At 72.2% G+C, this 57,671-nt stretch carries 44 protein-coding genes, 1 tRNA gene and 7 pseudogenes (1 of these 52 running past the window's edge); 31 read left to right on the top strand and 21 right to left on the bottom strand.

What is annotated here, in order from left to right; genetic code table 11:
• The first annotated feature begins 282 nt into the window (after window positions 1–282).
• From ppk2 to AB0G74_RS07220, 15 genes and pseudogenes are all read left to right on the top strand, one after another.
• A pseudogene (gene ppk2, locus AB0G74_RS07150) lies at window positions 283–1,311 on the top strand (polyphosphate kinase 2).
• A 53-nt stretch (window positions 1,312–1,364) separates the two neighbouring features.
• The gene (locus AB0G74_RS07155; RefSeq protein ID WP_361141581.1) at window positions 1,365–2,105 is read left to right on the top strand and encodes a restriction endonuclease; all 741 of its coding nucleotides are present in this window, start codon (window positions 1,365–1,367) and stop codon (window positions 2,103–2,105) included.
• A 189-nt stretch (window positions 2,106–2,294) separates the two neighbouring features.
• Window positions 2,295–3,154, top strand: a pseudogene (locus AB0G74_RS07160) (STAS domain-containing protein).
• Window positions 3,151–3,480 (top strand): annotated as a pseudogene (locus AB0G74_RS07165) (STAS domain-containing protein); the annotation flags it as partial. The pseudogenes AB0G74_RS07160 and AB0G74_RS07165, both read left to right, overlap by 4 nt.
• Before the next feature lie 45 nt (window positions 3,481–3,525).
• A complete protein-coding gene (locus AB0G74_RS07170; RefSeq protein WP_361141790.1) occupies window positions 3,526–3,948 on the top strand; it encodes an ATP-binding protein in 423 nt (140 codons plus the stop codon).
• Window positions 3,945–5,003 carry an ATP-binding SpoIIE family protein phosphatase gene (locus tag AB0G74_RS07175; RefSeq protein WP_361141584.1) on the top strand — a complete coding sequence of 353 codons (1,059 nt, stop codon included), beginning with the start codon at window positions 3,945–3,947 and terminating at the stop codon, window positions 5,001–5,003. The genes AB0G74_RS07170 and AB0G74_RS07175 overlap by 4 nt, the downstream gene beginning before the upstream one ends.
• Window positions 5,000–6,802, top strand: coding sequence for a hybrid sensor histidine kinase/response regulator (locus tag AB0G74_RS07180; protein ID WP_361141586.1), 1,803 nt, complete (start codon window positions 5,000–5,002; stop codon window positions 6,800–6,802). The genes AB0G74_RS07175 and AB0G74_RS07180 overlap by 4 nt, the downstream gene beginning before the upstream one ends.
• A 22-nt stretch (window positions 6,803–6,824) precedes the next feature.
• Window positions 6,825–8,444, top strand: coding sequence for a fused response regulator/phosphatase (locus AB0G74_RS07185; RefSeq protein ID WP_361141588.1), 1,620 nt, complete (start codon window positions 6,825–6,827; stop codon window positions 8,442–8,444).
• Window positions 8,445–8,703: 259 nt separating this feature from the next.
• Complete coding sequence (locus AB0G74_RS07190) at window positions 8,704–11,238, top strand: ATP-dependent Clp protease ATP-binding subunit (RefSeq protein ID WP_361141590.1); 2,535 nt, start codon at window positions 8,704–8,706, stop codon at window positions 11,236–11,238.
• A 250-nt stretch (window positions 11,239–11,488) separates the two neighbouring features.
• Entirely contained in the window at window positions 11,489–12,130 is a 642-nt protein-coding gene (locus AB0G74_RS07195; RefSeq protein WP_361141592.1) for a LysE family translocator, read from the top strand.
• A 108-nt stretch (window positions 12,131–12,238) separates the two neighbouring features.
• Window positions 12,239–13,579 (top strand): epoxide hydrolase, encoded by a 1,341-nt coding sequence (locus AB0G74_RS07200; protein ID WP_361141594.1) that lies wholly within the window; start codon window positions 12,239–12,241, stop codon window positions 13,577–13,579.
• A 101-nt stretch (window positions 13,580–13,680) separates the two neighbouring features.
• Entirely contained in the window at window positions 13,681–14,292 is a 612-nt protein-coding gene (locus tag AB0G74_RS07205) for a YdeI/OmpD-associated family protein (protein ID WP_361141596.1), read from the top strand.
• 263 nt (window positions 14,293–14,555) lie between these two features.
• On the top strand, window positions 14,556–15,317 hold the full coding sequence (locus tag AB0G74_RS07210) for a (Fe-S)-binding protein (protein ID WP_361141598.1): 762 nt from the start codon (window positions 14,556–14,558) through the stop codon (window positions 15,315–15,317).
• 20 nt (window positions 15,318–15,337) lie between these two features.
• Window positions 15,338–16,756: pseudogene (locus AB0G74_RS07215) on the top strand (lactate utilization protein B); the annotation flags it as partial.
• Window positions 16,757–17,011: 255 nt separating this feature from the next.
• Window positions 17,012–17,512 (top strand): annotated as a pseudogene (locus tag AB0G74_RS07220) (LUD domain-containing protein); the annotation flags it as partial.
• Here AB0G74_RS07220 and AB0G74_RS07225 read toward each other — a convergent pair.
• Window positions 17,498–17,977, bottom strand: coding sequence for a DUF309 domain-containing protein (locus AB0G74_RS07225; RefSeq protein ID WP_361141600.1), 480 nt, complete (start codon window positions 17,975–17,977; stop codon window positions 17,498–17,500). The pseudogene AB0G74_RS07220 and the gene AB0G74_RS07225 overlap by 15 nt on opposite strands.
• A gap of 115 nt (window positions 17,978–18,092) precedes the next feature.
• Between AB0G74_RS07225 and AB0G74_RS07230 the strand changes: the two genes are divergently transcribed.
• From AB0G74_RS07230 to AB0G74_RS07240, 3 genes are all read left to right on the top strand, one after another.
• Window positions 18,093–18,169, top strand: a tRNA-Pro gene (locus AB0G74_RS07230).
• Between the two features lie 417 nt (window positions 18,170–18,586).
• On the top strand, window positions 18,587–19,357 hold the full coding sequence (locus AB0G74_RS07235) for an alpha/beta hydrolase (protein WP_361141602.1): 771 nt from the start codon (window positions 18,587–18,589) through the stop codon (window positions 19,355–19,357).
• A 537-nt stretch (window positions 19,358–19,894) separates the two neighbouring features.
• On the top strand, window positions 19,895–20,731 hold the full coding sequence (locus AB0G74_RS07240) for an aminoglycoside phosphotransferase (RefSeq protein WP_361141792.1): 837 nt from the start codon (window positions 19,895–19,897) through the stop codon (window positions 20,729–20,731).
• 38 nt (window positions 20,732–20,769) lie between these two features.
• On the opposite strand, the gene AB0G74_RS07245 is transcribed toward AB0G74_RS07240, so the two are convergent.
• The gene (locus AB0G74_RS07245) at window positions 20,770–23,016 is read right to left on the bottom strand and encodes an NACHT domain-containing protein (protein ID WP_361141604.1); all 2,247 of its coding nucleotides are present in this window, start codon (window positions 23,014–23,016) and stop codon (window positions 20,770–20,772) included.
• A gap of 158 nt (window positions 23,017–23,174) precedes the next feature.
• Window positions 23,175–23,510 carry a hypothetical protein gene (locus AB0G74_RS07250; protein ID WP_361141606.1) on the bottom strand — a complete coding sequence of 112 codons (336 nt, stop codon included), beginning with the start codon at window positions 23,508–23,510 and terminating at the stop codon, window positions 23,175–23,177.
• A 1,557-nt stretch (window positions 23,511–25,067) separates the two neighbouring features.
• Between AB0G74_RS07250 and AB0G74_RS07255 the strand changes: the two genes are divergently transcribed.
• Window positions 25,068–25,661 carry a carboxymuconolactone decarboxylase family protein gene (locus AB0G74_RS07255; RefSeq protein ID WP_361141608.1) on the top strand — a complete coding sequence of 198 codons (594 nt, stop codon included), beginning with the start codon at window positions 25,068–25,070 and terminating at the stop codon, window positions 25,659–25,661.
• Between the two features lie 374 nt (window positions 25,662–26,035).
• Here the strand turns inward: AB0G74_RS07255 and AB0G74_RS07260 are convergent, their stop codons facing one another.
• Window positions 26,036–26,761 (bottom strand): nucleotidyltransferase domain-containing protein, encoded by a 726-nt coding sequence (locus AB0G74_RS07260; RefSeq protein WP_361141610.1) that lies wholly within the window; start codon window positions 26,759–26,761, stop codon window positions 26,036–26,038.
• Between the two features lie 174 nt (window positions 26,762–26,935).
• Here AB0G74_RS07260 and AB0G74_RS07265 point away from each other — a divergent pair, with 174 nt between their 5' ends.
• Window positions 26,936–27,592, top strand: a complete 657-nt coding sequence (locus tag AB0G74_RS07265) for a GNAT family N-acetyltransferase (protein WP_361141611.1) — start codon at window positions 26,936–26,938, stop codon at window positions 27,590–27,592.
• Between the two features lie 233 nt (window positions 27,593–27,825).
• Window positions 27,826–28,416: a dihydrofolate reductase family protein gene (locus AB0G74_RS07270; RefSeq protein ID WP_361141794.1), complete on the top strand. Its 591-nt coding sequence runs from the start codon at window positions 27,826–27,828 to the stop codon at window positions 28,414–28,416.
• 9 nt (window positions 28,417–28,425) lie between these two features.
• On the opposite strand, the pseudogene AB0G74_RS07275 reads toward AB0G74_RS07270, so the two are convergent.
• Both AB0G74_RS07275 and AB0G74_RS07280 read right to left on the bottom strand, forming a co-directional pair.
• Window positions 28,426–28,773: pseudogene (locus tag AB0G74_RS07275) on the bottom strand (transposase); the annotation flags it as partial.
• A gap of 17 nt (window positions 28,774–28,790) precedes the next feature.
• A pseudogene (locus AB0G74_RS07280) lies at window positions 28,791–28,916 on the bottom strand (transposase); the annotation flags it as partial.
• Between the two features lie 81 nt (window positions 28,917–28,997).
• Here AB0G74_RS07280 and AB0G74_RS07285 point away from each other — a divergent pair.
• Both AB0G74_RS07285 and AB0G74_RS07290 read left to right on the top strand, forming a co-directional pair.
• Window positions 28,998–29,129, top strand: a complete 132-nt coding sequence (locus AB0G74_RS07285; RefSeq protein WP_361141613.1) for a hypothetical protein — start codon at window positions 28,998–29,000, stop codon at window positions 29,127–29,129.
• Between the two features lie 217 nt (window positions 29,130–29,346).
• Window positions 29,347–31,350, top strand: coding sequence for a S9 family peptidase (locus AB0G74_RS07290; RefSeq protein ID WP_361141615.1), 2,004 nt, complete (start codon window positions 29,347–29,349; stop codon window positions 31,348–31,350).
• 79 nt (window positions 31,351–31,429) lie between these two features.
• Here the strand turns inward: AB0G74_RS07290 and AB0G74_RS07295 are convergent, their stop codons facing one another.
• Complete coding sequence (locus tag AB0G74_RS07295; protein ID WP_361141617.1) at window positions 31,430–32,338, bottom strand: LysR substrate-binding domain-containing protein; 909 nt, start codon at window positions 32,336–32,338, stop codon at window positions 31,430–31,432.
• An 85-nt stretch (window positions 32,339–32,423) separates the two neighbouring features.
• Between AB0G74_RS07295 and AB0G74_RS07300 the strand changes: the two genes are divergently transcribed.
• The gene (locus tag AB0G74_RS07300) at window positions 32,424–32,897 is read left to right on the top strand and encodes an ester cyclase (protein WP_361141619.1); all 474 of its coding nucleotides are present in this window, start codon (window positions 32,424–32,426) and stop codon (window positions 32,895–32,897) included.
• 227 nt (window positions 32,898–33,124) lie between these two features.
• Here the strand turns inward: AB0G74_RS07300 and AB0G74_RS07305 are convergent, their stop codons facing one another.
• Entirely contained in the window at window positions 33,125–34,471 is a 1,347-nt protein-coding gene (locus AB0G74_RS07305; protein ID WP_361141796.1) for an FAD-dependent monooxygenase, read from the bottom strand.
• 235 nt (window positions 34,472–34,706) lie between these two features.
• On the opposite strand from AB0G74_RS07305, the gene AB0G74_RS07310 reads away from it, so the two are divergent.
• The 3 genes from AB0G74_RS07310 (at window position 34,707) to AB0G74_RS07320 (ending at window position 38,200) form a co-directional block, all read left to right on the top strand.
• Window positions 34,707–35,801 (top strand): hypothetical protein, encoded by a 1,095-nt coding sequence (locus tag AB0G74_RS07310; RefSeq protein ID WP_361141621.1) that lies wholly within the window; start codon window positions 34,707–34,709, stop codon window positions 35,799–35,801.
• A gap of 168 nt (window positions 35,802–35,969) precedes the next feature.
• Window positions 35,970–36,758 (top strand): SAM-dependent methyltransferase, encoded by a 789-nt coding sequence (locus AB0G74_RS07315; RefSeq protein WP_361141623.1) that lies wholly within the window; start codon window positions 35,970–35,972, stop codon window positions 36,756–36,758.
• Window positions 36,759–36,838: 80 nt separating this feature from the next.
• Window positions 36,839–38,200, top strand: a complete 1,362-nt coding sequence (locus AB0G74_RS07320; protein WP_361141625.1) for a hypothetical protein — start codon at window positions 36,839–36,841, stop codon at window positions 38,198–38,200.
• 225 nt (window positions 38,201–38,425) lie between these two features.
• On the opposite strand, the gene AB0G74_RS07325 is transcribed toward AB0G74_RS07320, so the two are convergent.
• Both AB0G74_RS07325 and AB0G74_RS07330 read right to left on the bottom strand, forming a co-directional pair.
• A complete protein-coding gene (locus AB0G74_RS07325) occupies window positions 38,426–38,800 on the bottom strand; it encodes a VOC family protein (RefSeq protein ID WP_361141627.1) in 375 nt (124 codons plus the stop codon).
• 104 nt (window positions 38,801–38,904) lie between these two features.
• Window positions 38,905–40,500: an MFS transporter gene (locus tag AB0G74_RS07330; protein WP_361141629.1), complete on the bottom strand. Its 1,596-nt coding sequence runs from the start codon at window positions 40,498–40,500 to the stop codon at window positions 38,905–38,907.
• A 249-nt stretch (window positions 40,501–40,749) separates the two neighbouring features.
• Between AB0G74_RS07330 and AB0G74_RS07335 the strand changes: the two genes are divergently transcribed.
• Window positions 40,750–44,031 (top strand): BTAD domain-containing putative transcriptional regulator, encoded by a 3,282-nt coding sequence (locus AB0G74_RS07335; protein ID WP_361141631.1) that lies wholly within the window; start codon window positions 40,750–40,752, stop codon window positions 44,029–44,031.
• 156 nt (window positions 44,032–44,187) lie between these two features.
• Here the strand turns inward: AB0G74_RS07335 and AB0G74_RS07340 are convergent, their stop codons facing one another.
• Window positions 44,188–44,613: a Rid family hydrolase gene (locus tag AB0G74_RS07340; protein ID WP_361141633.1), complete on the bottom strand. Its 426-nt coding sequence runs from the start codon at window positions 44,611–44,613 to the stop codon at window positions 44,188–44,190.
• 128 nt (window positions 44,614–44,741) lie between these two features.
• On the opposite strand from AB0G74_RS07340, the gene AB0G74_RS07345 reads away from it, so the two are divergent.
• A complete protein-coding gene (locus tag AB0G74_RS07345; RefSeq protein ID WP_361141635.1) occupies window positions 44,742–45,248 on the top strand; it encodes a MarR family transcriptional regulator in 507 nt (168 codons plus the stop codon).
• A 220-nt stretch (window positions 45,249–45,468) separates the two neighbouring features.
• On the opposite strand, the gene AB0G74_RS07350 is transcribed toward AB0G74_RS07345, so the two are convergent.
• The 5 genes from AB0G74_RS07350 to AB0G74_RS07370 form a co-directional block, all read right to left on the bottom strand.
• Window positions 45,469–46,332: an AfsR/SARP family transcriptional regulator gene (locus AB0G74_RS07350; protein WP_361141637.1), complete on the bottom strand. Its 864-nt coding sequence runs from the start codon at window positions 46,330–46,332 to the stop codon at window positions 45,469–45,471.
• Between the two features lie 191 nt (window positions 46,333–46,523).
• Complete coding sequence (locus AB0G74_RS07355) at window positions 46,524–47,816, bottom strand: MFS transporter (protein ID WP_361141639.1); 1,293 nt, start codon at window positions 47,814–47,816, stop codon at window positions 46,524–46,526.
• Between the two features lie 210 nt (window positions 47,817–48,026).
• Window positions 48,027–49,127, bottom strand: a complete 1,101-nt coding sequence (locus AB0G74_RS07360; RefSeq protein ID WP_361141641.1) for a SagB/ThcOx family dehydrogenase — start codon at window positions 49,125–49,127, stop codon at window positions 48,027–48,029.
• Window positions 49,128–49,679: 552 nt separating this feature from the next.
• Window positions 49,680–50,483 (bottom strand): nuclease-related domain-containing protein, encoded by an 804-nt coding sequence (locus tag AB0G74_RS07365; RefSeq protein WP_361141642.1) that lies wholly within the window; start codon window positions 50,481–50,483, stop codon window positions 49,680–49,682.
• Window positions 50,484–50,883: 400 nt separating this feature from the next.
• Complete coding sequence (locus AB0G74_RS07370) at window positions 50,884–51,465, bottom strand: snapalysin family zinc-dependent metalloprotease (protein ID WP_361141644.1); 582 nt, start codon at window positions 51,463–51,465, stop codon at window positions 50,884–50,886.
• Between the two features lie 466 nt (window positions 51,466–51,931).
• On the opposite strand from AB0G74_RS07370, the gene AB0G74_RS07375 reads away from it, so the two are divergent.
• Window positions 51,932–52,519: a TetR/AcrR family transcriptional regulator gene (locus AB0G74_RS07375; protein ID WP_361141646.1), complete on the top strand. Its 588-nt coding sequence runs from the start codon at window positions 51,932–51,934 to the stop codon at window positions 52,517–52,519.
• Window positions 52,520–52,588: 69 nt separating this feature from the next.
• Here AB0G74_RS07375 and AB0G74_RS07380 read toward each other — a convergent pair whose 3' ends face one another.
• Together AB0G74_RS07380 and AB0G74_RS07385 are read right to left on the bottom strand one after the other, a co-directional pair.
• Window positions 52,589–53,617: an ABC transporter permease subunit gene (locus tag AB0G74_RS07380; RefSeq protein WP_361141648.1), complete on the bottom strand. Its 1,029-nt coding sequence runs from the start codon at window positions 53,615–53,617 to the stop codon at window positions 52,589–52,591.
• Window positions 53,614–54,585 (bottom strand): ABC transporter ATP-binding protein, encoded by a 972-nt coding sequence (locus AB0G74_RS07385; RefSeq protein WP_361141650.1) that lies wholly within the window; start codon window positions 54,583–54,585, stop codon window positions 53,614–53,616. Before AB0G74_RS07385 ends, AB0G74_RS07380 begins: the two co-directional genes overlap by 4 nt.
• Window positions 54,586–54,733: 148 nt before the next feature.
• Between AB0G74_RS07385 and AB0G74_RS07390 the strand changes: the two genes are divergently transcribed.
• The gene (locus tag AB0G74_RS07390; RefSeq protein WP_361141652.1) at window positions 54,734–55,204 is read left to right on the top strand and encodes a DIP1984 family protein; all 471 of its coding nucleotides are present in this window, start codon (window positions 54,734–54,736) and stop codon (window positions 55,202–55,204) included.
• Between the two features lie 295 nt (window positions 55,205–55,499).
• On the opposite strand, the gene AB0G74_RS07395 is transcribed toward AB0G74_RS07390, so the two are convergent.
• The 3 genes in view from AB0G74_RS07395 to AB0G74_RS07405 are tightly spaced (at most 1 nt apart) and all read right to left on the bottom strand, a layout consistent with a single transcriptional unit that may run on beyond the window.
• Window positions 55,500–56,162 carry a response regulator transcription factor gene (locus AB0G74_RS07395; RefSeq protein ID WP_361141653.1) on the bottom strand — a complete coding sequence of 221 codons (663 nt, stop codon included), beginning with the start codon at window positions 56,160–56,162 and terminating at the stop codon, window positions 55,500–55,502.
• Complete coding sequence (locus AB0G74_RS07400; protein ID WP_361141655.1) at window positions 56,159–57,376, bottom strand: sensor histidine kinase; 1,218 nt, start codon at window positions 57,374–57,376, stop codon at window positions 56,159–56,161. Before AB0G74_RS07400 ends, AB0G74_RS07395 begins: the two co-directional genes overlap by 4 nt.
• Before the next feature lies 1 nt (window position 57,377).
• Window positions 57,378–57,671, bottom strand: the 3' end of a protein-coding gene (locus AB0G74_RS07405; protein WP_361141657.1) for a metal transporter. 363 nt of this gene lie beyond the right edge of the window; 294 of the gene's 657 nt are visible here — the last part of the coding sequence; its start codon lies off the right edge, out of view — the gene reads right to left on this strand; the stop codon is at window positions 57,378–57,380.

Consider the following 57,671-nt stretch of genomic DNA (forward strand, 5'->3'; position numbering starts at 1 on the left):
CAACCCCCCCGCCCGTCCGATCTCGTCCCTGACCAACCCGGCGCGGGCCGCCTCCCCGACCAGACGGCGGGCGTCCCCGGGGTGCTCCCACCCGGGCACGGCCCCGTTCACGTACGCGTACGACCCCTCGGGCCGGACACCCCCGGCAGGACACGAACACCGTGGTCAGGCTTCTGATCGGTGGGCCGGAAGGCAGCCGGACCGAGCCGGTGTGATGTCCCGCGGGGCGGGGTAGCGGCCGCTCAGTGCGCAGCGATACCGACCGGCCCCGAGGAGTTCCGGATGACCGATGAGAGAGCCGCCCGGCCGCAGCCGTCCGCGCCTTCACGCGACGAGACCGCCCCGGACGGGGAAGAGGGCCTGTTGCACGGCCTCAGGGTGGACGAGGCCCGGCCGGAATAGCCGATTCTCCTGGACGGGAACGGCAAGGCCGTCGCCACCTGGCGGGAGAACTATCCGTACGACCGCAAACTCGCGCGGCGGGTCTACGAACAGCGGAAGCGGCTGCTGCAGATCGAGCTGCTGAAGCTGCAGAAGTGGGCGAAGGACGGCGGGCAGCGGATCGTCGTTCTCTGCGAGGGCCGCGACGCGGCGGGCAAGGGCGGCACCATCCAGCGGTTCACCGAACGGCTCAACCCGCGCGGAGCCCGGGTGGTGGCGCTGGACAAGCCGACCGAACGCGAAACGGGACAGTGGTACTTCCAGCGCTACGTCGCCCATCTCCCGTCGCCCGGCGAGATCGTCTTCTTCGACCGCTCCTGGTACAACCGGGCCGGAGTGGAACGTGTCATGGGCTTCTGCACCCCCGGGGAGTCGCGGCGGTTCCTCGGCCAGGCCCCGGTCTTCGAGAAGATGCTGACCGACGACGGCATCCTCCTGGTGAAGTTCTGGTTCTCCGTGTCGCGCGCCGAGCAGCGCACCCGGTTCGCCATTCGCAAGATCGATCCCGTACGGCGCTGGAAACTCTCCCCGACGGACCTCGCGTCACTGGACCTGTGGGACGACTACACCACCGCCAAGGTGGATATGTTCCGCGCCACGGACACCGCGCACGCGCCCTGGACCGTCGTCAAGAACAACGACAAACGGCGGGGACGACTGGAGGCCATCCGGCATCTCCTGCTGCGCTGCGACTACCCGGCCAAGGACCACGAGGCGGTCGGTGCCGCCGACCCGCTGATCATCGGCCCCGCCGATACCCTGCTGGAGCCGGGTGAGGCGCCCGCCGACCTCTCGCCCACCCCCCTCGCCGGTCACGGCCGGGGTTCGGGCAACCACCCCCGTGCCGGTGCGGCGGAGGCAGGCCGGTGACCGCCGATCCCGCCTCCCTTCCGCGTCGACGCGGCAGCCGGGCGCCCGACCGCATGACGGAACGGCGTCCCGCCCCCGGCGGGAAACGGCGCCCGGCGTTCAGCCTGCGCCAGACGGTGCTCGCCTTCTGCCTGGCGGCGGCGCTGCTCGGCGGAGCGGGTCTGGCGCTGCGGTCGCTCTTCCACGCGGCGGGAGCGTACGGCCCCGCCGGTATCGTCCTGGCGGCATCGGCGGCTCTCACGGTCGCCGGCTTCTCGGTGACCGTCGCGCGGTCCCGGCGCCGTACCCGGCCGGCGGTGACGGCCCGGACCGAGGCGATACCGGTACCCGCCCCTCCGGTACCGGCCGAACCCGGACTCGGCGAAACGGAACCCGGACCCGCGGACTTCGGTTCCATGGACCCCCTGGCCTTCGAACGGGCCGTCGCGGCCCTGTGCGAGCGGGACGGCTGCCTCGACGTGGCCGTCAACGGGGGCGCGGGGGACCTCGGAGCCGATGTCGTCGCCACGGCACCCGACGGGTCGCGCGTGGTCATCCAGTGCAAGCGCTACGGACCGGTGAACAAGGTCGGCTCGCAGGAGGCCCAGCGCTTCGGCGGCACCTGCTTCGCGGTCCACCGGGCCGACGTCGCCGCGATCGTGACCACCGGCGAGTTCACCGGGCCCGCGACCGACTACGCCGAGGAGTGCGGCATCCGCTGCGTCGACCACCGGGCGCTGGCCGCCTGGGCGGACCGTACCGGCCCCGCCCCCTGGCAGCGCACCGAGCCCGCACCGGCCGCTGCCGAGGGATGACCGGGCCCGGATCCGTCGCGTACGAGGCGGGCCGCGGGCCGTGCGGTGGCCGCCGGACACCGGGGGTTCACCGCCGCCGCGTCTCAATGGGCTCCATGACCATGAAGTAATGTCGTGCCGAACGCTGGGAATGATCTGATGAACACCATTGATGGGGCGGGTGAACACCATTGATGGGGCGGGCTGGGCATGACGAACGCCGGACAATCCGAGTGGCTGGTCGGTGTGCTGACGGCCCAGCGCGAGGAGTTCAGCGACCGCTGGGCGCACACCGTGGGGGTCACCCTCCGCGGCCGCCTCAGCGGTGCCGAACTCTCGCGTGAGCTGAACGAGATCTACGACGCGCTGCTCCAGGCGCTCGGCAGCGGCGACCTGGCCAGCCGGGGTGAGCACTTCCGCGAGGTCCGCAGCCTCCTGGTCGAGCTGTCCCGGAACCGGGCCCGCCAGGGCTTCACCCCGACGGAGACCGCGGCCGGCGTCTTCACCCTCAAGGAGGTGCTGGAGCCGGCGCTCGCCCAGTCGGAGGACGGCGTCCGCGCCTATCTCCAGTTCGCCCGGGTGCTCGATGATCTGGGCATGTTCACGGTCGAGGAGCACGCCCGGACCCGGGAGGAGATCATCTCCTCGCAGGCCGAGCAGCTCCTCGAACTGTCGACCCCGGTCGTCAAGCTGTGGGACGGCGTCGTCGGCGTGCCCCTGGTCGGCACCCTCGACTCCGCCCGTACGCAGGTCGTGATGGAGAAGCTCCTCCAGCCCTGGTCGACTCCGGGTCCACCCACGCCATCATCGACATCACCGGTGTGCCCGCCGTGGACACCCAGGTGGCGCAGCATCTGCTGAAGACCGTGGTCGCCGCCCGCATGATGGGCGCCCAGTGCACCATCTCCGGTATCCGGCCGCAGATCGCCCAGACCATCGTCGCCCTCGGTATCGAGTTCGGTGACATCCCCACCAAGGCCACGCTCGCGGACGCGCTGCGGCACGCCCTGGCGGACATCCCCCGGATCACGGAGGCCAGGTCGGCCGTCGCTTCCGGAGGGCTGCTGTGACCGGCCGGGTGCCGGTTCTGAAGATCGGCGACATCCTCCTGGTGTCGATCCAGGTGGATCTGGAGGACCAGATGGTCCTCGACCTCCAGGACGACCTCTCCGAGCGGATCGTGGCCACCGGCGCCAGGGGTGTGGTCATCGACATCTCCGCACTGGAGATCGTGGACTCGTTCGTCGGCCGGATGCTCGCGACGATCGCCGGTATCTCCCGGGTCCTGGGCGCCGAGACCGTCGTGGTGGGAATGCGGCCCGCGGTCGCCATCACCCTGGTCGAGCTGGGGCTGTCCCTCAACGGGGTGCGTACCGCACTCGACCTGGAGCAGGGGGCTCGGCCACCTCCGCCGGCTCCACGGCCGGTCGACGGCCGGCGCATGAAGGACTACGGCAGCCAGGCCGTCGAGTCGGACACCGTGGAGATCGCTTCCAGCGGGGACGTGGTGAGGGCCCGGCAGATGGTCCGGATGCTGGCCCAGCGCGGCGGGCTCTCCCTCGTCAACCAGACCAAACTCGTCACGGCCGCCAGCGAACTGGGCCGGAACGCCCTCGTCTACAGCGGCGGCGGCACCGCCCGCGCCGCCGTCGTCCAGGACGGCGGCCGCCAGGGAGTATGGGCCGAGTTCAGCGACCGGGGACCGGGGATACCCGACCTCGGACTGGCCCTGACGGACGGCTGGACCTCGGGCAGCGGTATGGGCCTGGGCCTCAGCGGCGCCCGTCGGCTCGTCGACGAGTTCGACATCGAGACCGAATTGGGCGTGGGAACCACCGTCCGAGTGCTGAAGTGGGCCCGGTGACCACTCCCACCCTGTTCGAGGCGGAGAACGTGGTGTGGCTGCGCGCGGGGGAGGCCCTGGCCGCCGCGGCCCGCCGCGAGGCCGCGGAGCTGGCCCGGCGCGTCAATCTGGAGCCCGACCGGATCGCCGAGATCGGGATCGCGGTCACCGAGGCCGCCACCAACCTGATCCGGCACGCCGACGACGGCGCCCTGGCACTGCGGGTGATCAGCTTCGGCGGCCGGGCCGCCGTGGAGTTCCTCTGCCTGGACCACGGCCCCGGCATCCCCGACATCGGCGCGGCCCTCAGCGACGGCACCTCGTCCGCCGACACCCTCGGTATCGGCCTCGGTGCCGTCGCCCGGCTCGCCGACACCTTCGACATCTACTCCGTCCCCGGCGGCACCGCCGTACTCGCCCGCTTCCGGGCCCCCGACAGCGGCGCCGACACCGACCCCGAAGCCGACGATGCCCTGGCCCGGGTGTCCGGACTCACCCGCCCCATCAGCGGGGAAACCGTATGCGGCGACACCTGGGCCGTACGCGTCGACCGGGCCCCCGGCTCCGGCGCGGGAACCCTCACCGTGATGATGTGCGACGGCCTCGGACACGGCCCGCTGGCCGCCCGGGTCGGCGAACGGGCCAGGCTCTCCTTCCGCGAAGGCCCCCGCCGCCCGCCCGCCGACATCCTGCGCAACCTGCACCGCGATCTGCGCGGCACCCGGGGCGCGGCCGTGGCGGTCGCCGCCGTCGACCTCGCCACCCACCAGGTGACGCTCTGCGGCGCCGGGAACATCAGTGCCTACGTCGCCGGACCCGACCAGCGCGGCGCGCTGCTGTCGCAACCGGGCATCGTCGGCGCCCAGATGCCCCCGCCGCGGGTGTTCAGCGCCCCCCTGCCGCCCGGTTCGGCCCTGATCCTGCACTCCGACGGCCTCAGCGACCGCTGGTCACCCGCGGCCTTCCCCGGCCTCTTCGCCCGCCTGCCCGCCGTCATCGCCGGACAGATCCTGGCCCACGCCGGGGTACGCCGCGACGACGCGGGCATCGTCGTCGTCGCGGCCCCGGCCCGATGAACCGGCACGAGATCGTCACCCTGCGCCTGGCCAGGACCCAGGACGTGTTTGTCCTGCGTCGCTGCGGGCAGGCGGCGTGCCGGGCCCTGGACGTGCCGGAGCCCGGACTCGTGCGGCTCACGACCGTCGTGAGCGAGGCTGGACAGGACCTGCTGGGAGCACCCGAACTGACTGCTCATATGACCATCGAGGCCACGGAACCGGCCCGGCTGACCGTCCGCTTCCACTGGGACGGGACGACGGCACCGGGTCCCGAGATCCTCACGGCCGCCGAGCGTCTCCTCGACCACGCAGTCCACACCACCACCGAGGACGCGGCGGGCACGGAGACCGGAGGCGACCTGGCCATCGGGCTGGAACTGCCGGCCGTCGCCGCGCAGCCGCTCGCCGACCTCGCGGCCCGGGCCGCCGCCGCCCTGAAGTCCGTCGACGGCATCGACATCACCGAGGACCTGCGCGGCCGGAACCGCGAACTGCTGGCCGCGCTCAAGGAGTCACGGGCCCAGCAGGAGGAGCTGCAGCGCCTCAACGCGGAACTGGAGGAGACCAACAGCGGCGTGGTCGCCCTCTACTCCGAACTCGCCCGGGAACTGGAGGAGACCAACAGCGGCGTCGTGGCCCTCTACGCCGAACTGGAGGACAAGAGCCGCCAGCTCCGGCTCGCCAGCGAGGCCAAGACCCGCTTCTGGGCCAATGTCAGCCATGAGCTGCGTTCCCCCGTGAACTCCGTCATCTCCCTCGCCCGGTTGCTCCTCGACCCCGCCGCCGACCGGCTCACCCCCGAACAGCGGCAGCAGACGTCGATGATCGCCGCCTCCGGCAATACCCTGCTCGCCCTGGTCGAGGAACTCCTCGACGTCGCCAAGGCCGAATCCGGACGCCTCGAACCCCACCTCGTCGAGACCGACACCCGTACCCTGCTCCACCAACTCCGCGGAACCCTGCGCGGCACCGCCGACGACGGCGTACGCCTGGACATCCCCGACCCCGCGCCCGAACCCGGACCGCCGCTGGTCACCGACGAAGTCATGCTGACCCGGATCCTGCGCAACATCCTCTCGAACGGACTGAAGTTCACCGACCACGGCGAGGTCGCCCTCACCGTCACCCGCGAAGACCGGGGCGGCACCCCCTGGCACCGCTTCACCGTCCGTGACACCGGCGTCGGTATCCCGGAGGACCAGCAGGATCGTATCTTCGAGGAGTTCTACCAGGTCCGGGGCCCGCACCAGCGCGGCCGCCCCGGAACCGGCCTCGGCCTGCCCTACGCCCGCCGCCTCACCGAACTCCTCGGCGGCCGGCTCACCCTCACCAGCACCCCCGACCAGGGCACCACCGTCGTCGTCGAGATCCCCTCCGGGCCGGCGACCGGCGACACCCATCCCGGGCCCGAACCCGGCACACCCCTGTTGGACCGGGTCGTCATCGTCGACGACGACCCGGCGTTCCTCGCCACACTCCGCCCCGCGCTGCACCGGCTGGCCCGTACCGTCACCGAGATCACCCGCAGCGCCGACGCCGCCGAGACGATCCGCGCCACCCGCCCCGACGCGGTCCTCCTCGATCTGATGATGCCCGCCCCCGACGGCTACCAACTCCTGCACATCCTCACCACCGACCCACGGACCGCGGACATCCCCGTCGTCGTCCTCACCTCGGCCGATCACGACACCGTCGACCGCACTCGGCTCACCCGCGCCCGCGGCATCCTGTCGAAGACCCACCTCAGCGCCGCCCGCCTCGCGTCCGCCCTCACCGCGCGCGCCCACCCCGAACTGCCCGACGGCGATCCGCGATAGCCCAGACTCGAACGGTCCCTCCATGCCACACCAATCGAAGGCCGACAGCGCCCCCGGGCTGATCCTCGTCGTCGACGACAACCCCACCAACCGGTACGTCATCTCCACCACCCTCCGCCGCTCCGGCCACCGGGTCACCGAGGCCCAGGACGGCGCCGGCGCCCTCGCGCTCCTCGCGACCGCCGACCCCCTGCCCGACGCCGCCGTCATCGACGTCCGCCTCCCCGACATGACCGGCTTCGACGTCTGCGAGGCGATCAAGAACAACCCCGCGACGGCCTTCCTGCCCGTGATCCACATCTCCGCCTCCGCGATCTCCGTCGCCGACCGCACCCAGGGCCTCAACCGCGGCGCCGACGCCTATCTCACCGAACCGATCGCCCCCGCCGAACTCCTCGCCACCGTCACCGCCAACGTCCGCTACGCCCGCGCCCGCCGACGCGCCGAACGCCTCGCCCAGCGCCTCCACCGCCTCTACAGCGCCACCCTCACCCTCTACGCCGCCCGCCAGGCCGCCGCGCTCGCCACCGAAGCCGCCCGCGGCGCCGCCGAGATCCTGGAGACCGGGGCCGTCGTACTGCTCACCTCACCCCACGGGGAGACCCTCGTCGCCCATGCCGACGCCCGGCACCCCGACCGGGCCGGGTTCCGCCCCGTACTGTCCGCCGTCGACCTGCCCGCCCATCCGCCGGCCGCCGGCCGTGTCACCCTCCGTACCGTTCCGGCCGCCGACTGGCCCTACCCGATCGAGGACCGCACCGCGGGCGCCTACCGGGTCGCCGTCGCCACCGCCAAACCTGTCCGCCCGCCCGTGCGGATCGTGGTCCCCGAGACGGCCGTCGCGGGCCCCGACGACGAGGAACTCCTCACCCAGCTCGTCCACACCTGCGCCCTCGCGCTGGAAGCCCTCCGCGCCTACCACGAGGAACACGAACTCGCCCTCGCGCTCCAGCGCAGCTTCCTGCCCGACTCGCTGCCCGCCACCGAACGGACCGACCTCGCCGTCCGCTACCTCCCCGCCAGCGAGTACGCCGAGATCGGCGGCGACTTCTACGAGGCGCTCAGCACCGCCGACGGCCTGCTGATCGCCGTCGGCGACGTCGCGGGCCACTCCCTGGACGCGGCCATGGTCATGGGCCAGCTCCGCCACGCCCTGCGCGCCTACGCCACCGAGGGCCACCCGCCCCAGGCCATCCTCACCCGGCTCGACCATCTGCTGGCCACGGTCTGTCCCGGCGCCACGGCCACCCTCTGCCTGGTCCTGATCGAACACCGGAACAACCGGATCCGGATCGCCAACGCCGGACATCTGCCCCCACTGCTCCGCGGCCCGGGAATCCCCGCCCGGTACGTCCGCGAACACGGCCCCCTGCTCGGCCTGGCCCTGCCGCACCCCGACCCCGTCACGGTCGAGGCACCCCCGGGGACCTCGGTACTCCTCGTCACCGACGGACTGATCGAACGCCGCCACGAGGACATCGAGCAGTCCCTCGCCACCCTGCTCGCCGAGGCCGCCACCGTCCCCGATGATCCCGAATCCACCTGCGCCCAACTGCTGGAGCGGTTTCCGCCGGACGGCGGCGACGACGTCGCGCTGATGGCCGTACGCCTCCGGGAGCCGCTTCCGCCGACGGGCGACTGATCCGGCGCCCCCCGGGTACCGCGCGGACGGATGGGCACCTCGGACGACGCTTCCCATGTCACCGGGGCCGCCCTCCTCGGAGGCGGAGGTCCCGCCGGTGCGGCCCGATGGGAGCGCGACCGTCCGCGCCCCGGCCTTCCCCGGCCCGGCTCCGGTCGCCGGACCACGGGCATCGCGGAACAATGGTGCCGGTACGGGCAAATCGATGCGGCGGGCACCCGGCGGGCCGAGGTCCGGACCGGTGACGCCCGGCGGAGGGATGATCGCCGTGACGACCTCACCCTTCGGATCCGGAGACCCGTTCTCCGATCTGTTCAACCGGTTCTTCGGCATGAGCCCGGCGGCCTCCCCGCCCGCCGTGCAGCGGGTCCCCATCGGGCGGCTGCTCAGCGAATCGGCGCGGGAAGTCCTCAACGCGGCGGGCGCCCGGGCCGCCGAGGACGGCGCCGACCTCGACACCCCGCAGCTGCTGTGGGCCGCCACCCGGGTCCCCGCCGGACGCCGGATCCTGGAGCACGCGGGAGCCGACCCCGACCGGCTCGCCGAGGACGTCGCCCGTGCGCTGCCCACCGGAACCGGCGGCGCCGAACCCGGTCTCACCCCGGCCGCCAAACGCGCCCTGCTCGCCGCGCACACCCGCTCCCGGGCCGCGGGCGCCTCCTACATCGGCCCCGAACACATCCTCGCCGCCCTCGCCGACGACCCCCGCTCCGGACTCGCCGCCGCGCTCCGCTCCGAGGGCGTGGCGCCCGGGGCCGTACAGCCCGCCGGGCCGGGCGGGAACGCCGGGCCCCGGGGCGGCGGCGGTGACACCCCCACCCTCGACCAGTACGGGCGCGATCTCACCGAGGAGGCCCGGGGCGGCCGGCTCGATCCGGTCGTCGGCCGGGCCGCCGAGATCGAGCAGACCGTCGAGGTCCTCTCCCGCCGGACCAAGAACAACCCGGTCCTGATCGGCGATCCCGGGGTCGGCAAGACCGCGATCGTGGAGGGCCTCGCCCAGCGGATCGTCGCCGAAGAGGTCCCCAAGTCGCTCCGCGACCGCCGGGTGGTCTCCCTCGACCTGCCGGGGCTCGTCGCCGGATCCAAGTACCGGGGCGAGTTCGAGGAACGGCTCAAGAAGGTCATCGACGAGGTCACCGCCGCCGACAAGAGCGTCGTGCTCTTCATCGACGAACTCCACACGGTCGTCGGCGCGGGCGGCGGGGGTGAGGGTGCCATGGACGCCGGGAACATCCTCAAACCCGCACTCGCCCGCGGCGATCTCAGCGTCGTCGGCGCCACCACCATCGACGAGTACCGCAAACACATCGAGAAGGACGCCGCGCTGGAACGCCGCTTCCAGCCCGTGATGGTCCCCGAGCCGACCGTCGACGAGACCGTGGAGATCCTGCGCGGACTGCGCGACGCCTACGAGGCCCATCACCAGGTGCGCTTCACCGACGAGGCGCTCGACGCCGCCGCCGCGCTCTCGGACCGCTATCTCACCGACCGGTTCCTGCCCGACAAGGCCATCGACCTGATGGACCAGGCCGGGGCCAGGGTCGGACTGCGCAATCTGGGCGGCCCCTCCCCGTCGAACGGTCCGGAGCAGCGGCTGACCGAGCTGCGCCGGGAGAAGGACGAGGCGGTCGGAGCCGAGGACTACGAACGCGCCGGAGCCCTCAAGGAGAGCATCCGGCAGGCCGAGAAGGAGCTGGCCGAGGCGGGGGAGGAACGCGAGGAGGCGGCCGGGGTCACCGCCGACGACATCGCCGAGGTGCTCTCGGCCCGTACCGGCATCCCGGTATCGCAGCTCACCGAGACCGAACGCGAACGGCTCCTCAAACTGGAGGACGCCCTCCACGAACGCGTCGTCGGCCAGGAGGAGGCCGTCACCGCCGTCGCCCTCGCCGTCCGCCGGGGCCGGGCCGGAATGGGCGACCCCGACCGGCCCACCGGCAGCTTCCTCTTCCTCGGCCCCACCGGCGTCGGCAAGACCGAACTGGCGAAGGCCCTCGCCGAACTGCTCTTCGGCGACCAGGACCGTATGATCCGCTTCGACATGAGCGAGTTCCAGGAGCGGCACACCGTCTCCCGGCTGGTCGGCTCACCGCCCGGCTACGTCGGCTACGAGGAGGCCGGCCAGCTCACCGAGGCGGTGCGCCGCAAACCGTACAGCGTCGTCCTCTTCGACGAGGTGGAGAAGGCCCATCCCGACGTCTTCCATCTGCTGCTCCAGGTCCTGGACGACGGACGGCTCACCGACGCCCAGGGCCGTACGGTCGACTTCCGGCATACGGTCGTCATCATGACCAGCAATATCGGCTCCCAGCGCATCCTCGAACACCACGGCGAGGTGGCCGAGATCAGGGACGAGCTGATGGCCGATCTGAAGCGGCACTTCCGGCCCGAGTTCCTCAACCGGGTGGACGAGATCATCGTCTTCCACGCCCTCACCCGGACCGACCTCGTCCGGATCGTCGATCTGCTGCTGGACCGCAGCCGCCGCCGGCTCCACGCCCAGCACGTGTCGCTGGAGGTCACCGACGAGGCCAAGGAACTCCTGGCGAACCGGGGCTACCAGCCGGAGTTCGGCGCCCGACCGCTGCGCCGGACCCTCCAGTCCGAACTGGACAACCGGCTGTCGACCATGCTGCTCGACGGCACGCTCGACCCCGGTGACACCGTGCTCGCCGACACCGCCGACGGCGAGCTGACACTCACCCTGAAGCCCGGCCCCGAGGGCGACAGCACCGGCGACGGGGCGGGGGAGCCGGAGACCGGCGGAGCGGAGGAGCGCCCGGCGGCCTGAACCGTCAGCGCCGCCGGCCCCATCACGCTGATCCGGCCCGGGTTCTGAGTGGTCTGGAGCGCGCTGTCGGCATAGCCCCGACGGTCCGCCGGACTGTGGTTCGGGGCGAGCGGGGTCACCGACGGCGTCAGCGTGCCCGTACCGACGGCGGCGACCGCCGCCCGGGACGGCCGGGTGTCCGGCCTCCCGTGCCCCATCACGCGGGAAATCCATTGGCCCGCCGGGTCCGGCCCCGGGCAGCATGGCCCCCATGGTGTCCACCGACCGTCTGACGGCCTTCGCCGCCCTGTCGTTCGTCCTGATCGTGATTCCGGGACCGAGTGTGCTGTTCGTCGTCGGCCGGGCGCTCGCCCAGGGCCGCCGGGCCGCCCTGACCACGGTCGTCGGGAACACCGTGGGCGGCTATCTGCTGATCGTGGCCGTCGCCTTCGGTATCGGCTCCGTCGTGGAGCGCTCCGTTCTGGTCTTCACCCTGCTCAAGCTGGCGGGCGCCGGATATCTCGTCTATCTCGGGGTGAAGGCGTGGCGCGGGCGGGGCGCGCTGGGCGCCGCGTTCTCCGGCGGTGCCGAGGAGCGGACCGACAGCCGCCGCACCTTCCGGGAAGGGCTGCTGGTCGGGGTCTCCAACCCCAAGACGATGGTCTTCTTCGCGGCCGTACTGCCCCAGTTCGTCGACCGCGGCCAAGGCGGGGTCGTCGTCCAGATGCTCGTACTCGGCCTGGTGTTCAGCGTCATCGCCGTCACCTTCGACATGCTGTGGGGACTGCTCGCGGCCGGGGCCCGGAGCTGGTTCGCCCGCTCGCCCCGGCGGCTCTCCCTGGTCGGCGGGGTCGGCGGACTCACCATGATCGGGCTCGGCGTGGGGGTCGCGGTGACCGGACGCCGGGACTGACCGGCGGGACTGACCGCCGGGACCGATCGGCGGCCGAAGACCCCGGCCCGGCGTTTCGCGGCCCATTGAGGACACTGACTGACCGCAAGGGTCCCTACCGTCGTCCTCATGAACAGCACAGCCACCGGCACCACCGGCGCATCCGCCGACGCACACCAGGTACACCCGTTCCGGGTGGAGATCCCGCAGCACCGACTCGACGATCTGCACACCCGGCTCGCCGCCGCGCACTGGCCCGCCGAGCTGCCCGGGGTCGGCTGGAGCCGGGGCGTACCCGTCGGCTATCTGCGGGAACTGGCCGACTACTGGCGTACGGGGTACGACTGGCGGGCGCGGGAGGCCGAACTGAACCGGTACCCCCACTTCCGGACCGAGATCGACGGCCAGACCGTCCACTTCCTGCACATCCGCTCCGAGCACCCCGACGCGACCCCGCTGCTCCTGCTGCACGGCTGGCCGGGAACGTTCGCCGACTTCCTCGATCTGGCCGGACCGCTGACCGACCCGCCCCGGCACGGCGGCGACGCCGCCGATGCCTTCCATCTCGTCGTCCCGTCGCTGCCCGGCTTCGGCTTCTCCACCCCGCTGGCCGGACCCGGGACCAACGCCGAGGCGATGGCCTCGACCATGGCCGCGCTGATGGCCCGGCTCGGCTACGAGCGGTACGGCGTCCACGGCTACGACACCGGCTCCTGGGTCGCCCCCGCCGTCGCCCGGCACGTCCCGGAGCGGGTGATCGGCGTCCACCTCAACGGCATGATCACCTTTCCCACCGGGGCCGACGGCGAGTTCGACGGTCTCTCCGAGGACGACCGGCGGCGCTGGCGGTCCATGCAGGACTTCAACGACGGCTACCTCCAGTGCAATGCCAAGCGCCCGCAGACCGTGGCGTACGGACTCACCGACTCGCCGGTCGGGCAGCTCGCCTGGATCGTGGAGAAGTTCAAGGAGCTGACCTACCCGGAGGCGGGACTCCCGGAGGAGAGCGTCGACCGCGACCGGATCCTGACGGAGGTCTCCCTCTACTGGTTCACCGGGACGGCGGCGTCCGCCGCGCAGATCTATTACGAGGAGATCTCCGCCGCCTCCTGGGGCGCGGGCGACGACGGCGACGGTGACGGTGACGGTGGCGACGGTGACGGTGACGGTGACGGTGGCGAATGGGGCGCCGGAGACACCGGGGAATGGGGTACCGGAGACGGTGGCGGTTCCGACTCCGGGTCCGAGCCCGAGTCCGCATCCGGTGGCTGGGGAGCGCGCGGCACCGTACCGACCGGAGTCCTCCTCTCCGCCCTCGACGTCACCGTCCGGCCCTGGGCGGAACGGGACCACCGCATAGTCCGCTGGACGGAACTCGACCGCGGCGGCCACTTCCTCTCTCTGGAGGAGCCCGGCCTGCTCGCCGACGACATCCGCGCCTTCTACCGGCCGCTGCGTACGGCCGCCTGATGACCGGGCCCGGGGGCCGTACGGCCGTACCATCGCGGTCCGGTACGGCTCAGGTACGGCCCCCGGGCCCGGCCCCGCGACCGCGACGACATGATCACGATGTGACGACGAGGGATGGACCACCTATGGAGATGGGGCAGGCGCGGGTTTTCGCCACCGCCGAGGACTTCGACCGCTGGCTGACGGAGCATCACGAAACGGCGACCGAGATCTGGGTCGCCCTGCCCAAGAAGGGCACGGACGCGGTCTCCGTCACCCGGGCCGAGGTGCTCGACATCGTCCTCTGCCACGGCTGGATCGACGGCCGGGCCGAGTCGAAGGGCACTCCCGACGGCTGGTGGTCGCTGCGCCACACGCCCCGGCGGCGCCGCAGCCCCTGGTCGAAGGTGAACCGGACCCGGGCGGAGGAACTCGTCCGCGAGGGCCGGATGCTGCCCGCCGGACTCGCCGAGATCGAACGCGCCCGCGCCGACGGCCGCTGGGCCGCCGCCTACGATCCGCCGAGCACTGCCCGGGTCCCGGACGACCTGCGGGCGGCCCTCGACGCCGACCCCGCGGCAGCCGCGGCCTTCGAGGCCCTGAGCCGGGCCGACTCCTACGGCGTCCTGCACGACCTCATGCTGGTCCGCAGGCCGGAGACCCGGGAGCGCCGGATCGCCACATTCGTCGCACGCCTCGCCGCGGGGGAGCCGCCGAAGGGCCGCCGGAGCTGACGGAGCCGGTGCGGCGCGTACGGTCCTGGGGCGCGTCCGTACGGGTCCGGTGCCGTACGGCCGGATCCGTACGTCCCCGGGACCGGTGAGGCGCCCGGCCCGAAGCGGTCGGCGCGTACCGCCGTTCCCGCGCGTGCCGGACGGCTACGACGCGCCCGGACCGGCCCGGCCCGTACGGCCCCGGCCCCGGGCCCTGCCGTCACCGCCCCGGCCGTCGTCGTGGCGTCTACCGGCGGACCCGCCCCGGGACCTATCCTCCGACCATGCGCGTCGCCCTCTTCGTCACCTGTGTCAACGACGCGCTCCACCCGGCCACCGGGATCGCCACCGTACGACTCCTGGAGCGGCTCGGCGTCGATGTGGACTTCCCGCTCGCGCAGACCTGCTGCGGGCAGCCGCAGTACAACGCCGGACACCGGCGGGCGGCCGAGCCGCTGGTCCGCCGGACCGTGCGGGCCTTCGCCCCGTACACCCATGTCGTCACACCCTCGGGATCGTGCGCCGCCATGGTCCGCGAGCACTACCCCCGGTTCGGGGAGAACGGGCTGCCCGGCCGGACGTACGAACTCACCGAGTTCCTGGTGGACGTCCTCGGTGTGACCGACGTCGGCGCCCACTTCCCGCACACCGTCACCTACCACCCCTCCTGCCACGGACTGCGGCTGCTGCGGCTCGGGGACCGGCCGCTCCGGCTGCTCGCCGCCGTCGCCGGAATCGAACTGCGGGAACTCCCGGGCGCCGAGGAGTGCTGCGGCTTCGGCGGCACCTTCGCCGTGAAGAACCCGGCGGTCTCCGTCGCCATGGGCCGCGACAAGCTCGACGCCGCCACGGCCACCGGCGCCGCCGTGCTCTGCGGCGCCGACAACTCCTGCCTCGTCCATCTCGACGGCATCGCCCGTCGCACCGCCCCCGGGACAGAGGACCGGGCCGGACCACCACCGGCACCGCCCCGGCCGGTACACATCGCCGAGATCCTGGCCGCCACCGAGGACGACCCCTACCGCTTCCCGGAGCCGGTGCGGTGAGCCGCCGTACCGACCTCGGGATGCCCGCCTTCCCGCCTTTCCCCGAGGCGGCGGCCGAGGCGGTCCGCGACCCGGTGCTCCGGGCCAATCTGCGCCGAGCGACCCGGACCATCCGGGAGCGGCGCGCCCGTGCCGTCGCCGAACTCGCCGACTGGGCCGAACTCCGCGAGGCGGGCAAGCGGGTGAAGGACCAAGCCCTCCACCGACTCGACCAGTATCTCGAAGAGTTGGAACGTACGGTCACCGCCGCCGGAGGCACCGTGCACTGGGCCGCCGACGCCACCGAGGCCAACCGGATCGTCGCCGACCTGGTCAAGGCCACCGGCGAGACCGAGGTCGTCAAGGTCAAGTCCATGGCCACCCAGGAGATCGGGCTCAACGAGGCGCTCGCCGCCGAGGGGATCACCGCCCATGAGACCGATCTCGCCGAACTCATCGTCCAGCTCGGCGACGACCGCCCCTCCCATATCCTCGTCCCCGCCATCCACCGCAACCGGGCCGAGATCCGGGAGATCTTCGCCCGCGAGATGGGCCGCCGGGGCCGGGCCGCGCCCGACGGCCTCACCGACGAACCCGCCGACCTCGCCGAAGCCGCCCGGCTCCATCTCCGGGAGAAGTTCCTCCGGGCCAAGGTCGGCGTCTCGGGCGCCAACTTCCTGGTCGCCGAGACGGGAACGGTCGTCGTCGTGGAGTCCGAGGGCAACGGCCGGATGTGCCTGACGCTCCCCGAGACCCTGATCACCGTCGCCGGAGTCGAGAAGACCGTCCCCACCCGGCGCGATCTGGAGATCTTCCTCCAGACCCTGCCGCGCTCCTCGACCGCCGAGCGGATGAATCCGTACACCTCGATGTGGACCGGCACCACCGACGGCGACGGCCCCAGCGCCTTCCATCTCGTCCTCGTCGACAACGGCCGGACCGGCGTCCTCGCCGACCCCGTCGGCCGCCAGGCGCTGCGCTGTATCCGCTGCTCGGCCTGTCTCAACGTCTGCCCGGTGTACGAACGCGCGGGCGGCCATGCCTACGGCTCCGTCTACCCCGGCCCCATCGGCGCGATCCTCGGCCCCCAGCTGCGGGGCACTGCGGACCCGGTCGACGCGAGCCTGCCGTACGCCTCCACACTCTGCGGCGCCTGCTACGACGTGTGCCCGGTCGCCATCGACATCCCCGAGGTCCTGGTACGGCTCCGGACCCGGATCGCCGAGGACCCCGAGGGTAAGGGCCGGGGCGGTCGGGGCCGTCGGGGCCCGCGACGGGAACGCGCCGCGTTCCGGGCGGCGGGACTGGTCCTGGCCCATCCGGCGGTACTCGCGGCCGTGGAACGCCTCCTCGGCGCGACCCGCTCCCTGCACCCGGCCCGGCCGCCGGGCCTGTCGCCGTGGACCGACGGCCGCGCGCTGCCGCGGCTCCCCGAGCGGTCGTTCCGCGCCTGGTGGCGGGAGCACCGCGAGAACTCCGCTCCGCCTCGGGCGGCCGACGACGAACGGACCGCCGCCGTACCCACCGAACCCGCCACCGCTCGCCCCGCCGTGGCAGAGTCCGACCCGTCGGCCCCGTCCCGGGACCGGATCCTGGCCCGGATCCGGTCGGCGCTGGAAGGGGCGCCCGAGCCCCCGGAGATCCGCCGCGACTACGCCGTACGCCACACCGCCGACGCCCCCTCAGCACTGACGGACCTGCTGAGCCGCCGCCTGACGGAGTATCGGGCGACCGTCCACCGCACCACCCACGCGGAGCTGCCCGCCCTGGTCGCCCGGGTCCTCGCCGCCCACCACGCCCGGAGCGTCGTCGTACCCCCCGGCCTCCCCGCGCACTGGCTCACCGCCACCGACGCGACCCGCCTCACCGACGACGACCCCGCCCACGACGGCCCGCTGACCCCCGCCGCCCTGGACCGGGCGGACGCGGTGATCACCGGCTGCGCCCTCGCCGTCGCCGAGACCGGGACGATCGTCCTCGACGGCGGCCCCGCCCAGGGCCGCCGCGCCCTCACCCTCGTACCCGATCTCCATCTCTGCGTCGTACGGGCCCCCGCGCAACTGGCGGCCTCCGTCCCCGAAGCCCTGCCCCGGCTGACCCTCACCCGCCCACTGACCTGGATCTCCGGCCCCTCCGCGACCAGCGACATCGAACTCGACCGGGTCGAGGGGGTACACGGCCCGCGCCGCCTGGAGGTCCTGCTATGTGAGGGTTAGCCGGGGAGCCTCGACCCGCGCGTCCACCGGCCCGCCCCCGCTCACCAGCCGCTCCGCCAGATCCCGGGCCCAGGCGGCGAGCCCCGAGACGTCCACGTCGTACGGATCCCCGTACCCCGCGATCCGATCGGCCCCCCGCTCCAGCAGCCGGGCCCCGCCCGGCGCGTTCCCGCGCGCCGCGTGCGTCAACCCCACGGCGAGCTGCGCCAGCCCCTGCCACAGATCCCGCTCGGGCTCCGGCCGGGTCTTCCACGCGTCCTCGAACACCTCGTGCGCGTGAAACGGCTTCCCCGCGTCGAGCAGCCGCTGCGCCTCCTCCAGGGTCTCCCCGGGCGACCGCACCACCCCCTCGGCCTGCCGAGCCACACCCGCCCGCCCGTACGGCAACGGCCGCCCCAGCCCGTCCCTGGGCCGCGCGCTCCGGGCGCGCCCTTCACTGTCCCGGTCTCTCGGTGCCCTCTCCACACCCCGATTCTCCCCGAAACCCACCCCGCCCCGCAGGCCACCGGCCCGAACCCCCCGCCGAGTGGGGTAAAGTCTTCCCTACGAGCCCGGCCGAACGACCGGCGGGGCGGACAAACGGGACGTGGCGCAGCTTGGTAGCGCACTTGACTGGGGGTCAAGGGGTCGCAGGTTCAAATCCTGTCGTCCCGACCAGCGTTTTCGCAGGTCGTAGGCGGTATCGGAGTAATCCGGTACCGCCTTTCGGTGTTTCTCGGGGACCACGCGGTCCAGCGACGCCTGACGGGTGCTGCCGGGGCCAGGCGCAGGGTGGGCGGCGCGAGGACGGGGCTGAGTGGGAGCTGGAGGCTCTTTCGGCGTCACGGCCGTGCTCACGGTCTGAGCGCCAACTGCCGCCTGGCCGATGGCTGTCCGCCGTCCGCTTCCTGTGAGTATTGTCCGTGTGTGGCCCATCGCCAGGACGAGGGTGCCACCGGGGCTACGGAGGAGCGGTCAACGCGCCGTTCGCTCCGCCCGCCGCCTGGGTCGCTGCTGGGTAGAGGAAGATTCATGAATGGTCCGGTCAGTGGTTCGGTACCCGGCCCGACGGGTTCGGCGGGTGACGCTGTGCATGTGACCGTATGGGACGGGACCGAGGGCCGGGGCGTGCCGGTGGTTTTCGCACACGGCGTTCTGACCTGGGGTGACGACAAGCTCTACGGTTTCGCCGCTCAGCGCCCGCTCGCCGACGGGTTCCGACTGCTGCTGATGGACCGTCGTGGCTACGGACAGAGCCCGGACACCGGGCGCAGCGACTACGAGACCGACGCCGACGACCTCATCGGACTGCTGGGCGAGGGCGGCCATGTGGTCGGGCACGCGTACGGCGGAGTGAGTGCGCTGGTGGCCGCCGCGCGCCGACCCGATCTGGTGCGATCGCTCACCCTGATCCAGCCCGGCGCCCTGAGACCGGCGGCCGGTCATCCGGTCGTCGCGGCGGCGCTGGAGCGGGCCCGGGCGGGAACGGCGGCACTGCCCGCCGACTTCACACCGGAGGACTTCCTTCACGCCTCCACCGAGGCGCTGGGAATGACCGCCCCGGAGCCCACCCCGATGCGGCTGCGTGCCGCCGCCACCTCGATGGCCGAACGACCCTGCTGGGACGCGGAGATCGATCTGGAGCCACTGACCGCGGCGCCCTGGCCGAAGCTGCTGATCTCGGGGGACTGGGTGGGCGCGCCCGAGCTGTACCGTGAGTACGCGGGCGAACCGCTGATCGCCTGCGCCCGCTTCCTCGCCGACCAGCTCGACGCCGAGCACCTCGTCGTACCGGGTTACTACCCGCACACCCAGCAGACGGAAGCGGTCAACGCCGCATTGCGAGCGCTCTGGGCCCGGGCGTAGACCTTCAGGGACACTCCGCCCCATGCCTCGTCCGGACCGGTCGCCCGCGTGTCGGGGAGAGACCGAAGCGGGCCGCCGGGACTGCCGGGGATCCGGCTCAACATACGCTTGCTGTCGCGGCGGATCCCGCACCCGAACCCTCCCGATGGCGGGGTCGGCTGTTCGAAGGCCGCGGGACCGGTGTCGTAGAGGGAGCCGGGGGCGGGCCAGGGCAGCATCACTCCAGAGTGTTACGAATAGCCCGATTATCTGACGGTTCCGTGAGCCCTGTCCCCTTCCGCCCTCGCCACGGGCCGGTCGATGATCCGGCCACTGCCTGTACAGGATCGGCCGGGATCAGGAAAGCCGGCCATCGGCCGTGGCCTGGCCCTACCCTGCTCACATGACGACCGTTACGACCTTCGACGCGAAGAAGCCGCCCCGGGGGCCCGTGACGCCGAAGCCTGCCCCGCGTCCGCCCGGGCCGAACCTGCCCGTACCGGGGAAGTGAAAGCGACGTCCGGGCGCATCGGCTGGGCGCAGCTTCCCGAACCGTTGGTGGCCGCGGTTGCCGGGCGTCTCGGTACGCCGTTCACGGCCCGCGACACCGAGCACTCGGCGGCGGCCGGGATCGCCTCCCTGCTCGAACTCGCTTCGGGGAAGCTCGTCTTCGTCAAGGGGCAGCGCGAGCGGAGCCCTGCACCTGCGGCTGGTGACGGGGTGGAGGCAGACGACTCGTGGTGGGGGCCCGGCTGGTCGCCCGTGGACGAGCTGGATCTCGAAGAGGCGGTGAACCCCCACCTCCCGCCGAGTGCGCCACGCGTCCTGTGGCGTCTGGACGGTCACGGCTGGCACCTCCTCGCCTTCGAGGGGGTTGCGGGCCGGGACGCTGATTACGAGCCCGCCTCACCGGACCTCGCGCCGGTCGCCTCGGCACTGGCCGAGCTCGCCTCCCTGCCCGCACCGCCCGGCGTACGGCTGCCCACCGCCTGGGACCGCTGGGGCTACTACTGCGCCGACCGGGACCAGGACCTGCTCGCCGGATCAGCGCTGCTGCACACCGACCCGGCGTCCACCAACATCGTCGTGGACGCCGAGGGCCGGGCCCGTCTGGTCGACTGGTCATGGGCCACCACCGGCCCGGCCTGGATCGACACGGCGCTCTGGGGGATGCGGCTGGTCTCCACCGGCGGGCACACCCCGGAGCAGGCGTGGCAGTGGGCGTCCCGGGTCCCGGGCTTCACGGCGACCGACCTCAGGGGCGTCGCCGTGCTCGCGCGGGCGGAGGCGCGGCGCTGGCACGACCTCGCCGCCGACCAGTGGGCCACGGCCGACTCGGTCGCCGAGTCCGCGGACGAATGGGCCGACTTCATCATCACCCGTACCGGGACCTGACCCCCGCGACACGTGCAGTGCCGGGCGGTCCGGGTTTTTCAGCGTTGTTCCGGAGTGACTGGTGGCGTGGGGTGGGCGGGGTTGTTGTAGGTGTGGGTGAGGTGCTGCTGGAGCTGGTGATGGCGGAACTGGTAGACGGCGCCGGTGTGGCGCAGTAAGCCGAGGTCGTAGGCGTCTTTGAGGAAAGCGACGGTGTCCCAGGGCAGCTTGCCCCTCAGCGGTAGCCAGACGCGGGCCAGGGTCAGCCACTGCCCCCAGGCGGTGAACGCGAGGATGTACGCCGTTGAGCCCCCCAGGCCGCCGACGATTCCCAGATTGACGGTCAGTTCCGTGGTCCAGATCATGGTCAGGGGCAGGAACTGCGGGATCAGGCGGACCGCGAGGTGAGCGGCGAGTCCACATCCGATCGCGATGGCTGGGATGAGGACCAGGAGTTGCTGGATCGCCGCGGCGCGGTTGGTGGCGAGCAGGCGGAGCGGGGTGGCTGCCGCGGTGGTGTCCATGGGGGTTTCGAGGGCCGCGACGAGGCCGTAGGCCAGACCGGCCGTCAGGCTGAACACCAGTCCGAAGAGCAGCATGTTCCCGGTCACGATTCTGAGGAACCCGCTCTCCGGGAAAATCCCCAGCTGCAGGCGCATGAGTATGTCCGCCCAGGAGTACCCGATCCCCAGCAGCCAGCCTGCCACCAGGGCGGCTCTGACGCGGGCGCGGATGTCGCTGGCCCTACCGGGGTCGGAGTGCCGTTTCATCCCGAGCAGCCGGAGTTGAACACGGGAGGGTGCGGCTGCCGGGCGGCAGGACAGGGCCAGGACGCAGTGCGCGAGGCCGAAGGTGACCGAGGCGAGGAGACCTGCCAGCACTCCCTGGAGCAGTACCGCCGAAGGTGTGAGGCCGGCCGGGAAGGCGAAGAGATACGCGAAGAGCCCCGCGAGCCAGGTGGCGGCGGCCATGCAGAGCGCGGCGGCCAGGGCGGTGTGCGCGATACGGGTCGGGAGCGGGACGGATTCGCCCAGGCGCCACCAGGCGAGGTCCTGGCGGTCGTGTCCGTCGCGGGTGAGGCTTGTGGCGAGGTAGCCGAGCCAGTACCGGGCACGCTCGGGATCGTGCCGTCGGCGGGCGGTATCGGCCTGGTCGTGAGGGCGGTGCCGGTAGAGGGTGGGAACGAAGCCCGCCAGCAGATACTCCTCGATCTGTCCCTCGGTGGGGAAGCGCGAGGTGTCGAACAGCTCCAGCGGGCTTCTCCCGGGTGTCTCGTACATCGTGCGCGCCAGGGCGACCATGAGGGGGGTGCCCAGGACCCGTCCGAGCCGGATCGCCGCAGGTGAGTCGTCCGTCCGCAGGCGCTCCAGGAACGGGTCCCAGACGCGCGCGTCCCCGCGTCCGCCGGAGGCGGCGAGCCGGTCGGTCCGGGGAAGGTACGCCGCGAGGTCTTCGACGGTGAGGTCGCCGAGTTCGGTGCACGCGGCCCAGACCAAAGGCGTGTGCCCCTCCCGGATCGCGCGGGCGTACTCCTCCCTCCGGCTGGTGAGGACCAGGGGGAGGGAGGTGCTGTTGAGAGCGTCCAGTGCCGGGCTGCGCAGGGCCTCGGCGAGTTCGTCGAAGCCGTCCAGGACCGGCAGGACCAGCTCGGCGTCCACCAGGGCGGCGGCCAGCGTCGCCCCGTCGCCGGTGCGCCGGGCCAGGTGGGGGTGGTCCCGCAGCAGCCGGTCGACCAGAAGGTCCCGGGGAGTGGTGGTGGTCGGGTCCCAGGACCCGATACTGAAGATCACCGGCACCCGGGCCGCGGATCCGGGAGCCGCGAGGAGATCGAGGACCAGCTTGACCGCCAGGACGGACTTGCCCGAGCCCGCCCGGCCGAGAATGACCAGCCTCCCCGACGCGATACCCCGGTAGGTGTCGGCGATCCCCCGCAGATCGCCGCTCAGGTCCAGCTCGCGGGGCACGGCGCCCGGCTGCAGGCGCTGGATGTTCTCCAGCCGGTCCATCAGACCGGGTGGGGCCGGACGATATCGCACCGGCAGCGGAAACGGGTCGTGGACGCGGCGGTGGTTCTCCTCACGCTGCCAGCGACGCTTCACCTCACGGGCCAGCGATACTGCCGCCTCGGCAACCACACCCGACGGTGCGTCCACGGGAAGAGCCGGTGACGTGCCGGCCGTGCCGCCATGTCCGTCCGGCCCGCAGGAACGGACGGTCAGCGCCTCGATGAACATCTGGTTGATATAGCCGCTGATCGCGGTCGACCCCCCGGAGGCGTTCGCGTCACCGGTACCCGACACAGTCACCGACCCCGCGGCGCCACCCGCTGCTCCCGGGCCGCGGTACCCGGTCACAGCCTTCCCACCCCCCTCGGCACCGGCGTCGCCGGTATCCGAGACGGTCACCGACGGCTCCGGCTCATCGCCGCCGCCTGCGCGTCCCGGTGTCTCCGCCACGGCCGCGCTCAGCCCGAGTAGTCGATACCGGAGACCGCGTTCGGACCGTGGGCGTCACCTGACCGCTCGACCGAGGCCGAGCCGCGCCCCCGGCCCCCCGGCCGCCTGATACCCGTCACAGCACCACCCCTGGCCGTTCCGCTTCCGCTGACCGTGTCCGTGGGACCCGCCAGGGGCGGCGGCTGAAGCACGGCCCAGACCAGAGCTGCCACCGCGACAGCGGCCTGGACCGAAGCCCCGGCCAACTGCCCGGCCCCCGGACCGTCCAGCAGCCAGATCAGCGGAGTGGAAACCACCACCAGCCCGGCCGCCACGATGACCGAAATCTTCCCTAACCGTGCCACAACGGCTCTCCCTGCCCGCAACACCCCTTGCCCGCCGCACATAATCCGGCCGACAGGCCACCATGCCGCATTCTCCCGCAACCACACGCCCCGAACCGGGAAAGCACGAAACCCGCTCGGACCCCTCCGCCCTCTCGTTGCCCAGCCGCCCAGCCGGCCCCGGCCCGTGCCGGTTCTCCCGGCCCGGCAGGCAGCCCCCGGTACGGCTCGGGCGGAACGAGACGGCGAGCTCGGGCGGGCAGGGTTGGCCTGGATCGCGCCGAAGCTGATCTCGGCCGCCGACGAGGCGCCCGGTGCGAACCCGCGCACCCTGCACGTCCTGCCGCCCGTCGGGCACTGGACGCTCGAGGTCGTCCCCGACCCGTCGACCGACCCGGCCGCCCTGGTGGCAGCCGGACCGGACGCCGCCGCGCACAACGCCATGCCGACCGCCGAGCGCGCGGCCGCGGAGTACCGGGTAGCAGGCCCTGGTGATGCTCGGCCGCAGCGAGGACGCCCAGGCCGAGGCCCGCAGGGCGTATGCCAGCGAGCCGTAATACCAGGCCCTGCCCGACAGCGACGACGCCCAGCGCGCAGCGACCGAGGCAGATGCGAAGGCGCAGAGCCGCACGGCCGAGAATCTTTTCGCCGTGGGGCTGGAGGAGCTTCGTCCTCAGGCCCGCCCCGATCCGATCCGGCCCGCTCCGTGCTCGCAGCGTCGGTCCGCTGGATGGCGAGACCCTGGAGGTGATCGCGTGAGCGCCGTAGCGGAGACGTCCGGTCCGGTTGCTGGTCGGGCTATCGCCATACCTGCTCAGCCACGCGGTGGAAGTTGCCCCCCAGGATCGCGGCGACGGCGCTATGGGGGTATCCCCGGGCCGGAGTTCTGTGCTGCGGTGCGGTCCTGTTCGGCGGATCACCACGTTGTTACGACGCGGGGAAGTCCCAGCCGCGGCGCATCGGCTGTCCGCAGGCTTCTGAACGCCTTCGCTCCACTGGGGCGCAGTACGAGCACGGCACGGTGTACGGTTCGCGCCGTCGTTCCGGCGACGCGTACGCCAGGGGTGCCGCTACCCGGCCGGGTACGTGGCAGCGGCTCGGCCGTTTACACCGTGCCGACCCGGTCCCAGACGTCGGCGAGCCGCGCGCTGAGCATGCCGGGGTTCTCTTCGAACCAGTGGTGTGCCGCGCCTGCCACGACGCGGCGGTGTGGTAGGCGGGGTCGTGGTGGGCTGCCAGCGGCGGCCGGGTAGCGGTACGGCGGCGATGTGAACGGCGTACGACTCCTCCAGACGCGGCCCTCCCGGTCCAGTGCAGTGCGGCGCGCCGTACCGCGAGAAAGAAGCGGTCGGTCTAGGCCGGACCGACTGCCGGGCGGACAGCATCTCGACCGGAGATCGCGCATGTTCCGGTGGTGGGCCCGAGTTGTTTCCCACCGCCGTGATCGCGAGTTGCGGATGACGGCGTCGGGCGATGACCGGGTTCGTCCGTCCGCGCACACGCGATTGTCACACTCGTGCGCCAGGCGGTGTCTTCATGTCAAACAGGCCGCAAGGCCGCTGAAACAAGGAGAACACCATGACACCGCGTGTCCCCAAGGCCGAGCTTCCCGCCGAGATGAAGGAGGCTCTCACCGAGCAGTTCGGCTCCGTGCCCGAGCCCGTCGAGGTCGTTTTCAACAATCCTGCCGTCGCCGCTTCCAGCCTGGAGTTCTCGGCGAAGGCCGCAGTGTGGGACGCGGTGGACGAGGGCCTCAAGACCTTCGCGCACATGGCCGTGGCGGCCCAGGTTGGCTGCAACTGGTGTCTGGACATCAACTACTTTGCCGCGCTGAACCAGAACCTTGACCTGGCCAAGGCCAGCCAGGTCCCCAACTGGCGTGACTCCGACGTGTTCAACCCGCTGGAGCGCGAGGTGATGGAGTACTCCGAGGCCATGACGAAAACTCCGCCGACCGTCACGGACGAGCTGTCGGCGAGCCTGCTCGAGCAGCTCGGCCCGGCGGGCCTGGTCGAGCTCACCGTGTTCGTCGGCTTCGCCAACTTCTCCACCCGGGTCAACACCGCGCACGGGATCACATCACAGGGCTACTCCGAAGCCTGCCGAATCCCGCTGGCCGAGCGGCCCGGACCGGCTGGCGCAGTCCGAGACCGCGATCGGGGTGACTCATGACGCCATGACCGACGAACTGGTCGTCACCCACTGCGGCGGAACACCCCGACGTGGCGGGGAGGGACCTTTCTGACCTGCGCTTCAGGGGCAAATGTCGATGGCTGCGGTTGAGGCCGTCCGCCGACTCTTCCCCGCGCGGACACCTGATTTCGCAGGTTCAATTCTGTCGTCCCGAATTGTGTTTTTCGCAGTTCGTAGGCGGTACCGGAGGAATCCGGTACGGCCATTCGGTGTTTCTCGGGGACCGGATGGAGAGCAAGGGGTCCAGGTGCGTCGCCTCGGGACGTTGGTGAAATGAGTGACCGCTCCAGCCGCCCGCACCGCCAACCTGTCCGGACAACGCACCTGGGCGGGTGCCGGGTATCCGGGTGCTGTCAGGTGGTCCAGGGCTGGGTGTATCCCTCCCGTAGTGGTCCGCCGACGAGGTCGAGTATCTGCCCGGTGGCGGTTATGAGCGGGAGGGGGTCGGCGTGCTCGGCCACGGCCCGGTGCCCCTCCAGGAGGGCCCGGCCCCGTACGGGATCGGCCTCCAGCAGCCTGCGGGGCAGCCACTTGCCGATACCGGTCCAGCTCCGGTGGTGGGCGGTGAGCAGGTGGACGGCTTCGCGGAGGGTGAAGTCGGCGAGGGCCAGCTGTTCGTACCGGTCGGTTCGTGGGTGGTCGGTGAGGTCGTCCATGAAGCAGGTGAGGACGTAGCGACCCCGGAACCATTCGGCTTCCGTGAGCGGTGGGGGCCCTTCGGCGATGACGGCACGGGCGTGTTCCCGTAGCTCCGCCATATGCCCCACGGTGTCGGTCAGGGGCAGTCCCTGGTCGTAGACGAACAGGATGGTGCCCCGGCGCAGTGCCCGGTCCCTCGCGAAGTGGGCCGGGGCATCCGCCCGGGTGTGCAGGAACAGCTCGGCCAGCCGCCCCTCATGACGTATCACCTCACGCCGGCTGGTCTCAGCATCCGGAAGAAGGACGGCCACATCAAGGTCACTGCCCGCCGTCGCCCGCCCGCGCGCGACTGAGCCACCGAGCACGGCCCCCAGCGCGTCGGGAAACCGAGCCCCGACCAACTCCAGAGCCTGCGCCACCGCGGAATCCCGATCATTCATGAACCATCAACGCGCCGGCCCCCTGCTGCCGTTCCGCCAGCCGCCGGTCGAGGAGAGTCTTTTGCGGCGACGCCGCGCCCGGTCCGGTCGTCGGCGCCCCGATGATGGGTGATGCCGACCAGAAGCGGCCCCTGGTCCTGGCGGAGTGCCGCAGTTCCACAGCACCATGGGCCGGTGACCATCCCGAAACCGATACCTCCTGTGGTGGCGTCCGGCCGTATGAGCCGGACACGGCAGCCCCATCTCGCTCTCACCGGCACCATGCGGCTGCGCCCGTGGCAGGAGAGCGACGCGCCGTCCCTGGTGCGGTCGTGTCAGGACCCCGACATCCAGCACTGGAACCGCCCCGGTCACCTCACCGCCGACACAGCACGCGAGAAGATCGCGCGCTGGAATCGGCGGTGGCAGGACGAAGAAGCCGCTGTCTGGGCCATCACCCTCACGGACTCCAGCACAGCGGCAGGGCTCATCGCTCTCGCCGACCTCGACCTCGCGGGTGGCAGCGCCGAGCTCGTCTATTGGCTCCTCCCCGCCGCCCGGGGGCGCGGGGCCATGACCGAAGCAACCCGAACCGTCAGCCGGTGGGCCTTCGACACCCTCCAACTCCACCGCCTGCGCATCACCCACTCCGTCGCCAACAACGCCTCCTGCACCGTCGCCACACAAGCCGGGTTCCCCCTGGAAGGCACCATGCGCAGCGCCCTCCTCCACGCCGACGGCTGGCACGACGAACACCTCCACGCCCGTGTCCGAACCGACCTCGACCTCAGTCCCCCGCCCACCGCGCTACTTCGAGGGCGGACAGATGATGGGGCCGCAAGCGTCGCGTAATGGCCGACCACCCGCCGCTGTCACGCACTCCGCCCCGCTGAGGGGATTTGGCTGCGTGGATGGCGCCGGGGCCGGGTGGCAGGCTGGGTGGGTTGGCGCGGCGCTGCACGATGGCTAGGCCGTTTCTTCGGGATCAATGCCTTGCCCAAGATGCGGTTGCCGCCGTGACCGATGAGTCCTGCTCCTGCGTGGAGTCGATCTCGATGGTGCAAGCACACGGATGGGAGCAGCGCATGGGTGAGCTGGTAGTGGTCAACTTCGTCTCGTTGGACGGTGTCATGCAGTCGGTTCTCTCGGCCGACGAGGACCGGGAGGGTGGGTTCGATCAGGGCGGCTGGGTGCTGCCTTATGTCGACGAAGTGGTGGAGCGGTTCATGAGCGAGGCCACGGCTGGTGCCGGGGCCCTGCTCCTGGGCCGCAGGACGTACGAGATCTTCGCCGCCACGTGGCCGTACGCCGACATGAACGACCCCGCGGTGGCCGCGATGAACGCGATGCCCAAGTACGTGGCCTCCCGCACGCTCAGGGATCCGGGCTGGGCGAACAGCGCTGTGCTCGGCGGGGATCTGGCGGCGGAGGTCAGCCGTATCAAGGCCGCGTCCGAGAGCGAGACTGTGGTGCTGGGCAGCGGGGGGCTGCTCGGAGCTCTGATCGAGTACGACCTCGTTGACGAGTACCGGCTGCTGGTCTTTCCTCTCGTCCTGGGTAGCGGGAAGCAGCTCTTCGCCGACGGCAAGAGCCCTCGGCGCCTGACACTTACCGCCACGCGGCCGACACCGTCCGGCGTATTGATCAACACCTACCGGCGCCGTGCGGAAGATTGAGGTCTCGGATCACCTCGCCGGCCAGATGTGGATGGCGGCGAGGTGGAGTCCGGCGAGGTAGATGGTGGCGGTCTTGTCGTAGCGGGTGGCCGGGCCGCGCCATTGCTTGATCTTGTTGATGGCGTGTTCGACCGTGTTCCGCTGTTTGTCGGCTTGGCGGTCGAACGTCGGCGGGCGGCCGCCCCGGCTGCCGAGCCGTTTGCGGTCGGCGGCCTGGTCGGCGGGCTGAGGGATCACCGCGCGGATCCCGCGACGGCGCAGGTGCGAGCGGATGGCGCGGGACGAGTACGCCTTGTCCCCGAGGATCGTGTCCGGTCTCGTGCGTGGGCGCCCTTCCACGAGCCGAAGTGTTCGAGCAGGTCCATCCTCGGCGTCCCGGTGCGGTACTTGAACGCGATCACGTCGATCACCTCGCGGTGATCACGCCACCGACCACCCCGCCTCGGCGACCGGTCCGGCAGCGGCTCGATGCGTGCCCACTGGGCGTCAGTCAACGACACACATCAACCAACAATCAGATGATCCGAAAGAAACGGCCTAGTCGACCAGCACGCCCCGACATCTGGGGTGCCGTCGAGTGTGTGGTTGTGAAGCGGTGGTCGGCCGTGCAGGGCCATGACGTCGACCAGGTCGACGCACGGCTCGTGGTGAACGTCGGCCTGCGGTCGGTGTCATCGGCCGGAGGCGACCGTCATCCGATGGGGCCGGTCTGAATGCCGCGCTGTTCTACCCCGAGGTCGAGGAGCCAGAGCGCGGCGTGCGGGAGTTGATCGGTGCCCACTGGGTGGCGTGGATGGCGAAGGTCCACCCCGGCCTCCTCCAAGCCGTCGCCGACGACGGTGCCGCGCCGTAGGTACGTCCGTGTCCGCGACGGGAGGTCTGCGTCCGGCTCCCTGGTCGTCGCGTCGCGAGCGAGCGACAATCGCCCACATGATCGCGCCCTCCGGTGGCTCGTCCACCTTCCGTGACCTGTCCGCCTTCACCGCGTGTCCTCGCGTCAACTCTCTTGCCCTGTCCGTCGACGGCACTCGCCTCGTCGCGGCCGTGCAGTCGCTGTCCGGGGACGGGACGCGATACGTGTCGGCTCTGTGGGAAATCGATCCGTCCGGGGAGCGCGAAGCGCTGCGGCTGACCCGGTCCGACAAGGGCGAGTCGGGGCCGGTGTTCGGTCCGGACGGAACCCTGTACTTCCTGTCCGGACGCGCCCCCGAAGAGGGTGACGAGGGCGCGGCGCTGTGGGCGCTGCCGCCGCGGGGGGAGGCCGCCGTCGCGGTCCGGCACCCGGGCGGGATCGCCGCGTTCACCGTCGCCCGGGATTCCGGCGCGCTGTGCCACACCGCGGGGTTGCTGCCGGGTGCGGCCGACGCCGAGGAGCACGGCGAGCTGCGCGCGGCGCGGAAGGACGCGAAGGTGACCGCGATCCTCTACGAGTCCGGGCCGGTCCGTGCCTGGGACCGCGACCTCGGTCCGGAGGAGCCGCACACCTTCGTCCGTGCCGGTGCCGGTGAGGAACCGGTCGTCGCCGGTGGGCAGGGAATCGGTCTGGAGAACCCGGGGGACGCGGCGTTGTCGCCGGACGGCACCCGGGTCGCGTACCCCCGGTTCGTGCCCGGGCGGGTCCCGGACGAGCACCGTACCGCCGTGGTGGTGGCGGACGCGGTGAGCGGTGCGGAGATCCGCGTCGTCGGTGATCCGGAGCATATTTACGAGGCGCCGCGGTTCACATACGACGGTTCGGCCGTCGTATGCCGCCGGATGCGCTACCCGACGTACGACGACCCCTGGGAAGTGACTCTCGTCCGGATCGACCTGACCGACGGCACGGTGGGGGACCTGCTGCCCGGGTTCGACAACTGGCCCGGGGAAGTGATCTGTTCACCGGTGGACGACACGCTCTTCTTCGTATCCGACGAGCTGGGGCACGCGCCCGTCTTCCGGCGCGACCCGGACGGTGGCGTCACACGCCTCACCGCGTCGGGTGCGTACGGTTCGCTGACCGTGGCCCCCGACGGGCGGACGCTCTACGCACTGCGCCACGCGGTCGACATGCCCCCGACGCCCGTCCGGATAGCGGCCGCCGCCGTCGACCGGACTCCGGTCCCTCTGCCCGCCCCGGGCGGCGTCGGGGATCTGCCCGGCACACTCACCGAGGTGCGTACGGAGGCGGACGACGGATTCGTGCTGCGCGGCTGGCTCGTCCTGCCCGAGGGCGCGTCCGCCGAGCGGCCCGCTCCGCTGCTCGTCGCCGTCCACGGCGGCCCGCAGTTCAGCTGGAACGGCTGGACCTGGCGGTGGAACCCCTGGCCGTTCGCCGCGCGCGGCTATGCGGTGCTGCTGCCGGATCCGGCTCTGTCGACGGGCTACGGGCAGATCAACCACCGGCGCGGCTGGGGTCAGTGGGGCGGGCGCCCCTACACCGATGTGATCGCCCTGACGGACGCGGCCGAGGCCCGGGACGATATCGATGCCTCCCGTACGGCACTCGCCGGCGGCTCGTACGGCGGATATCTGGCGAACCGGGTCGCCACCAGCACGGACCGGTTCAAGGCGATCATCAGCCACGCGGGTCCGTGGGACCTGTGGATGTTCCAGGGCGACACGGACGCGCCCTGGTACTTTCAGCGGATCTTCGGCGATCCGCTGACCCGCCCCGACCGGTACGAGGCCGACTCGCCGCACCTGAACGTCGCGAGGATCCGCACGCCGGTGCTGGTCATCCACGGCGCGAAGGACTACCGCGTACCCGTCGGGCAGGGCGCCGCGCTCTTCCAGGAACTACAGCGGTACGAAGTCCCGGCGAAGTACCTCTACTTCCCGGACGAGAACCACTGGGTGGTGGGGCCGAACCACGCGCGCCTGTGGTACGAGACATTCCTCAACTTCCTCGACCACCATGTCCTCGGCGCCGCATGGCGGCAGCCCGGCCTGCTGTGACCGGTCGGTCTGTACCGGCCTGGTGCGGATATACCGGAGCAGCCCCGGCAGCGGTCGGCCGATCCGGCTCCCGGCCTGGTCATCCGGCGTGGTGGAGCCGGGCGGCCTGGTTCCGCAGAGCGGTCACCATCACCTGCGCCTGAGCGGAAGGGCGCGGCGGGGTCAGGGCAATGGTCGCGCGCCCGGCCCAATGGCTGTCGGTAATGGGCACGGCTCGTACGCCTGCGGGCAGGGCGGGCCGGGCCAGCTCGGGGACGACCGTGATGCCCATGCCCGCCGCGACCAGTCCCAGGCGGGTGGACCAGCTGCGCGCGGTACTGACGATCCGGGGGTTGGCCAAGGTCGGCCAGGCTCCGAACTGCGGCTCGCCCGGAGCTCCCTCTCCGGCGATCCAGTGTTCCCGGGCCAGCTCCGGCACGGTGACGGCAGTGCGCTCCGCGAGCCGGTGGGTATCCGCGACGGCGACCAGGAGATGGCCGTGGAGCAAGGTGGTCTGTCTGAGTTCGTCCAGGTCGTACTCCGGGAGACCCTGGCCGACTCCGATGACCACCACGTCCAGCCGGCCGGCGCGCACCCGCCGGAGCAGGGCGGGTGTCGAAGCGTCTTCCAGGACGATGGCGAGCCCCGGATGGCCGGAGACCACCTCGGCCATCGCTCGCGGGACCAACGCCATGGCCGCGGTGGGGTAGGCGCCGACCGTGAGGCGGCCCGCGAGCCGGTCGCGCAGACCGGCGAGTTCCAGCTCGGTCGACGCCAGGTCGGCGAGGATCTCGGTCGCGCGCCGGACGAGGACCGCCCCCGCCGGGGTGAGCGCCACACCGCGTCCTCCGCGGTGGAAGAGCGGCGCCCCGGCTGCCGCCTCGGTGGCGGCGACCTGGCGGGAGACGGCCGACTGGGTGTAGCCGAGCGCCTCGGCGGCCCGGGTGAACGATCCTGTGGTGGCGACCTGGTGAACGACGCGCAGTCCGGTGATGGTGAACTCAGCCATGGTCGGAACCGCCATGCGGATATGTCATGGAAACCATGCTGAACCATCGTTGGACCGCATGACCGACCGGGGGCAGGCTAGTGCCATGACAACGGAATTCACCCGGGAAGACCTTGTCGCGCGGCTGGTCCGCGCCGGTGAGCTGGAGGTGTCGGGCGAAGACCTGGCCGAGGCGGCGACATACTTCGATACGGAGAGATTCCGCTTCCACGGGCCGGACGGCTTCGAGTCCGACTTCGACGGGCTCAGCGCCTACTTCGCCGCGGTGCGCGAGGCTTTCGACGACCGGTCGATCCGGCGCGGCATCGTGGTAGCAGAAGGCGACCACATCGCCTGTCAGACCTGGATCGAAGGCACCTTCGTCCGCGAGTTCACCCGGTCACCGGCCGGACCGCTGCCTCCCAACGGCGAACGCGTCGTATTCGACCTGATCAACATCTTCCGCTTCGACGACCGGGGCCGTCTCGTCGAGGAGTGGGTACGTATCGACAACCGCGCCCTCCTACGCCAACTGGGCGCTGAGGAAAGCGGCGTGCCCGGTGGCGCCGGGGGCGCCTGAAGGGATGGGCCGGTGACTGGTGCGTCTCCGGCCGGAGAGCCGAGTGTGCCCGGGCCGCCTCCCTGCTGACCCGGGCACGCGTGGTGCCGGGTCGAGGAGTCTCCCTGCCGGGCCCGGCTCGCGCGGCGGAGGCGTGGATCGTCCCCGCCGCCGAGCCGGAGCGCCGGTGGTTCCCGTCCGGCAGGAGGTGGGAGAACCGACTCGGCCCGCCGGTCCCTGACCGGCTGTCACTCCGGTGTCATCGGAGCCTCGGCAGGGGTCGCCGGGAGCGGTCGCAGCAGCACCGCCCGGGCCACGGCCGGTGTGAACAGCGCTGTGACGGGAGCGGAGAGACCCAGTACGGAGCGGAAGGCGCGCCCCACCACGGGGTCGCCGACGTAGTACGCCTGGACGCGCCGTAGATACCAGTCGGCGACGCGGTCGGCGGCACTGCCGCCGACCGCCGTGCCGATGGCGCCGGGCATCTTGCGGTCCGCCCCCGCGGAGATGTCCCACGCCAGCCGGGACGACGCCAGGATCGCCCGCTGGACCCGGCGGGTCGTGGGCGTCGGGCCCGGCTCGGCCAGGGCGTCGCGCAGGGCGACCGCGTTCATCGCCGCGACGGCCATGCCCTGCCCGTAGATCGGGTTGAAGGTACACAGGGCGTCGCCCGTCGCGAGGAATCCGGCCGGATGCCGACCGGGATGGTCGTAGCGGCGGCGGATGTTCGCGGGCTGCCGGTAGCCGAACGCCGGTGAGAGCGGTTCGGCCTCGTCCAGCCACCGGTGCAGGGGCGGATGCGGCAGTCGCTTCGCGAAGGCCACGAACTCGTCCGCCCCGGTGGGCGGCTCGTCGCCGCGCAGCCCCGAGACGATGACCAGATGGGTGCCGTCCTCCAGCGGTAGCGCGCCACCGGCGCGGGTCTGGTCCGGGCCGGGATAGACGTAGTAACCGGCCGTATCGCCGTCGAGGGACCCGCTCGGACCCCGGTAGAGACGGGAGGCGTAGGCGAGCCCGGTGTCGAGGGTCTCCTCGTACGCGGGCTCGGCGCCGATCCCGGTGAGCCATTGCGCGGCCTTCGTACCGCTGCCCGACGCGTCGACGACCAGGTCGGCCTCCAGCGCGTCCCGCTTCTCCCGGGCGTCGCCGGAGCGTCGCTGCCGCAGCAGTACGCCCCGTACCCTGGCGGCGTCGCCGATCAGCCCTCGTACGTCGGTCCCTTCCAGCACTTCGATCGCCGGGTCGGCGAGAACTCGCCGCCGGATCAGCCATTCCAGCTGTGCCCGGGAACCGGTACGGATGTACGTGGTGGCGGGCAGCCGCCGAATCCAGCGCCCGTCCTGCCACAACACCAGGCCGGACGGCATACCCACCCGTGGCGCCCCGGCCTCCGTCAGCTCCGTGAGGAAGCCCGGCAGCAGTGACTCCAGGGCCGTCTGCCCGCCCTCCAGCAGGACGTGCGGATGCCGTCCCTGCGGTACCCCGGGCCGCGGCTCCGCGCCCTCGGGTAACCTGTCGCGCTCCACGATGGTCACCCGGTCCGCGTACCGGCTGAGGGCATGGGCGGCGAGCAGCCCCGCGAGGCTCCCGCCCACCACGACCGCATGCCGCTCTTTTCGCCCGCCGCCCACACTCCGACGCCGCTCCGTACCGGCAGTGCTCACCAATCCGTCCCTTTCTGATCCCTGACCCGCTTTGCCGTAGGAACCCCAGTATCCGGCCCCGTCGCACGAGATGGTTGCGATCGCCGGTTTCCGGCAGGCGGGCGGGGCGATCGGGCCCGGCCCGGATACCATCCGCGAAATCGGCAGCGAGTGAAGGAGACGCCGCGTGAGGCGCACGACGCCGGAACGGCCCCTCGACGTCGAGGCGGTGTTCCCCGGGCTCGCGGCATATCGGGGGACGGCGACCCGACTGCATCCGCGACCGGGCTTCCCGGGCGTCGCGGACAGTTCGGTGGGCGGCCCGTTTCTGTGGCCGGCGGACGAGCCGTGGCCGGTGTGCACCGTTCCGCACGGCCGGACCACCGGTCACCGGCCGGCCGATGTACGCCGGGAGCGGACGATCCGCGCCGAGGCGTGGGGGCGGGAATCCCCGCGAGGGCCGGCCGAGGCCGAGCCCGCCGAACCGGCCTCCCCCGCCCCCGGACCGTACGCGCCGCGGCTCGGCGAGCAGGACCCCGTTCCGCTGCTCGCGCTCGCCCAATTGTTCACCCGGGACGTCCCCGACCTGGTGGGGCCCGACGGGTGCGACCTGCTCCAAGTGCTGTGGTGCCCCGCCGAGACACACGGCCCCCGCGGCGACGCGTTCGACGTCGTACTCCAGTGGCGGCGCTCCGCGGACGTGACGGACGTCCTGCACCCCCAGCCCGAGCCCGTCGTCATCGGCCGCCCCCAAGGGCTCCCCGACCCGTGTTTGCTCCACCCCGAACAGGTCGTGGAGCACGAGTACATCGAGCTGCTGGCCGATGAACTCCGGGAAGCCGTCGAGGAGTGGGAGGAGGAACTGGAGGAGTCGGCCGACGACGCTGCGGACGGCGCCCCGCAGCCGGTGAGCTATGAGACGTACGAGGCGTACGAGGCGGCGATGCGCGCCGCCGAGCGGGACACCGACGCGGTCGTGAGCTACACCGGTGATCTGTCGATCGCGCCGGGGTGGAAGGTCGGTGGCTTCGCCTCCTGGCACCTCACCGGCCCCACCCCCGTCGACTGCGTCTCCTGCGGCACATCCATGAGTCTGCTGCTGACGGCGACCGACCGGGAGTGGGACGCCGGGACGCGGAGCTGGATCCCCGTCGAAGACGGTGAGCTGGTGGATGTGAACGGCGCGAACACACCGACCGGTGTTTCCCCGGCCCGCGGCACGATGCACATCCTCACCTGCCCTGCCGAACCGGCCCATCCGCACCGGACCGTCTTCCAGTGACCCCGCCGCTGCCGGAACCCGGCCGTATCGACCGCGTCACCGACGGGGCCGTGCTCCGCCCCGCGCGGGACGACCGTACGAAAGCGGTCAATGCGGGAACCGGAGTCCGGAGGGGTAACCTGCCGCCGTCCCGGGACGCCCGTTCCGGGTCTTCGAGGAGGACGCCTCATGAAGGACCCGCAGTCGCGGATCGATACCTCGGTCGCCCATTCCGCCCGCGTCTGGAACTACTGGCTCGGCGGCAAGGACAACTACGAGGCCGATCAGTTAGCCGGGGAGGCGTACGAGCGGACGTTCCCGCCGAGCCGTGCCTTCGCGCAGGAGTCCCGGCATTTCCTGCGCCGCATGATCACCTATCTGGCCGGTGAGGCCGGGGTTCGCCAGTTCCTCGATCTCGGTGCCGGGCTGCCGACGGTGAACAACACGCACGAGGTGGCCCAGCGCATCGCGCCCGATGCCCGTGTCGTCTACGTCGACCACGATCCCATCGTCATCCGCCATGTCGACGCCCTGCTCACCAGTACGCCCGAGGGCGCCACCGCCTATGTCGAGGCGGAGATGCAGGACACGGAGAAGGTACTCGCCGACGCGGCGCGGACACTCGACCTCTCCCGGCCCGTGGCACTGGTCTGCTGCGACGTCCTCGGCCATATCGTCGACTTCGACGAAGCGCTCGGCCTGATCGACCGGCTGACGCGGCGGCTGCCCTCCGGCAGCTTCCTCGCCCTCAGCCACTGCTGGGCCGACGGGCCGGAGCACATCGCCGCGCAGAACGCCTACAACGCGACCGGCGCCATCCCTTACATCCTCCGCCCGCCCTCCATGATCGCCCGCTTCTTCGAAGGTCTGGACCTGGTCGATCCCGGGCTGGCGTCCTGGCCGAACTGGCGGCCGGACTCCACCACCGGTACCGCCACCGTCCGCGCCGGCTGGGGAGCCGTCGGCCGCAAGCCGTAGCCGCGTCCGGCCCGGCGTCCGCCCTGCTGTCTCCTGCTGTGGGGCTGCCGTGTCGGTGGTGGGGGCTAAGGTGCGCTGCTGTGGACGCTGACGATCTCGACTACCGGACCCGGACGCGGACGGGCTGCGTACCTCCGTCATTGGTGGAGCGGCTGCTCCGGCTGGGTCATGAGCGGGAGGTGGAGTTCCAAGCCGGGCGCGGGGAATGGTTCTGCGCCCTGGAGTGGGCCCGGCTGCTCGGCCAGCGGGGACGGCGCGAGCATGCGTTGGAGGTGCTCGCTCCGTATGCCGCGACGAACTGGTGGCCGGCGGCCCGGGCGCGGGCGGAACTACTGGAGGGCTGGGGCCTGGCGGAGGAGGCCATCGGCCTGTGCCGCCCGTACGCGGAGGCCGGTGAGCGGGCGGCGGTGGACTTCTTCGCGCGCCTGCTGGCCCGGCACGGCCGCGCCGACGAGGCGTTCGCACTGTTGCGCGCCGGGATTCGGGACTGGTTCCTCGCCGAGTGCCTGGTCGACATCGCCGAAACCGCGGGCAGGGACGAGGACGCGGCGTCCCTGCTGACGGCCCGGGTCGAGGCGGCGGCTCCCGCTTGCGACGACCCCGACTGCGGCAACCTCCGGACGGAACCGTCCAACGCGGTCGGGCTGCTCGCCGCGATCCGGGAACGTCAGGGCCGGATCGAAGAGGCGATCGCCCTGCTCCACACCCGGGGGACCACCTCCGTCAACGGCCGTGATCAACTGGCGGACCTGCTGGCCGGACACGACCGGATCACCGAACTGCGGGCGTACGCGGCCTCCGACTTCCACGGTCACGCGGTGCAGCGCCTTGCCGAAGTGCTGGAGGAACGCGGCGACGCGGAAGGCGCGATCGCCGCCTACCGTGCGTTCGGGAATACGCCGGTCGGGATGTGGCGGGTGGCCGTCCCGCTTTCCGAGCTTTTGGTGCGGTACGGGCGGGGTGGCGAGGCGATCGAGGTGATGCGCGCGCTCGCCGAACACGCCGGCGCGGAGGACTGGATCGTCCACACTCTGTGCGACCTCTACGCCGACCAGGGGCGGCCCCGGGACGGACTGGAGTTCCTCGATGCCCTCAAGGCGCGAAGCGGTGGCAAGGAGGATTGGGACCTCTTCCGGCTGCGGCTTCCGCTGATGGCCGAATGCGGCCTGCTCGACGAGGCGGTCGAGCGGATTCGGGCGCATGCCGAGGGCGACACCTGGTACGCGGCCCGGGCGCTGTCCGGCGTATTCGCCGAGGCGGGCCGTACCGAGGAGGCCGCCGCTGTTCTCGAACAGCACCCGGCGTTCAACCGCTCCCTCCTTGCCGAGCGGCTCATCGATCTCGGCCGGGTCGAAGACGCGATACGAGTCCTCCAGGAGCCGAGGGCGGAGCCGACCGCACCCGTCGGAGAGGACTCCTACTCCACCGAACCTCCTTTCTGACAGATCGGGTTGGTGCGGGAACGCCGCTGAGCTCCCGCGACGACGTCGGTCGTGCCGGGCCGGGTGGTGGAGTCCGGATCCCCGGGTTCTCGGAATGGACCTTTTCCAACCCGTTCCCCCCTCTCCTGTGGTGGAGTGCCGTACCAGCGTCGGCGTCTACCGGGTTCGGTGCGCGGACAGGGCCGGTTCGGGGACCGTCCGCCCGTCGGCCCGGCCCGCGCCGGTTCAGTGGAGACAGAGGCAGAACGGATGACCGGCCGGGTCCGCGTAGACGCGCCAGTTGGTGTTCGGGTGGAGCTGGTCCGTGCGTTCCAGTACGGTCGCCCCGAGGGCGAGCGCCCGCCGCTCCTCCGCTTCGAGGTCGTCGACGTCGAAGTCCAGGTGGAGTTGCTGCGGGCGGCGCTGGCCGGGCCATTCGGGGGGCTGGTAGCCGTTCACCCGCTGGCAGGCCAGGGGGGTTCCCTCGAAGCCGTGTACCTCGATCCAGTCGGGATCGTCCGGGTTCGGCACCACCCGGCCGCCGAGTAGTGCCGCGTAGAACTCCGCGAGCCGTACCGGATCGGCGCAGTCCAGTGCGATCGCCTGCAGTTTTCGAATCACTTCCGGCACCTCTCGTCCCTCGGCCGCTGCCGCGGCTCATCCGTTACGGATGGGCCTACCCGCAGCTGTCACGGGCACGCGCCCCGGTCGGCGGGTTCCCCCGGTCAGGTACCGGCCCGTGTCCTCGGCGGTTCCGCGGCCGTTCCGGTGTCGGCGGTGCCGTCCGTGCCGGGGCCCGGGGGCTCGGTGCCGGGCGGGCGTACCGACCGGAGCAGCAGAAAGGCGCAGGCGCTGAGCAGCAGCATCAAGGCCGCGCCGGTCCAGGCCACCGCGTGGACGCCGTCGGTGAAGGCGTCCCGGGCGGTGGTGAGGAGTTCGGCGGCTGCCGCGGGGGGCAGCTCCGGGGCGGTGGTCACGGCACCGGCGAGGTCCTCGGCCGCAGCGCCGGGAGCCTCGGGCAGTGCCTCGATCCGGGGGCCGTAGACCGCCGCCACGATACTGCCCGCCACGGCGACCCCGAGGCCGACGCCCAGTTCGCCGCTCGTCTCCGACAGCGCGGCGGCCGAGCCGGCTTTCTCCTGCGGGGCGGTGGCCACCACCAGGTCGGTGGTGAGGACGGGCGTCGGGCTGATGCCGAGGACCGCGATCGCGGAGCCGGTGACGAGCGCTGTCACACCGCCGGTGCTGTCGGCCCGGGTGACCAGGACGAATCCGGCGACGGCGATCAGGGTGCCCGCCGCCATGACGTGTGCGTGCCCGAACCGGCGGGCCAGGAACGGGGCCGCCAGCGAGCCGACCGTCGCGGCGAGCACGATCGGCAGCATGTACACCCCGGCCTTCAACGGTGTCATGCCTGCCACCATCTGGAGGAACTGCGGGTTGAGGTATTCGAGACCGTTGACGGCCAGCAGTCCGAACATCAGCAGGACGAGTGCCGCCGAGAAGGCCCGGTTGGCGAAGAGGCTCATGTCCAGTACGGGGTCGGGCAGCCGCAGTTGCCTGCGGATGAAGGACCGGCCCGCCACCAGTCCGGCGATCAGGGCCAGTACGGCGTCGGGCCCGGGACCGTGCGCGGCCGTCTGCTTGAGGGCGTAGACCAGCGGGAGCAGCGCGGCCAGGGAGAGCGCAATGCTCGGCAGGTCGAGCCGCCCGGGCTCGGGGTCGCGGAACTCCGGCAGCAGAAAGGGTCCGGCCACGACCAGTACCGCCATCACGGGTACGGCGAGCAGGAAGACCGATCCCCACCAGAAGTGCTCCAGCATGACGCCGCCGACCAGTGGTCCGACGGCCACCCCGACGGACATCGCCGTCATCCACAGGGCGATCGCGAAGGACCGCTGCCCGCCGTCCCGGAACATCGTGCTGATCAGGGCGAGGGTCGACGGCATCAGGGTGGCGCCCGCGATACCGAGGAGAGCACGGCTCGCGATCAGCATCTCGGCGTTCACGGAGTACGCGGTGAGGACCGAGGCGACTGCGAACGTGAACCCGCCGGCCAGCAGCAGTCTGCGGCGGCCGATTCGGTCGCCGAGGGTGCCCATGGTGACCAGGAAACCGGCGATCAGGAATCCGTAGATATCCATGATCCACAGGGACTGGGTGGCGCTGGGCCGAAGGTCGGCGCTGAGGTGGGGCGCGGCCAGATAGAGGACGCTGATGTCCAGGGCGATCAGCAGCAGGGGGAGCGTGAGCACCGCGAGCCCGGTCCACTCCCTGGGGCCCGCCCGGCGAGCGGCCTCGGGCGCGGGATAGGGCGGCATGGTTCCTCCGGTGGTCGGTGGGGCGGGTGATGTGCCTCCAGGGTGCGGACACCGGGTTCTGGAATGGTTTCGGCCGGTGGCCGCGCGGGGCCGTCGACGGTTTCGCGAAGCCGTACGGGCCGGGGTGCGGGCGGCTTGGAAGGCATCGACGGTTTGGAAGGCGTTGACGGCATGGACGGCATGGACGGCGTGGACGAGGTCGCGGAGCCGTCCGGGCCCGGCCGTCGATGATCGCCGTAGGCTGGGCGGATGCGATTCGGGGTGCTGGGCCCACTGCGGGTGTGGACGGCGGGCGGCGACCCCGTGCACGTACCGGAGCGGAAGGTACGGTTCCTGCTTGCCGCGCTGCTCGGCCGGGAGGGACGCCTCGTCCCCGTCGGCCGGCTGATCGACGATCTGTGGGCGGGGGCGCCGCCCGCCGAGCCCGTACGGGTCCTGCGGACCAAGGTGTCGCAGTTGCGCCGGGCGCTGGAGGACGCCGAGCCGGGCGGCCGCGAGTTGGTCGTCGCCGCGTCCGCCGGATACCGGCTGGCCGCCGCGGCGGGTGCGGTGGACGCCGACCGGTTCCGGGAGCTGGTGGCCCGGGCCGGAGCGGACGGCGATCCGGCGGTGCGGGCGGAGCTGCTGGGGGAGGCGCTGGCGCTGTGGCGGGGGCCCGCCTACGCAGAGTTCGCCGATGAGGCGTTCGCGCGGGCGGCGGTGGCGCGGCTGGAGGAGGAGCGGCTGGCGGCCCTGGAGGACCGCGCGGAGGCGCGGCTGCTGCTGGGCGAGGACCGGGCGTTGTTGGGGGAGTTGGCGGAGCTGGTGGGGCGGTATCCGCGGCGGGAGCGGTTACGGGGCGCGCAGATGCGGGCGCTGTACCGGGCCGGGCGGCAGAGTGAGGCGCTGGCGGGCTATCACGAGCTGCGGAAGCGGCTGGACGCCGAGTCGGGGGTGGTGCCGGGGCGTCGGATCGCGGCCCTGTACGGGGCGATCCTGCGTCAGGATCCCGATCTGGAGGCGCCGGGCGGCGCGGATTCGCCCGTACGCGATCGGCGGAACCGGCTGCCCGCCCCGCTGACCGGTCTGGTCGGCCGCGACGGCGCGGTCGACGCCGTACGGGCCCGGCTCGCCGACGCCCGGCTGGTGACGCTGACCGGGCCGGGGGGCGTGGGCAAGACCCGGCTGGCGCTGGAGGTGGCGCACCGGGTCGCGGCCGGATACGACGACGCGGTCCTGGTGGAACTGGGTTCGGTGGACCGGGCCGGGCCGGTGGTGGACACGGTCGCAGCGGCGTGCGGGGTCCGCGACGAGGTCGGTGAACGGCCGCCCGCGACGGCGGGTACGGGGCCCCGGCCGGGGCCTCTCGCCCGGCTCGCCGCCGCCCTCGCCGACCGCCGGGTACTGCTCGTCCTGGACAACTGCGAACATCTGGTGGACCCGGTGGCCGAGTTGACGGCCGCCCTGCTGCGGGCCGCGCCGGGGCTGCGGGTCCTGGCCACCAGTCAGGAACCGCTGCGGGTCCCCGGCGAGGCGGTCCAGCCGGTCGCACCCCTGCCGGAGGCCGACGCGATCCGGCTGTTCCGCGCCCGGGCGGCGGCGTCCGCGCCCGGTCTCCGGTTGGAGGGGCGGGCCGAGGAGAGGGCCGCGGAGATCTGCCGTCGTCTCGACGGTCTGCCGCTCGCGCTGGAGCTGGCCGCGACCCGGGCGGGCTCGCTGGGCCTGGACGCCCTGGCCGACCGGCTCGGAGACCGGTTCCGTCTGCTGGCCACCGAGGGGCGCGGGGTCGCCGCCAGGCACCGCACGCTGCGCGCGATGATCGACTGGAGCTGGGATCTGCTGGACGCCCAGGAGCGCGCCGTCCTGCGCAGACTCTCCGTCCATGCCGACAGCGGTACGCTCGCGGGCGCCGAGGCCGTCTGCGCCGGGCCTCCCGTCGACCGGGCCGATGTCCCCGACGTTCTCGCCCGGCTGGTCGAAAGGTCCCTCGTCGCCGCCGTCCCGGATCCCGCCGTCCCGGATCCCGGCGTCACGGGGTCCGGGACCGGGGTGCGGTACCGGCTGCTGGAGTCCGTCGCCGCGTACGGCCGTGAACGTCTCGGCGCGGCCGGGGAGACGGCGGCCGTACGGGCCCGGCACCGCGCCCACCACCTCGCCCTCGCCGAACACGCCGACGCCCGGCTGCGCGGCCCCGGTCAGCGGGACTGGCTGGCGGTCCTCGACGCCCACGGCCCCGACCTGCGGGCCGCGCTGGACGGCGCGGTCGAGCACGGGGCGACCGCCGACGCGCTCCGGCTGGTCAACGCCCTGTCCTGGTACTGGTATCTGCGCGGGCGGCTCAACGAGGCGGCCCGGGCGCTGGACGCCGCCCTCGCCCTCACCCCGAGTGCGGACGACGCACCCCGGGTCGCCGCCGCGCGAGTCTGGCGTACCGGTATCGACATCGTCTGCGGCCGGGCCACCGACGCGGGCCGGGCCGCGCTCGACGCCCTGGCGGCGTACGAAGGACCCGACGGCGTCGCCGACCCCGTGGGCGAGGCGCGCGCCCGCGGCTATCTGGCGTCCCTGCTCGGCTTCGACAGCCTGCCGACCGGCGAACGGCTGGCCGCCCGGGCCCTCGACGCCACTGCTGAACCGGACGACACCTGGGGAACGGCGGTCGTGCTGTCCACCCGGGCCCGGCAGCGGCTGACCCGCGGTGATCTCACCGGCGCCCGTGCCGACGCCGACCGCGGCCACGCCCTCTTCACCGGACTCGGCGACACCTGGGGCCGCCTCCGGAATCTGCCCGTCCTCGGCACCCTCGCCGAGATCGCGGGCGACTACGACGAGGCCGCCCGGTTGCACGGGGAGAGCGTCCGGGCGGCCGGGGAACTGGGGCTGTGGAGCGAGCTGTCGTACGGCCTGTCGGCGCTGGGGAACGTCCTGCTCCTCACCGGGGAGCCGGACCGCGCCGAGGCCCTGCACCGGCGGGCCCGGCGGCTGGCCGTCGACCACGCGGACGAGTTCGGGCAGCGGATCGCCGAACTGGGACTCGCCCTCGGCGCCCGGCGGCGCGGCGACCCGGACACCGCCGAGGTGCTGCTGCGGCGCTCCTTGGACTGGCACCGCGAACGCGGTGTCGACGCCGCCGTGGTGCCGGTCCTGGCGCACCTCGGGTTCCTGGCCGGGGAACGCGGGGACGTCACCGAGGCACGGTCGCTCCACCGCGAGTGCCTGGCGGCGGCGCGGGCGGTCGGCGACCCCCGCGCGGTGGCGCTGGCGCTGGAAGGGCTGGCGGACGCGGCCGCGCTGGGCGGGGACCCGGCGGAGGCGGCCCGGCTGCTGGGCGCGGCGGTGGCCGCGCGGGAATCGGTGGGGGCGCCCCTGCCGCCCGCCGAACGGGGTGACGTGGACCGGGTCATCGCCGCCGCCCGGTCGGCGCTCGACCCCGACGCCTATACGGTGGCGTTCCGCGCGGGGCACGCGCTCGGTACCCGGATCCGGCCGCGCCCGGAGCCGCCCGGCGCGTCCCGGCCGGAAGGGGCGGCCCTGCCCGCTCCCTCGGTGTGACGAGGGCGCGGTGCGGCGGTCCGGGACCGTATCGAACGGGCCCGGTGTCCGGCCGAGTTCACGGCGATTCCGGTACGACGTCCTCCCGCCCGGTCACCGGACGGTCACCGGGTGGGAGACCGCGAGCGGGCGTCCCGATCCCGGTCTTCCCGTGGTTCAGGCCGCCGAGCCGACGACGGCGGTGACGCGGATCTCCACCCGCATCTCGGCCAGTCCGAGGGCCGTGACACCCGTCTCGGTCCAGATCGGCTCGCGGCCGCCGAGCCGGCGGCGGAACTGCTCGGCCATGATCGTGTTGTGGTCGGCGCCGATGACGCCCTCTTCCGGTGTGACCTTGTGATACGAGTTCACATGGATGACGTCCCGCCAGGTCGCGCCGACCGTGGCGAGGGTGCGTTCCACATTGTCGAAGGCGAGGACGATCTCGTCCTCCAGCGAGTCGGGGACGACCAGATCGTCGTCCACCCCGGCCTGACCGGAGATCTCCACCCGGTCGTCGACCCGGACGGCGCTGCTGTACCCGAGGGCCTTGTTCAGCTTCTCGCCGTAGCCCGAGGTGATGCCGAAGGTGACGGTGCTCATGATGCTCCCTCTTTCCGTGCGGCAGGGCGCGTTCACCCTGCCGATGACTTCACGCGTAAAGTGAGAGTAGCAAGGATGACTTCACGCGTAAAGTGAAGTCGGGCTGTGTCGAAGGGACGGCGAGATCCATGAGCGGTACGGAAGGGCCCACGGGCGGCCCGATGGGCGGGGGCGACGGGGAGCCGCGATGGCTCGACGAGCGGGAGAAGGCGGCCTGGACCGGACTGATCTCCCTCGTACTGCTGCTGCCGGCCAAACTGGAGGCCCCGCTGCGGCAGGAGCACGGCCTCACCCTCTTCGAGTACCTCGTACTCAGCCACCTCTCCGAGGCCCCCCGGCGCACCCTGCGGATGGGGGAGCTGGCCTTTCTCGCCAGCGGCTCCCTCTCCCGGCTCTCCAATGTCGTCAAACGCTGCGAGCAGCGCGGCTGGATCGCCCGGACCCCCGATCCGGCCGACGGCCGCTACACCCTCGCCGAACTCACCGACCCGGGCTTCGAGATCGTGCGCGAGGCGGCGCCCACACATCTGCGCGCGGTACGCCGGACTGTCCTCGACTCGCTCGACCCGGCCGATCAGACGGCCCTGGCCCGCGTCGCGGCGAAACTCCGGATCGTCCCCGACGACTTCGGCTGACGGACTTTCGGCGGTCCGGACTGGCCCGCCGGTTCCTGGTCTTCGGGGAGAGGCGGGTAGGAGTCGTCGTCCGGGATCGCGCGGGCGGGGGCGGGGCCGGGATCCGTCGGACGCGGGGTGGGGGTGGTTTCCGGGGGCGTAGTGGGTGGCGTGATCGTCGGGGCGGCGGTCCCCGGGCGATCTTCGGCTTTGTGCGTATCGGTGAACCTCGGTCACCGGACTAACCGGGCGGTACCGCCTCGGAGTGGGAGTTCAGGATCGCCAGCTGGAGTCTCTGCAGGGGCAGTCCGGGCTCGATCCCGATCTCGGTCACCAGCCGGGTCCGCAGATCGCTGAACACCTCCAGTGCCCGGGCGCGGCGGCCACCGAGGGCGAGGGCTCGCATGTACTGGGCGTGCAGTCCCTCATGGAGCGCGTGCTCGCTGGTGAGGCCCGCCAGATCCGCTATCGCCTCCTGGTGGAGGCCCGCCCTGATCCTGGTCTCCACCAGGGTTTCGGTGACTCCGAGCCGGGACTCGGTGAGCAGCCGGCGTTTCGACTCGATCACCGGGCCCGCGGTCACATCGGCGAAGGCCGCGCCGCGCCAGAGGCCCAGTGCCCGGTCGAGGAGCCGGATGCCCTCGTATTCGCTGCCGGAGTTGATGGCCCGGCCGCCGAGGTCCGCCAGCCGCTGGTACTCCAGCCAGTCGAGGCGGGCGCCGCCGCTGGTGAAGGAGTAGCCACCGGCATGGGTTTCCAGAACGTGCCGCGCGATATCGGAAGGGGCGACCCCGGCGAGCCGGGCCAGGGACTTGCGGCAGTTCAGGATGTACGTCTGCAGGGTACGCAGGCCGCTCACCGGTGCCCCGTCGGGCCACAGCTCGCGCATCAGCGCCGATACGGGGACGACATGGTCCGGGTCGGTGAGCAGCATCGCCAGGACGGTACGGATTTTCGGGGCGACCGTTATGGCGTCGGGGGAATTCCCGGTGCCGATGGAGAGCGGGCCGAGCACTCCGAGACAGAACTCTGCGGCCGGTGAGCCGGACTCCGGTGGCCGGGAATTATCCCGTGTTTCATAGGCCGGGCACTCGGGTAATCCCATGAGGTCTCCCATCGGCAGTTGAACCGCCGGGCCGCGCTGCCCGCCGGATGGTCGCCTGTTGCCGTTTCGCCTGCACAGATCGGTTCAGGCTAGTGCATATGCATTGTCATATGCCCGGGTCGGTGGCGTATCACGCGAGCGATGGCCTGATCTCGCCGCGCAATGCCGAGTTCGGACAATCGAGGGATTTCCTACCGGGGATCGGCGACGTTTCGGCCCATGGTCTTCTCCTCGGATTCGGTTACGTTCTCGAACCGCGCGACGCCCGGCACCAGCAGACAGAGAAGGCTGGAGGCGGCGACCACAACACCCCCGCCGACCAGTGTCGCCGTCGTACCGAACAGTTCGACGAAGGGGCCGACCAGCAGATAGCCGACGGGCAGCAGCGCGTAGGCGCCCAACTGGTCCATCGCGAACACCTTCCCGAGCTGATCCTCGGGGAACGCCCGTTGCAGCGCCGACAGCCAGTAGACGAAATACAGCTCCACCACGAAACCGCCGATCGCGAACGAGAGCACCACCAGGGGCAGCGGCAGCGGGCCGACGAGGCTCAGCGGCAGCAGCGCGTAGCAGGTGAGCGCCGTCATCGATACCGTGCCCCGGGCCTTCGGCCGCCAGCGTCCGGCCACCGCGATGGCGGGCAGCGCGCCCAGGCCCATGGCGGCCAGGACGTAGCCGTACGCGATCTCGCCCCCGAACTCGTCGCGGGCGATCACGGGCAGCAGGGTCAGGGCGGTCGCCGAACCGGCGAACAGATGCAGACAGACGGTCCCCATGACGACCATCACCCATGGTCGGCGGCGGATCGCCCGAAGCCCTTCGGCGGCCTCGCCGAGGATCGCTGAGCGGGGGCCCGTCCTCCGTACGGCCTCCGGTACGCGCAGTACGGCGACGGCGCCGAGGGCGAAGACGGCGGCGGTGATCAGCAGGGCCGGGCGGATGCCGATCAGGGTGACGGCGGCGGCCCCGGCCAGCGCGCCGAGGACGGCCGAACCCCGGTGGACCGCGGAGACCAGGGCGTTGCCGCGTTCCAGCAGCCGGTCGGGCAGCAGGGCCGGGACGAGGGAGCGATAGGCCGGGCGGGACAGGGCCTCACCCGCCCCGACCAGGGCGGTGATCACCGGGAGCAGGCCCAGCGGCAGCCGGGTCAGCAGCAGCGCGGTGGCCAGCAGGACCACAGCGCGGAAGAAGTCGGCACCGATCAGTACCCGGGTACGCCGCAGCCGGTCGGCGATGATGCCGCCGATCAGGAGACAGCCGACGAGGGCGATCGCCCGCCCGGCCAGGACCAGGCCGACATCGGCGGCGCCGCCTCCCTCGCGGAGGATGTAGAGGCTGAGCGCCACAGGCAGCAGCTGGTCGCCGACGGCCCCGCCGGCCTGGCTCAGCCAGAGGCGGAGAAAACGCGGATGGTCCCGTATCCTCGCGCCGCCGGGCTCTCCCGTCACGCCGGTGTCGTCCGTCAGCGGCGTGTGCTCAGTCATGGACCGCCCTCTGAGATCTCAGTGTGCTGTGTGTGCTGTGTCCGGTGCTCGACACGGTGCGGACGCCGCCCGGTGCCGCCGGGGCCCGGCCCGGGGCCGGGGTCGCAGTCTGTCAGCAGCCGGACCCGGGACCGGGGCCGTACGGCGTCAACCTGCCAAGGGGGCGGGGGCGTCGGTCCGGCGCGAGGCGGCGTCCGGGCGCGACTGCGGTCAGCGGGCCGTCGTCGGCGAGGGGAAGGCGAAGTCGGCGGGGAGGAGCCGATCCGTTCCGTCCGGGACCCCGGCGGACAGCAGATAGACGGCGAACTCCTCGTCGGGGTCCACCCCGAGCAGCCGCTCCACCCCGCTGTCCGCGAAGGCCACCGTCTGGAACGGGCCGAGGCCCAGGGCGGTGGCCGCGAGGGCGAAGGTCTGGCCGTAGTGCCCCGCGTCGTACATCCACAGCCGGTAGGCCCGGGGATGGCGGTACTTCCACGCCAGCCGGTTGGCGACCGCCGTGGTGAATATTGTGAAGGCGCCCTGGTACGACGCCTCCTGCTCATGGGTCAGCTCGGCCACCCGCTCGCGCGGCACGTCGGTGTCGAGGAGTTCGAGGCAGTGCCGGGCCGCCGAGTAGTGGTAGAGCCCGGGGGGCACTCCGGCGATGTTGTACGCCACCACATACGCCTCCACCTCGTGCCGGCCCCCCGCCGAGGCGCTGACCCGGCACTGCTGTGTGCCGAATGTGCCGCCGCTGATGAACCGGTGCGGCGCGAAGCTGTGGAAGAGCAGAGTGCTCAGCTGGTCCGCTGTGACCGGCTCGGCCGTGAAGAGGCGATGGGTGCGGCGGCGGGCGAAGAGTTCGTCCGTCGGCATGTTCAGGGGGAGCGTACGGCGCGGCAGCGGTACGACCGGATGCCCCGGGTACTCCTTGAACGCCTCCGGAGCCCCGCCCTCGGCCACGATCTCCTCCGCCACACCGGCGCGTTCGGGCGCGTCCGAGAGATAGGCGGCGTCCCGCGCCTCCAGATGGAAGCGCCGCGCCACGAGGCCCCAGTGCTCCCAGAGCTCCGGGGTGGCGTCGGTGCCGTCGGGGGTGGCGAGCACCCCGAGCCCGATCAGGGATGTGACGGCCTCGCGGATCTTCGGCTCGTTCTCCGGCCCGAACGCGGTGACGAGTTCGTCCAGTTCGATACCCGTACCCGCCGTATCGACCACCTTCAGCAGATCCGGCGACAGCCTGACCCACTGCCGTCGGCCGGGAAGCCCGATTTCCAGGCCGTCGGGGAGCCAGCGGCAGATCAGGTGCTCCGGGCGGCGGACTTTCGGCATGGCTTCCCTCTCCGGGCGGGGACGGGTGCGGTGAACGGGCGGTACCGTGAGGCGAAGCACGGCCTACGGCGGGACCGCGCCCGGTTGCGATGCACGGCTCGCATCACAACCGGGCGCTCCGTGCCCGGCCCGGTGGTGCGGGCCGTCAGCTGGACGGGTGGTGCAGCAGCACCTGGTCCGCGTCCTCGATGATCTCGATGACGAGCTCCATTTTTGTCACCCCCATTTCCTCGCCCGGACGTCCCGCGGGCGGTTCGCCGACGGGGCCGAAGACCTTCCGAAATCCCTCCGCGGATTAATCTCGGGGGTTTTCCGATGTGAACTCCGACTGTGTGAAGAACGCTACGTCGCCCGGATTAGTCGAATCAAGGCGCCGGGGCGAGTCTGGCGTAAAAGAGCAGGCGCGAATGTTGGACTGCTGATGAAGTGCCTGGTCGGAGCGGGTTTCCGGGGGCGGCGGAGAGCGTTTGGCGCTGCCGAAAAGGATTGCGGATGATTTACGAGCGGATCTTGAGCGAACCTCGACAGGGGTGCGTTACCATGTCCGCTACATCATTCGCTTCGGCCGCGACGCGTTCTGCGGCGCCGGGCATGGAATTCGTGATCGCGTCGTACCAGGGCGGCGATCCGATCGCGGGAACGGGAATCCAGTAACGCGGTCCGGCTGTCCATCCGGGCCATCAGGTATTCGGTGCCGATACTGATGACATCGACGGAGGAACTCTCGAAGGTGCCCAGGCTCGCCCGTTCGTGCAGGACCACGACGGCGGTGCGCACCGGAACGTCGAAACCGCGTGACGCGAGGAACTCCCGTAATTCGGCCGCGGGCTCACCGACCTGCCTGCCCCAGAAGCGGCCACCGCCGTCCGTCAGCACCCCCCGGCCGCGAAGATTCCCGTAGCGGTCGAATTTCTCGAAACTCCAGTGGTCGCCCACCACATGGACGTGGACGGCACGTCCTTTGACCTCGACGGCCCAGATACCCGCGGGCCCGACCAGCAGATGATCGATCTCGCCCCGGCGGTTGGCGTAGCCGCGGAACACCAGCCACTCGTCCGACAGCCCCTCCAGGGCCCGGGTCAGCCGCTCCTCGGCGTCGATCCCCGCCTCCTGCTTGGCCCGCCGCTCGCGGATCCCCGGTTCGATGACCGGCGCCCGGGCCTCCAGCGCCCTGGCGTCGCGGCGCTGCGCGAGCCGCTTGGCCCACTGCCACCACCGACGCGACGCCGCGTGCCGCGACCGGAGCTCGGCCACGGCGGACGCGTGCGCGGCGGCGGAGCGCCGATGATTCTCGATCAGCTCCTTGGTCCGCAGGAGTTGACTGCCCGGATAGTCGGAGAGCACCTCTATCAGCATCGGAGCAGGCTAGAACCTGACGGTAGATCACATCTCGTATTTCGATGGAATCGAACCGGGGCCGGGGGAGTTCATGGCGGCGGTACGGGGGAGGGGGCGGTGAGGACTCCGTACGGTCAGCCGCCCCCCGGTCCCAGGTGGGTCGTCCGGACCGGCCGCCCGTGGCCTGCGCGGCTCGCGGCGGTCGCCCACGTGACCGCGGCGATGTCATCGGGGCCGTAGACGGTACGGAGCGCCGAGACGGGTATTTCGGCCGTGGCGGCGCTCGGCCCCCGGGTGGCTGCCGGGGTCGGCGAACTCCCAATGCGCAGTCCCCTGGTACGTGGCCCCGGGGGTACGTGCCGACGCCGCCCCGCGCGTCGATACGTGGGGCGGCGTCGGCGCGAACGGGTTCGGCGGGTCAGGGCGCGTCGACCACGACGCGACCGGCGGCCGGGGCGTGCGACGCGGTGGCGCCCGCGTAGGCGTACTCGACGCGGGCCTGTTCGGTGGCGTTCGGAACGGCGTTGCGGCAGCTCGTGCCGGGGCTGGAGCCGGACATCAGCTGGGAGCAGGGGCCCGGCTTGGTGTCCGGGAGCCCCAGGTTGTGGCCGATCTCGTGGGCGGCGATACGGATCTTGTCATAGCCCAGGGCGACCGCCTGGCTGCCGAGTTCGACCCGGCTTCGGCCGCCCGGGCGGACCGGGCCCAGGGTGGCCTGCGGCCAGCCGCTGGTGGCGATGATCTGGATCTCGGCTCTGGCTCCGGGCGCGGCTTCGACCAGTCTGACGTTGTCGACATTGGCGTTCCAGATCGCGACTCCGGCCGCGACCGCCGACTCCCAGCCGACGGCCCGGCTGTCGTCGTAGTAGAGCGTCACCGGTGCCGCCGTCTTCGCCGCGGGTGCCGCCGTCGGCCCGGCGCCGGCGTGCGCCGCCGGTGCGACGGCCAGGATGAGCCCTGCCGCGGTACCGACTGCCTTGAGCCATATGGAGTGCGGCATTGTGCCGTCCCTTCGCTCGGGGGCGGCCCGGTTCCCGACGGAACCGGGGCGCGAGGAGAGGGGCGGTCGCGAACCGGGCCGGGCGGACACCTGGTTGCCGCCCCTCCGGGCGCCCATGAGCATAGGGCGGCCGCGAGCGATATGCCATGCACCTGTCATGAATGTCCGAGGGTCGACGGTCCGGGCGCTCGGATCCCCCTTCGGCCGACTGGGCACGGCTCCCGATACGGGGTCGGGCGGCGGCCTCGGAGGGATGTACGGCGCCGATGGCGGGCCGGTGCGCCGTGGAGTTGGGGCCTCCGGGGGCTTTCGGGCGGCTCCCGCCGCCGGTCACCCCCGGTGCGGCGGCGCGTGCGGACGGCGCGGCGGACCGCACGCCGTCGGCTAGGCTGAATGCGGATCGTTGTTCCGATTGTCCTCCGGGGTACCGGTCCGACTCGTCGGCGGTGATTCGGAAGGTGAGCCGGTGCCCCCTGCGGACCAGGCGAAAGGGGCGTCCGCCCGCAGCAAGCGGGCCGACGCGGTACGCAATCAGCGGACACTGCTCGACGCCGCGGCCGAGGTGTTCGTGACCTCGGGGGTCGATGCCCCGATCCGCCTCATCGCGGCCAGGGCCGGGGTCGGGCTGGGCACGCTCTACCGCCACTTCCCGACCCGGGCCGACCTCGTCACCGCCGTCTACCGCCACCAGATCGACGCCTGCGCCGAGGCCGGGCCGAGGCTGCTGGCCGAACGCGACTCCCCGTTCGACGCGCTGGGCGCCTGGGTCGAACTCTTCACCGACTTCCTGGTCACCAAGCACGGACTCGCCGACGCCCTGCGGTCCGACAGCGACCGCTTCGCCGCCCTGCACACCCACTTCATCGACCGGCTGACGCCCGTCTGCGCCGGGCTCCTCGACGCGGCCGTGGCGGCGGGCGAGATCAGGCCCGGCACCGGGTCCTACGAACTCATGCGCGGTATCGGCAACCTCTGCGCAGGGCGCGACGACGATCCCCGCTACGACCCGCGACGGCTGATCGAACTGCTGCTCAAGGGCCTGCGGCTGCCGTAGCGGACGCCGACCACGGGCAGCTGTTGTCCGGCCCGGCCGCCGGGTGCCTCCTGGACCTCCGCGCCGCGTTCAGTTCGTCCGCCGCCGGACCCGCCGGAGGCCGTACGCGGTGAGCAGGCCGCTGAGCGTCAGATAGACCGCGGTCTCCAGCCACTGGAACGACCAGTAGCGGCTACCGGGGTGGTAGCTGACGTCGACATGGAGATCGTGCCGGGCCAGGCAGACCGCCGTATCGCCGAAGGTGCCGCGAGCACCGGTCCTGGGCGGGCTGTCCAGGCAGTCGTCGAAGACACTCGTCCGGAGGGACGCGCCGTCCGGGGTGCGCAGCGGGCTCGTCTCGGCGATCCAGGCGTCGGCCGCGCCGGGGATCCGCACCCCGTCGACGACCGGTCCGCCGGTGATACTGCCGAGACTGCGGGCCGCGTTGATGGACTCGACGGTCATGGGCAGGGTCGCCTTCTCGGCGGGCAGCAGAACGGGCCGGACCACCAGGGGGAAGAAGAACTGGAAGGCGAGGAAGGCCACGAGCGTCACCGCCATCGCGGGCAGCGTTCTGCGCAGGACCAGTCCGGCGACGGTGCCGAAGGTGAAGGCCAGGGCGGCGTATCCGAGCGGGGCGATATTGCGCGCACCGAAGACGAGGACGTCGAACCGTTCTCCGACGACCGTGTCGAAAGGGCGGGCCGCCCAGGTCAGCAGGGCGGCGACGGTTCCGGTGACCAGGACGGCGGCGGAACCGACGAGCAGGATCTTGCCGAGCAGCCAGCGCCGGCGGTTGACGCTCTGGTTCCAGACCAGCCGGTGGGTGCCGTTCTCCAGCTCCCGGGCGACCAGGGGGGCGCCCCAGAACGTGCCGAGTACGGCGGGGAGCAGGGCCAGTCCGGTCGCCACGAACAGCAGGGTGTTCTGGTACGCGGCCCGGAACCGGCGCCGGGCCTCGGCGCAGTCGGCGGAACCGGCCTCGCAGCGGGCGAGGTAGCCCTCGTGGGCGTCCCGGATGTCCGTACCGAGATACAGCAGGTATCCGGCGATGACCAGCAGCGCTACGGCTCCGGCGAGCGCCTGGCCGCGGAACTGGCGCCAGGTGAGCCAGATCATCGGCCCGCCCTCCCCGCCCTGGTGCCGGGGCCGGTCGCGGCCGGGCCCGGTGGTGCCGCCGCGCGGGACATATAGGCGAGGACGAGCTGTTCGAGGGTGAGGGGTTCCGCCCGGTGCGGGAACCCGCCCGGACCCGCCCCGGCACCGGTGCTCGTGCCGTCGCCGTCGCCGTCGCCGTCGCGGACTACGGCGCTGCTGTACGTGTCATGGTTCTCGATCGCGATCGTCTCCACCCCGGCGGGCGCGCGGTCGAACGCGCCGCGCGGGGCGGTCAGCCGGACGTGCCGGGCCAGCAGTTCCCCGGTGTCCCCGGCGATCTGGACCCGTGAGCCGCAGAGCACCACGAGATGGTCGCAGACCTGCTCGATATCGCCGAGCAGATGCGAGGAGAGGACGGCCCCGGCGCCCAGTTCGTGGACGAACTCCAGCAGATTCCGCAGAAACCCCTGCCGGGCCAGGGGGTCGAGGGCCGCCGCGGGTTCGTCGAAGATCAGCAGCTCGGGCCGTTTGGCGGCGGCGACGGTCAGGGCGAGCTGGGCGCGCTGGCCGCCCGACAGCTCGCCCGCCTTCTGCTCGGGGCGCAGCGCCACCTGCCGCAGGCGCCGTTCGGCGAGTGCCTGGTCCCAGCCGGGGTTCAGCCGGGCGCCGAGCCGTAGATGCTCGGCGACGGTGAAGGAGCCGTACACCGGGGTGTTCTGGGCGACGAAGCCGACCCGGGCCAGATGCGACGCGTCGGCCGCCGGGCGGGATCCCAGGACCGTCAGGGACCCGGCGGTCGGTTCGATCAGCCCGCAGATCAGATGGAGCAGGGTCGACTTTCCGGCCCCGTTGGGGCCGACGAGACCGACGATCCGGCCCGCGGGGACATCGAGACGCACGTCGTTCAGGGCCGGGCCGCGGCGGCCGCGCCCGTAGGTCTTGGTCAGGCCCTCCGCGTGGATCGCGGCGGGTGAGATGGAGGATGACATGCGGTCATCCTTGGCTCCGGCCCAGGTGACCGGCATCGGCCGTCGGTACGGTTCCCCGGCGCCGGGCCGTACTTTCGGCCGGTCCGGGACGGGAGTGACACCGGGGAAACTTGTATGCTCATGCGAAAAGCGGAGGGGGGTGGCGAGAGTGAGACTTGCCGAGGCGCTCGCGGAGCGCGCGGAGGCGACGCGCAGGGTCGAACAGCTGCGGGCCCGTGTCGTCAGCAGCGCGCGGTACCAGGAGGGGGAGACGCCCGCCGAGGACGCGGCCCGGTTGTTGGCCGAGGCCGGTGAGGTGCTGAGCGTTCTGGAGTCGCTGATCCGACGGATCAATCGCACCAACGCCACTGTGGACATGGGGCCCGACGGTACGCTCACCGACGCTCTCGCCCGCCGGGACGTGCTGCGACTGCGTCATGCCGTGGTGACCGCGGCCGCGGACGCGGCGACGGGGCAGGGGGAGCGGGGATACGGCCGGCAGCTCAGGTCCGAGCTGGTGATGCTGTCGGCGCTGCCGGTCGGGGAACTGCGGGGTCAGGCGGATGCCCTCGCCCGGGAGATCCGCGAGATCGATGTCAGGATCCAGCGCAGGAACTGGGAAGTCGACCTGCTGGACTGAGTGGTCCGGCCAGGGCAACCCGGCCCGGGCCGGAACGATGTGGAGCAGGTAGCGGCTTCGGAGGCGTGCACACGCCGAGGACCGGCGGTTTTCCGGTCCACTTCTGGTGCGTGAAGGGCAACGCGGGGTTCGATTCCTCATCGACGGCGCAGCTCAGCAACGCGTACAGGTAAAGGTGCACATCGCACGGCATATCACCACGTGCAGATCCGAGACCGTGAGGGTGGGTTCGGGGCTTTCCACATCGGTCACCGCCGGGATTCTTGTCGCGGCGGCGGCGGCGGCAGCAGCGGGGTCAGCGGGTCGCGCCGTCGACCAGGCGGTTCTCCCAGGCCCAGACCGCGATCTCGGTGCGGTTGCGGACGCCGAGTTTGGTCTGGATGCCGGAAAGGTGGCTCTTGACCGTGCTGAGGGAGATGAACAGCTCGGCACCGATCTCCTGGTTCGTACGGCCCCGGGCGACGGCTCGTACGACGTCCAGTTCGCGGGCCGAGAGGGGGGACTTCCGGGCGCGGGGCGCGGGCTCCGTCGTCCGGTGGAGGTGGCGGAGGAGGCGGAGGGTGACCGAGGGGGAGACGAGGGCCTCGCCGTTGTGGGCGGCGCGGACCGCCTCGACGAGGAGGGCGGGGCCCGCGTCCTTGAGGACGAAGCCCGCCGCGCCGCCGCGCAGGGCGCCGTAGACGTATTCGTCGAGGTCGAAGGTGGTGACGACGACGACCCGCAGCGGGTCGGGCACGCCCGGTCCGGCCAGTGCGCGGGTGACTTCGATGCCGTCGAGCCGCGGCATCCTGATGTCGACCAGACAGACGTCGGGGCGGAGCCGCCGGGCCAGTTCGACGGCCTCGGCGCCGTCCCGGGCCTCGCCGACGACGGTGATGTCGTCCTGGTCCTCCAGGATGAGCCGGAGTCCGTGGCGGATCATCGCCTGGTCGTCGGCGATCAGGACCGTGATGGTCATCCCGGCTCCCGGGGCGGAACGGGCAGGGTGGCCCGGACGGACCAGCCGCCGCCGGGCCGGGGTCCGGCGGTGAGCCGGCCGCCGAGTGTCTCGACCCGCTCGCGCATGCCGATCAGACCGTACCCCCGCTGGTGGGGGCGGCGTGAATCCGGTGCGGCGTCGTCGGTGATGTCGACGGTGACGCTTGCGTCGGCCCGGGTGACGGTGATGTCGACGGTGCGCGCGGTACGGGCGTGCCGCCGGATGTTGGTCAGCGCCTCGCGGACGACGCGGTACACGGTGCTGGTGATCTCCGGTGGCCAGGCCGGTTCGCCGTCGGGCAGGGTCAGCCGGACCGGGGGGCCCTGGTGGGCGAAGCGTTCGACCAGGGCGCCGAGGGTTTCGGGGCCGGGGGAGACGGGGGCGGCGTCGCCGTCGTCGCGGAGCAGTCCCACGACCCGGCGCATGGCGGCTATGGCCTCCGATCCGGCGGTCTCGATCCCGGCCAGCGATTCGGGCACCCGGCCGGGGTCGCGGCGGGCCACCACCTGTGCGGCCTGGGCCTGGATCAGCATTCCGGTGATGTGGTGGGCGACGACGTCGTGGAGTTCCCGGGCGAGTTCCAGGCGTTCGGCCCGGCGTACCTCGTCGGCGGTCGCGCGGGCGCGGGCGTCGAGCCGGCGGAGGGAGAGTCCGGTCGCTGCGGCGGTGATCAGGACGGCCGCCGCCGCGGGGCCGACCGCCGAGGCCGGCCGGACGGCGAACTGGGCGGCGGCCAGCAGCAGTCCCGTGCCCGCGACGAGCGCCGCCCGGGCCGGGGGCAGGGCTCTGACGGCGGATCCGACGAGTACGCCGAGGCCCAGGGCCGACGGGGGGCCGAGCGCCGCCGGGAACCGGGTTCCGGGGAGCGCCGTGACGGCGAGCGCGAGGGCGGCGGTGAGCAGCCCCAGGACGGCCGTGAGGGTTCGGTCGCGGTGGCGGAACAGGGCCAGTGCGCAGATCGGTACGGCGGTGACGGTACCGGGCACCCAGGACGCGGCTCCCCAGGTCCTGGCGAGCGCGTCGGCCTGGACGGCGATCGCGGCGACGAAGACGACGGCGAGTGCGGCGGTGGGCCCGGCGGCGGGCCCGGTGGTGGGGAGGCCGCCGGTGAACGCGTCGGCGACGCGTCGGCGGTCCGCCCGTCGCGGGGGTTTCTGGGGGGTGCGGACGTCGGCCGGCGTTTCCCGGGGCATGTCAGGAGGGACGCCGGGGGGAGTGAGCCGGGTTCCGGCCGGTGGACGGGGTGTCGCCGACCAGGCCGTACGGGGTCCCCGCGTACGGCACCCCTTCGTACGGCACCCCTTCGTACGGCATCCCTTCGTACGGGACTCCTTCGTACGAGGTCCGGGCGCGCCGGGCGCGGTCGACGCGGCGCAGTACCGGTCTGGTCAGGATCGCGCCGCACAGACAGACGGCGGCCCAGGCCGCCGCCGGGCTCGGCCCTTCGACGAGCGCGAGCCCCGGTACCGCGATCCCGCCGACGGCGAT

Source organism: Streptomyces sp. NPDC020875, assembly GCF_040641415.1.
Taxonomy (GTDB): domain Bacteria; phylum Actinomycetota; class Actinomycetes; order Streptomycetales; family Streptomycetaceae; genus Streptomyces.

Bases quoted from the DNA above. Each gene is read 5' to 3' on its own strand.
- AB0G74_RS07210 (WP_361141598.1), top strand. From the start codon at position 14,556: ATGCGCGTCGCCCTCTTCGTCACCTGTGTCAACGACGCGCTCCACCCG.
- AB0G74_RS07300 (WP_361141619.1), top strand. From the start codon at position 32,424: ATGACAACGGAATTCACCCGGGAAGACCTTGTCGCGCGGCTGGTCCGC.
- AB0G74_RS07370 (WP_361141644.1), bottom strand. From the start codon at position 51,465: ATGCCGCACTCCATATGGCTCAAGGCAGTCGGTACCGCGGCAGGGCTC.
- AB0G74_RS07380 (WP_361141648.1), bottom strand. From the start codon at position 53,617: ATGATCTGGCTCACCTGGCGCCAGTTCCGCGGCCAGGCGCTCGCCGGA.
- AB0G74_RS07260 (WP_361141610.1), bottom strand. From the start codon at position 26,761: ATGAATGATCGGGATTCCGCGGTGGCGCAGGCTCTGGAGTTGGTCGGG.
- AB0G74_RS07400 (WP_361141655.1), bottom strand. From the start codon at position 57,376: ATGCCCCGGGAAACGCCGGCCGACGTCCGCACCCCCCAGAAACCCCCG.
- AB0G74_RS07185 (WP_361141588.1), top strand. From the start codon at position 6,825: ATGCCACACCAATCGAAGGCCGACAGCGCCCCCGGGCTGATCCTCGTC.
- AB0G74_RS07365 (WP_361141642.1), bottom strand. From the start codon at position 50,483: ATGCTGATAGAGGTGCTCTCCGACTATCCGGGCAGTCAACTCCTGCGG.
- AB0G74_RS07350 (WP_361141637.1), bottom strand. From the start codon at position 46,332: ATGGGATTACCCGAGTGCCCGGCCTATGAAACACGGGATAATTCCCGG.
- AB0G74_RS07270 (WP_361141794.1), top strand. From the start codon at position 27,826: ATGGGTGAGCTGGTAGTGGTCAACTTCGTCTCGTTGGACGGTGTCATG.
- AB0G74_RS07335 (WP_361141631.1), top strand. From the start codon at position 40,750: ATGCGATTCGGGGTGCTGGGCCCACTGCGGGTGTGGACGGCGGGCGGC.
- AB0G74_RS07195 (WP_361141592.1), top strand. From the start codon at position 11,489: ATGGTGTCCACCGACCGTCTGACGGCCTTCGCCGCCCTGTCGTTCGTC.
- AB0G74_RS07330 (WP_361141629.1), bottom strand. From the start codon at position 40,500: ATGCCGCCCTATCCCGCGCCCGAGGCCGCTCGCCGGGCGGGCCCCAGG.
- AB0G74_RS07315 (WP_361141623.1), top strand. From the start codon at position 35,970: ATGAAGGACCCGCAGTCGCGGATCGATACCTCGGTCGCCCATTCCGCC.
- AB0G74_RS07385 (WP_361141650.1), bottom strand. From the start codon at position 54,585: ATGTCATCCTCCATCTCACCCGCCGCGATCCACGCGGAGGGCCTGACC.
- AB0G74_RS07360 (WP_361141641.1), bottom strand. From the start codon at position 49,127: ATGCCGAAAGTCCGCCGCCCGGAGCACCTGATCTGCCGCTGGCTCCCC.
- AB0G74_RS07355 (WP_361141639.1), bottom strand. From the start codon at position 47,816: ATGACTGAGCACACGCCGCTGACGGACGACACCGGCGTGACGGGAGAG.
- AB0G74_RS07155 (WP_361141581.1), top strand. From the start codon at position 1,365: ATGACGGAACGGCGTCCCGCCCCCGGCGGGAAACGGCGCCCGGCGTTC.
- AB0G74_RS07170 (WP_361141790.1), top strand. From the start codon at position 3,526: ATGAAGGACTACGGCAGCCAGGCCGTCGAGTCGGACACCGTGGAGATC.
- AB0G74_RS07395 (WP_361141653.1), bottom strand. From the start codon at position 56,162: ATGACCATCACGGTCCTGATCGCCGACGACCAGGCGATGATCCGCCAC.
- AB0G74_RS07345 (WP_361141635.1), top strand. From the start codon at position 44,742: ATGAGCGGTACGGAAGGGCCCACGGGCGGCCCGATGGGCGGGGGCGAC.
- AB0G74_RS07200 (WP_361141594.1), top strand. From the start codon at position 12,239: ATGAACAGCACAGCCACCGGCACCACCGGCGCATCCGCCGACGCACAC.
- AB0G74_RS07180 (WP_361141586.1), top strand. From the start codon at position 5,000: ATGAACCGGCACGAGATCGTCACCCTGCGCCTGGCCAGGACCCAGGAC.
- AB0G74_RS07295 (WP_361141617.1), bottom strand. From the start codon at position 32,338: ATGGCTGAGTTCACCATCACCGGACTGCGCGTCGTTCACCAGGTCGCC.
- AB0G74_RS07190 (WP_361141590.1), top strand. From the start codon at position 8,704: ATGATCGCCGTGACGACCTCACCCTTCGGATCCGGAGACCCGTTCTCC.
- AB0G74_RS07255 (WP_361141608.1), top strand. From the start codon at position 25,068: ATGACACCGCGTGTCCCCAAGGCCGAGCTTCCCGCCGAGATGAAGGAG.
- AB0G74_RS07340 (WP_361141633.1), bottom strand. From the start codon at position 44,613: ATGAGCACCGTCACCTTCGGCATCACCTCGGGCTACGGCGAGAAGCTG.
- AB0G74_RS07290 (WP_361141615.1), top strand. From the start codon at position 29,347: ATGATCGCGCCCTCCGGTGGCTCGTCCACCTTCCGTGACCTGTCCGCC.